Origin of the sequence: Bradyrhizobium sp. CIAT3101 (genome assembly GCF_029714945.1) — a bacterium.
Taxonomy (GTDB): domain Bacteria; phylum Pseudomonadota; class Alphaproteobacteria; order Rhizobiales; family Xanthobacteraceae; genus Bradyrhizobium.
Genome location: NZ_CP121634.1, coordinates 8,572,074 through 8,629,744, shown reverse-complemented (window position 1 = coordinate 8,629,744; position 57,671 = coordinate 8,572,074). Strand labels below are relative to the sequence as shown.

Annotated in this window: 32 protein-coding genes and 10 pseudogenes (1 of these 42 only partly in view); 26 read left to right on the top strand and 16 right to left on the bottom strand. The window is 58.0% G+C overall.

The genetic code is table 11. The features are described 5' to 3' along the window. A protein-coding gene (locus tag QA645_RS40105; RefSeq protein WP_283046496.1) for an amidohydrolase family protein crosses the window boundary here: on the top strand, positions 1-459 show its final stretch. The gene continues 798 nt to the left of window position 1, outside the view; only the last 459 of its 1,257 coding nucleotides appear in the window; its start codon lies off the left edge, out of view; its stop codon occupies positions 457-459. Between the two features lie 223 nt (positions 460-682). Here QA645_RS40105 and QA645_RS40100 read toward each other — a convergent pair whose 3' ends face one another. Further along, on the bottom strand, positions 683-1,279 hold the full coding sequence (locus tag QA645_RS40100) for an enoyl-CoA hydratase-related protein (protein ID WP_283046495.1): 597 nt from the start codon (positions 1,277-1,279) through the stop codon (positions 683-685). A gap of 738 nt (positions 1,280-2,017) precedes the next feature. Here QA645_RS40100 and QA645_RS40095 point away from each other — a divergent pair. Next, positions 2,018-3,343: an MFS transporter gene (locus QA645_RS40095; RefSeq protein WP_283046494.1), complete on the top strand. Its 1,326-nt coding sequence runs from the start codon at positions 2,018-2,020 to the stop codon at positions 3,341-3,343. Between the two features lie 198 nt (positions 3,344-3,541). Then, complete coding sequence (locus QA645_RS40090; RefSeq protein ID WP_283046493.1) at positions 3,542-6,178, top strand: CehA/McbA family metallohydrolase; 2,637 nt, start codon at positions 3,542-3,544, stop codon at positions 6,176-6,178. 157 nt (positions 6,179-6,335) lie between these two features. Here QA645_RS40090 and QA645_RS40085 read toward each other — a convergent pair whose 3' ends face one another. Further along, the gene (locus tag QA645_RS40085) at positions 6,336-7,673 is read right to left on the bottom strand and encodes a LacI family DNA-binding transcriptional regulator (RefSeq protein WP_283046492.1); all 1,338 of its coding nucleotides are present in this window, start codon (positions 7,671-7,673) and stop codon (positions 6,336-6,338) included. On the opposite strand from QA645_RS40085, the gene QA645_RS40080 reads away from it, so the two are divergent. The 4 genes from QA645_RS40080 (at position 7,672) to nodU (ending at position 13,152) form a co-directional block, all read left to right on the top strand. Continuing rightward, entirely contained in the window at positions 7,672-8,619 is a 948-nt protein-coding gene (locus QA645_RS40080) for a CoA transferase (RefSeq protein ID WP_283046491.1), read from the top strand. The two genes, QA645_RS40085 and QA645_RS40080, sit on opposite strands and share 2 nt — an antisense overlap. Before the next feature lie 13 nt (positions 8,620-8,632). Continuing rightward, on the top strand, positions 8,633-8,881 hold the full coding sequence (locus QA645_RS40075) for a hypothetical protein (RefSeq protein WP_283046490.1): 249 nt from the start codon (positions 8,633-8,635) through the stop codon (positions 8,879-8,881). Between the two features lie 333 nt (positions 8,882-9,214). Next, positions 9,215-10,177, top strand: a complete 963-nt coding sequence (locus QA645_RS40070; RefSeq protein ID WP_283046489.1) for a hypothetical protein — start codon at positions 9,215-9,217, stop codon at positions 10,175-10,177. 1,322 nt (positions 10,178-11,499) lie between these two features. Beyond that, the gene (gene nodU / locus QA645_RS40065; RefSeq protein WP_283046488.1) at positions 11,500-13,152 is read left to right on the top strand and encodes a nodulation protein NodU; all 1,653 of its coding nucleotides are present in this window, start codon (positions 11,500-11,502) and stop codon (positions 13,150-13,152) included. Positions 13,153-14,031: 879 nt separating this feature from the next. Here nodU and QA645_RS40060 read toward each other — a convergent pair. Further along, the gene (locus tag QA645_RS40060; RefSeq protein WP_283046487.1) at positions 14,032-14,247 is read right to left on the bottom strand and encodes a hypothetical protein; all 216 of its coding nucleotides are present in this window, start codon (positions 14,245-14,247) and stop codon (positions 14,032-14,034) included. 310 nt (positions 14,248-14,557) lie between these two features. Here QA645_RS40060 and ald point away from each other — a divergent pair, with 310 nt between their 5' ends. Continuing rightward, positions 14,558-15,670, top strand: a complete 1,113-nt coding sequence (gene ald, locus QA645_RS40055; protein ID WP_283046486.1) for an alanine dehydrogenase — start codon at positions 14,558-14,560, stop codon at positions 15,668-15,670. Positions 15,671-17,074: 1,404 nt separating this feature from the next. Continuing rightward, positions 17,075-17,452: a reverse transcriptase domain-containing protein gene (locus tag QA645_RS40050; protein WP_283046485.1), complete on the top strand. Its 378-nt coding sequence runs from the start codon at positions 17,075-17,077 to the stop codon at positions 17,450-17,452. An 845-nt stretch (positions 17,453-18,297) separates the two neighbouring features. Here the strand turns inward: QA645_RS40050 and QA645_RS40045 are convergent. Next, entirely contained in the window at positions 18,298-18,474 is a 177-nt protein-coding gene (locus QA645_RS40045; protein ID WP_283046484.1) for a hypothetical protein, read from the bottom strand. Positions 18,475-19,246: 772 nt separating this feature from the next. Here QA645_RS40045 and QA645_RS40040 point away from each other — a divergent pair. Next, on the top strand, positions 19,247-20,122 hold the full coding sequence (locus QA645_RS40040) for a TauD/TfdA family dioxygenase (RefSeq protein WP_283046483.1): 876 nt from the start codon (positions 19,247-19,249) through the stop codon (positions 20,120-20,122). A gap of 461 nt (positions 20,123-20,583) precedes the next feature. On the opposite strand, the pseudogene QA645_RS40035 reads toward QA645_RS40040, so the two are convergent. The 3 genes and pseudogenes from QA645_RS40035 to QA645_RS40025 form a co-directional block, all read right to left on the bottom strand. Beyond that, positions 20,584-20,839: pseudogene (locus tag QA645_RS40035) on the bottom strand (helix-turn-helix transcriptional regulator); the annotation flags it as partial. A gap of 615 nt (positions 20,840-21,454) precedes the next feature. Next, positions 21,455-21,736: a helix-turn-helix transcriptional regulator gene (locus QA645_RS40030; RefSeq protein ID WP_036012081.1), complete on the bottom strand. Its 282-nt coding sequence runs from the start codon at positions 21,734-21,736 to the stop codon at positions 21,455-21,457. Positions 21,737-23,660: 1,924 nt separating this feature from the next. After that, positions 23,661-24,029, bottom strand: a complete 369-nt coding sequence (locus QA645_RS40025; protein WP_283046482.1) for a hypothetical protein — start codon at positions 24,027-24,029, stop codon at positions 23,661-23,663. A gap of 309 nt (positions 24,030-24,338) precedes the next feature. Here QA645_RS40025 and QA645_RS40020 point away from each other — a divergent pair, with 309 nt between their 5' ends. The 3 genes from QA645_RS40020 to QA645_RS40010 all read left to right on the top strand — a co-directional run bounded on the left by QA645_RS40020 (position 24,339) and on the right by QA645_RS40010 (position 32,722). Further along, the gene (locus tag QA645_RS40020) at positions 24,339-24,485 is read left to right on the top strand and encodes a hypothetical protein (RefSeq protein WP_283046481.1); all 147 of its coding nucleotides are present in this window, start codon (positions 24,339-24,341) and stop codon (positions 24,483-24,485) included. 394 nt (positions 24,486-24,879) lie between these two features. Next, positions 24,880-31,290, top strand: a complete 6,411-nt coding sequence (locus tag QA645_RS40015; protein WP_283046480.1) for a non-ribosomal peptide synthetase — start codon at positions 24,880-24,882, stop codon at positions 31,288-31,290. 16 nt (positions 31,291-31,306) lie between these two features. Continuing rightward, the gene (locus QA645_RS40010; RefSeq protein ID WP_283046479.1) at positions 31,307-32,722 is read left to right on the top strand and encodes an MATE family efflux transporter; all 1,416 of its coding nucleotides are present in this window, start codon (positions 31,307-31,309) and stop codon (positions 32,720-32,722) included. 422 nt (positions 32,723-33,144) lie between these two features. On the opposite strand, the pseudogene QA645_RS40005 reads toward QA645_RS40010, so the two are convergent. The 3 genes and pseudogenes from QA645_RS40005 to QA645_RS39995 form a co-directional block, all read right to left on the bottom strand. After that, positions 33,145-34,372: pseudogene (locus QA645_RS40005) on the bottom strand (diaminopropionate ammonia-lyase). A 173-nt stretch (positions 34,373-34,545) separates the two neighbouring features. Then, on the bottom strand, positions 34,546-36,225 hold the full coding sequence (locus QA645_RS40000) for an MFS transporter (RefSeq protein ID WP_283046478.1): 1,680 nt from the start codon (positions 36,223-36,225) through the stop codon (positions 34,546-34,548). A gap of 804 nt (positions 36,226-37,029) precedes the next feature. Beyond that, positions 37,030-37,479, bottom strand: a pseudogene (locus QA645_RS39995) (Lrp/AsnC family transcriptional regulator). 374 nt (positions 37,480-37,853) lie between these two features. Between QA645_RS39995 and QA645_RS39990 the strand changes: the two are divergent. Together QA645_RS39990 and QA645_RS39985 are read left to right on the top strand one after the other, a co-directional pair. Continuing rightward, the gene (locus tag QA645_RS39990; RefSeq protein WP_283046477.1) at positions 37,854-38,099 is read left to right on the top strand and encodes a hypothetical protein; all 246 of its coding nucleotides are present in this window, start codon (positions 37,854-37,856) and stop codon (positions 38,097-38,099) included. A 366-nt stretch (positions 38,100-38,465) separates the two neighbouring features. Next, positions 38,466-38,939: a transposase gene (locus QA645_RS39985; protein ID WP_283046476.1), complete on the top strand. Its 474-nt coding sequence runs from the start codon at positions 38,466-38,468 to the stop codon at positions 38,937-38,939. On the opposite strand, the gene QA645_RS39980 is transcribed toward QA645_RS39985, so the two are convergent. Together QA645_RS39980 and QA645_RS39975 are read right to left on the bottom strand one after the other, a co-directional pair. Continuing rightward, entirely contained in the window at positions 38,928-39,131 is a 204-nt protein-coding gene (locus QA645_RS39980; RefSeq protein ID WP_283046475.1) for a hypothetical protein, read from the bottom strand. The two genes, QA645_RS39985 and QA645_RS39980, sit on opposite strands and share 12 nt — an antisense overlap. 223 nt (positions 39,132-39,354) lie before the next feature. Next, positions 39,355-39,482 (bottom strand): annotated as a pseudogene (locus tag QA645_RS39975) (IS630 family transposase); the annotation flags it as partial. A gap of 175 nt (positions 39,483-39,657) precedes the next feature. On the opposite strand from QA645_RS39975, the gene QA645_RS39970 reads away from it, so the two are divergent. The 6 genes from QA645_RS39970 (at position 39,658) to QA645_RS39945 (ending at position 49,349) form a co-directional block, all read left to right on the top strand. Then, a complete protein-coding gene (locus tag QA645_RS39970; RefSeq protein WP_283046474.1) occupies positions 39,658-40,464 on the top strand; it encodes an IclR family transcriptional regulator in 807 nt (268 codons plus the stop codon). A 395-nt stretch (positions 40,465-40,859) separates the two neighbouring features. Beyond that, positions 40,860-41,060 carry a hypothetical protein gene (locus QA645_RS39965; protein WP_283046473.1) on the top strand — a complete coding sequence of 67 codons (201 nt, stop codon included), beginning with the start codon at positions 40,860-40,862 and terminating at the stop codon, positions 41,058-41,060. A gap of 1,020 nt (positions 41,061-42,080) precedes the next feature. Continuing rightward, positions 42,081-43,703, top strand: a complete 1,623-nt coding sequence (locus tag QA645_RS39960; protein ID WP_283046472.1) for an amidohydrolase family protein — start codon at positions 42,081-42,083, stop codon at positions 43,701-43,703. Then, positions 43,700-44,677 carry a CobW family GTP-binding protein gene (locus QA645_RS39955; RefSeq protein ID WP_283046471.1) on the top strand — a complete coding sequence of 326 codons (978 nt, stop codon included), beginning with the start codon at positions 43,700-43,702 and terminating at the stop codon, positions 44,675-44,677. Before QA645_RS39960 ends, QA645_RS39955 begins: the two co-directional genes overlap by 4 nt. A 1,502-nt stretch (positions 44,678-46,179) precedes the next feature. Beyond that, positions 46,180-47,730: an aldehyde dehydrogenase family protein gene (locus QA645_RS39950; protein ID WP_283046470.1), complete on the top strand. Its 1,551-nt coding sequence runs from the start codon at positions 46,180-46,182 to the stop codon at positions 47,728-47,730. 407 nt (positions 47,731-48,137) lie between these two features. Then, positions 48,138-49,349, top strand: coding sequence for an FAD-binding oxidoreductase (locus QA645_RS39945; RefSeq protein ID WP_283046469.1), 1,212 nt, complete (start codon positions 48,138-48,140; stop codon positions 49,347-49,349). Between the two features lie 544 nt (positions 49,350-49,893). Here QA645_RS39945 and QA645_RS39940 read toward each other — a convergent pair. Then, positions 49,894-50,758 (bottom strand): annotated as a pseudogene (locus tag QA645_RS39940) (integrase core domain-containing protein); the annotation flags it as partial. A gap of 31 nt (positions 50,759-50,789) precedes the next feature. Continuing rightward, complete coding sequence (locus QA645_RS39935) at positions 50,790-51,323, bottom strand: transposase (RefSeq protein ID WP_283046468.1); 534 nt, start codon at positions 51,321-51,323, stop codon at positions 50,790-50,792. Positions 51,324-52,356: 1,033 nt separating this feature from the next. On the opposite strand from QA645_RS39935, the gene QA645_RS39930 reads away from it, so the two are divergent. From QA645_RS39930 to QA645_RS39925, 4 genes and pseudogenes are all read left to right on the top strand, one after another. After that, positions 52,357-53,745 carry an aminotransferase class V-fold PLP-dependent enzyme gene (locus tag QA645_RS39930; RefSeq protein ID WP_283046467.1) on the top strand — a complete coding sequence of 463 codons (1,389 nt, stop codon included), beginning with the start codon at positions 52,357-52,359 and terminating at the stop codon, positions 53,743-53,745. Between the two features lie 423 nt (positions 53,746-54,168). Beyond that, positions 54,169-54,216, top strand: a pseudogene (locus QA645_RS43435) (plasmid pRiA4b ORF-3 family protein); the annotation flags it as partial. A gap of 26 nt (positions 54,217-54,242) precedes the next feature. Then, positions 54,243-54,323, top strand: a pseudogene (locus tag QA645_RS43430) (hypothetical protein); the annotation flags it as partial. 6 nt (positions 54,324-54,329) lie between these two features. Continuing rightward, positions 54,330-54,554, top strand: a complete 225-nt coding sequence (locus QA645_RS39925; protein ID WP_283046466.1) for a hypothetical protein — start codon at positions 54,330-54,332, stop codon at positions 54,552-54,554. A gap of 252 nt (positions 54,555-54,806) precedes the next feature. Here QA645_RS39925 and QA645_RS39920 read toward each other — a convergent pair. Next, positions 54,807-55,830 (bottom strand): annotated as a pseudogene (locus QA645_RS39920) (IS3 family transposase); the annotation flags it as partial. A gap of 108 nt (positions 55,831-55,938) precedes the next feature. Next, a pseudogene (locus QA645_RS39915) lies at positions 55,939-56,543 on the bottom strand (transposase); the annotation flags it as partial. A gap of 59 nt (positions 56,544-56,602) precedes the next feature. Between QA645_RS39915 and QA645_RS39910 the strand changes: the two are divergent. Next, a pseudogene (locus QA645_RS39910) lies at positions 56,603-57,606 on the top strand (IS110 family transposase). Positions 57,607-57,671: the final 65 nt, after the last annotated feature.

Below are 57,671 nucleotides of genomic sequence, written 5' to 3'. Positions count from 1 at the left end.
GCAGGGCAGGCGGACCTGCCAGTTCAAACTCACCTTGGAACCGCGATCATTAGCGGCTCCCATCCGCTACGGATTAGCGGGTTGATTGAGCGTCATCCGCGGACCCGCTTTCTGCTGATGCATCTGGCGTATCCCTGGAGCCGGGACTTATTGGGAATGGCATTTGTGTACCGAAATGTCTGGTTAGATTTGTGTTGGTCGTTTCTGTTGAGCCCATCCCATTTCAAGCTCGCGCTGCACGAAGCTATAGAAGTCCTGCCGGATGAATCGCGAATGATGATCGGTGGAGATTGCCTGCATATTGAGGAGACTTTCGCAGCGATTCAAGGCGCGCGCGAACTCATTGGCGAGGTTCTGAGCGAGAAAATTGCGAGCGGCTACCTTCGATCTCGAGACGCCGAACGCTTGGCAATCGGAGTTCTTTCCAAGAACGCGAGAGAGTTCTTTAGAATGTCATGAAGCGAGCAAGGAGCGACACGTTTCGACGCTCACAATTTTTCGCTAATGAATTACCTACGATCAGCGCCCGGCACTCGGCCTGGAGCTGCTTATCAGAGCGTTCCCGGCGATGAAAGGTCTGGTCAGCCCGGCTCCGGGCCGCAGCGACTGGAACTATGTGTGCCCGCATGCCGAGGTGCGAGCTCCCCAATGATCTATTTGATCCCAAGTTGCACGCGGCATCTCACCACCAGCTGCGAGGTTTCGAGCGCTCGGGCCTGTGCCGGTCGCTTTCGACGACTTCAGCGACGAGGCCCGCCTGCATCACTTCCCTGGCTGAAATGGACTGGTCACTCAGGATCATCAGCATGGCGAGAGATTTGCCAGCCACGCGCGTCAGACGCTGCGTGGCGCCGTCGCCCGGCAATATTCCGATACTGATCTCTGGCTGTGCAAACGCCGCCCCTTCGCCTGCAACAACGATATCGGCGAGCAGGGCATTCGTGGCCGCCGCCGAAGCAATCCCCTCAACCGCTGCAATGAGAGGCTTGGGGACATTGCGATTGTCCCGCCAAGCAGAACGTCGCGCGGAATTGTCGATTGCCTCAAAACCCCCCTCTCGCATCTCCCCGATGTCGGCTCCGGCAGACAAGAACGCATCGCTCCCGCAAAGGACGACGCAGCGGACATCCTCATCGACTGCGGCATGGCGTAAGGCCGCGCCAAGCTCCGCGATCAGGTCCTTGCTCAACGCGTTTCGTTTCGACGCCCTGTTCAACGTCACAAGGAGCACATGGGGCGTGGCAGATGTCGAGAGGATGAGATCGGACTTGTCGGTCATCGGGCGTATCTCCTGAAGCAATGTTAGAAAACCAGTCACAAAACTGAAATCGATTTCGAGGAAGTTTTGGCTTTAAAGCCGCGATTTACGGATCTTCGTCCTGGCTGGGGCGGCTCGCTCAAACGCACTGTTGACTGCTCACGCTGACGAACAGCGACCCGACCCAGTTTTCCCCCGGCTTGACTCGACAAGCCGAAGAGTTTAGAAATCTGAAATCGATTTCAGAAATTGAAGTAAATAATGCAGTCTCGCACCGAAAACCCGAAAGCATGGTGCTGACCAGCGAGGCGGTGGCGGTTGAGGGGGCTTCGACGAAAAGACGGCGGTGTAAAGCCGCGCCAATCAACAAAAACATAAGCTTCTTCAAAAGCGGGCTTTGGCAATAGGAGGAAGGGTAGCCATGGGAATAATGGGGTGAGCACGACATTATATCCGCGGCCCGTTCGATGACGTCTGCTCTTGGGCGGCCCTTTCAAGTCGGAGGCGCCACTCGGCACGCGGTGGGTGACTAACGCCGTGCAGAAGGCGGTCGTGCGACCGCAGGATGCGCAATACCGTGGTGCGAGGCGAGCTCGTTGGTAGCATGTCGGGCAGCCCGTCGCGCCTATTCCACCGCTACGAGCAGGCGTGATCAGGGGCGCTGACATCTTAGACCTCAGCGCGTTGAATCGACGAGCGGCTGCTCGTTCTCGCTCGGCCGGCAACATCATTAGCACCATCAACAGAACCCGAAGGCACATGAACATTATTGCTCAACCCAGTGCGGTGCCCATTCAACTTGAAAATCAGGTTGCAAACAAACGCATGACGGCCGGTCTTGGAGGAGGCGTAGCCCTCGAGTGGTACGACTGGAATGTCTACGGCGTCATGGCGGCATTTCTCTCGCCGCACTTCTTCCCTTCCGATGATCCTACGACCTCGCTGCTTGCGGGACTGGCAGTATATGGGGCGGGCTTCTGCGCGCGGCCGCTTGGTGCCGCCTTGCTCGGTCCGATCGCAGATCGCATTAGCCACAAGCGAGTAATGATGATTTCGGTGACGGCGATGGCCGTTTGCTCCTTGCTGATTTCTGTGTTGCCGACTTACAGGGACATCGGCGTTACGGCGGCTGTGGCGCTGCTAATCATGCGACTAATTCAGGGGCTTGCCACCGGCGCCGAGGCAGGCGTCGCCAACGCTATCGCGATTGAACTGGCGCCAGCCGGAAAGGAGGGGCGCTTTCTCGGCCTAATCGGTGGCACATTCATCCAGTTAGGGAACCTTGGATCCAGCCTCGTCGCCTTCCTGGTGAGTGCTTCGGTCGCACCCGAAGCGATGCGCGAGTGGGCATGGCGCCTACCCTTTGCGGTCGGCGGCGTCTTGGGGCTGTTGATCATCTATCTGCGCACGACGGTCCCGGAAACCTTAATTCATCGCGCTATGCATCGACAAGATGAGTCTTCGCGCATTGAGGAAACCACGGGCGATGTGTGGAAGACGCTCTGGAGCGTGCGGCTTTCGCTGCTTGCTGTCATCCTGGTGATCGGGGCGGTGCAGATCGCCAACTATGCGTGGAACGCCGGTCTGCCCAACATGGCGAATACGGTGTTCAAAGAGAACAGCACTTCTGTGTACGGGATCATGACCCTGATGGTCTTGATCTGGATGCTAGCCGCCCCCCTGGTCGGCGCCTTCGCCGACAGAGTGCGTCCTTCGCGCGCGTTCACGCTGCTGCGGCTGCTGCTCATTCCGTGCTTTTTCCTGACGCTGCTCTATTCGGAGAAGGGCATCTTTACGTTCTTCCTCATCACTGTCTTCGGCGGCGCAATCGTGGGCTTTAACATGGCCCTCTATAACTTCATTGCCACCACCCTGATGCCACGTGCCGTGCGTACCACGGGAGTAGCGCTCGGTTACGCACTTGGTGTCTCCCTGTTTGGCGGGACCTCGCCGTATCTGATGGTGTGGTTGCAACGCGAGCAAATGGCCTGGATGTTTCCCGTCTACGGATCTTTGATCGCTCTCTTGAGCGTCGTGATCTACCACATCGCAAAAAGACGCGGCCGCCTCTACATCGGTGACTGATCGCCTTCTGCCTGTCGCTTCCGTGCCGCCCACCAGACGCAAGCCGTTGTTGCCGCAAAACATGTGGACCTTTCGAGTATCGATGCTGGGCAGGAACATGGGATCGGAGCGAGCGTCTTCCCGGGAGTAGAGCCAACTTAGCGATTACTCGTCGCGGGCAACGCCGCTTACCTATAACGCCCTTAACTGGCATCACAAATGAAAACGCCCTCATCGCCGCACTTCACGCCCGTCGACTTGAGGCGATACTTCAACGCGAGGCGCAGCAATCTCGATGAAGGGTTCGGCAACCGCCCAGGCGACACCGGCTGGATCGATTCGTTGCGGGGTCTGCAGACACATCGTGGCATGCCGTTTCTGTTCGGCGACGAAACCGGCCCGGATGTGCTGGCCTTGCGTCCAGGGGAGCCTCCGATCGTCATCGCACTGCAGCCCAGATTGGCCAGCTACGTGCTGTTTGTGCAAGTGGCCGCGGACCAGCCATCGGCGAGCCCCCAAGGGTTTGGGGAGATCGGCCCAGCTACGCTGCCTGTGGAAGGCAATTCTCTCGGCGATCGGGTGTCGACATACGCGCTCCGATATGCCGACAGCAGCGAGGTGGAGGTGCCGGTGCTGCGTCGGTTCGCAATCCAGCAGAACCACATATCCTGGAGCGCGAGTGCGTTCGCAGCGCTGCCATTACGAGCGCCGCTGGTGCACGCAAGCATCGACGAAGACTTCACGCTTGGCAGAGCGCCCGACACGAGCTTCTTCCAGGGCCAGGTCCGCACCCAATCGGGGCGCATGGACCGACAAGGCGAGAATTTGTGGCTTTATGCGCTCCCAAATCCGCATCCGGAGAAGGAGCTTGCGGCGGTAAGCCTACGCGCGCAGCAAGAGGTTTCGCTGATCTTTGCGGTGACGACGACAAGGCTCACCCAGCATCCGCTGCGCCTCCAGGGCCGTCGCAAATTGAAGATGCAGCTGCCGGCTGGGGTCCAGCTGAACAAGCTTGGCGAGCTCGACGTCGACGATCGGGGCGAGCAGATCGGTATGGACCTCGGCACGGTCGTCTCCGCCCGTGCAGTACTTCAGTACTCGAGAGCGGATTGGCTCGGTGCCAAACAGGATGTACAGCCCGTGCGCTCCGAGACCGAGGTCATCATTGAGTACTCTGCGCACCCGGACGCAATGCTCTACCTACGCTCCGACGATGGCCACTTGCACGTTTGCGACCTTCGATCGCTGGAAGCTGCCGGGAACGTGGGAAGCACCTCGCTTGAAGTGGTGCCCATTGAGCCGGCGACAAGGTCCGTGAAAATTCGCATTGTGGAGAAGGGCAGCGGCTCGCGTGTCGCCGCGCGCCTGCATATCCACGGTGCTCACGGGGAGTATCTTCCACCCAAAGGCCACCACCGCAAGGTCAACACCGGCAGATTCGAGGATTTCGCCGGCGAGTTTGCGAACGAGCTCAACCAGTACGCCTATGTGGATGGCAGCTGCGAGGCCGACCTCCCGATCGGGCCTGTGTTCGTGGAGATCAGCAGAGGCCTCGAGGTGCGTCCGCTACGCTGCAGCGCCGAAGTCACGCCGACCACGGAGAATCTCACCTTCGAGCTGGACAGAGTGCTGCGCTGGCGCGAACAGGGCTGGGTCAGCTCCGATACGCACGTCCATTTCCTGAGCCCGCAGACAGCCCTGTTGGAGGGTAAGGCCGAGGGCGTCAACGTCGTCAACTTGCTCGCGGCACAGTGGGGCGAGCTATTCACCAATGTCGGCGATTTCGACGGACGCACGACGTTCGGCGCAAAGGATTTTGGCGGGGACGGAGAATTCCTCGTTCGGGTCGGCACAGAGAACCGGATGCAAGTTTTGGGTCACATATCGCTGCTCGGCTATGAGGGCGACATCATCAATCCGCTGTCTTGCGGCGGACCGAACGAAGCTGCGATCGGCGACGTTCTGGAAGCGACCATGGCCGATTGGGCGGAGCGCTGCCGTCGTCAAGGGGGGCTGGTCGTGATGCCGCACGCGCCGAACCCGCAGGCGGAGCGGGCGGCCGACATTGTGCTCGGCCTCGTCGATGCCATCGAAATGATGTCGTTCAACCCGCGAACGGCGCAGATCAGCGCATTCGGTCTGGCCGACTGGTACCGCTATCTCAACATCGGTTACCATCTGCCACTGGTAGCTGGCTCCGACAAGATGGACGCGGCCGCGCTGCTCGGAGGCTCGCGTACCTATGTGCAGCTGGGCCAGCGCGACTTCACGTACCGCAACTGGATGGATGCTGTACGCAGCGGGGACACGTTCATCACTGTCGGGCCCCTGGTGGAGATGACGGTGGAAGGACGGCGGCCAGGGAGCACGATCTCGCTTCCCCATTCGGGCGGCACCGTCAGCATCGACTGGCGGATCGAATCGGTTAGCATCCCGCCAACACGGCTGGAGTTGATCCGCAATGGAGCTGTTGCCGATGAAGTTCGATGTGGCGAGCTGTCGTGCAACGGCCGGCTCTCGCTGCGCATCACCGAGTCCTGTTGGATCGCCGCCCGCGTTCGGGGCAGTGTTGCCGGACGCGAGGCCGACATCGCCGCCCACACCAGTGCAGTCTATGTCAACGTAGGCGAGAAACCCATCTTTGCCACTGCAGATGCAGTGTCGGTCCTTGCACAAATCGAGGGATCGATTGCCTATATGGATACGCTTGCTCCCAAATCCGACGCAGCGCGGCATTCGCGGCTGCGAGCTGCCCTGGAACTTGCACATCATCGCCTGCATCACAAGCTGCACGAACTCGGCGCTAGCCACCATCATGCGCCCGTTCACTCCGTCCACGTTGAACGCGAGCACTGAGAATAATCCCCGCCTGGCATCGGCTCTCGGGCTTCCTCGCTCAGCGACGGCGACTTATGTGGCTATCAATGATATGAGCGAGCCTTACGTTCCGACCGGTGCTCAAGACGAGGTGGAGTTCTTGTTATTCGATATCGATTTCATAGACTTCGATCGATCAATGATCCCGACTGCGTCTGCGACGGGCGGGGCGCTCGCCAGGCCGCGGCGGCGCGGTCGATGACCGCATGACCAGCCGATACGGCAACAAGACACTTCTGGGAACTGGGCTTCCGGCGATGGCATTGATCAGATAATCGGCGGCTCCTCGGCCGATTTCAGCTGCGGGAACACTGACAGTTGTGAGGGGCGGGTCCATCTGCGCCGCCAGCTCCACATCATCAAATCCTGTGATGGAAAGCGCGGTTGGTACCGCTTGCCCCATTTTGCGAGCCTCTGCCATTGCACCGATTGCGAGCGTGTCGGTGGTGCAGATCACAGCGGTCGTATCAGGGTGATCGGTGAGGAGTTGACGAAAGGCGCTGCGACCCTGGACAAGCGAATAATCCGCCTTGATGATCTGGGTCGGCTTAAGGGGGAGCCCTGCATCGGAAAGTGCCCGCTGAATTCCCTCGAGCCGGGCCCGCGATCGGTCGTTGGACGCGGCAACAACGTTGGCGATCGCGCCGAACCGAACGTGTCCAAGCCTTAACAGATACTCGGTCATCTCGCGCGTGGCGCTTTCGTTATCGATCCCGATCGCGGGGATGCCGCCGGCTGCCTTGGAAACATAGGTCGTGATGACGGGGACGCGGGCCTGTTCGATCAATGTCCTCAGTTCACGTCCATGGGAGCCACCGACCAGCACAATTCCATCGATGCCGCGCTCGAGCAGACTCTGCAGCTCCTGAAGTTCGCGGCGCTGGTCATATTGGGAATTCGCAATGAAGAGCGTATAGCCGCTTTCGCTCAGGCGGTTCTGTAGCGCCTCAACCCCTTCGGCAAAGATGCCGAGCGCCAGCGTCGGAACGATCACGCCAACGGTGCGCATCCGTCCCGACTTCAAGGCCCTGGCTGCGCTGTCTCGCGTGTAGGACAGGTCCGAGATGTGCCGCATCACCTTGTCTCGGAGCTCCGGCCGCACGATTTCGGGATGATTGAGGACGCGCGATACGGTGGCAGGGGATACATTTGCCTTTCGCGCGACATCTTCGATCTTCACGCGCGGTTGCTGGCGTCCTTTCGGCTCCATTGTTGGCTTTTTATCCATCGGGTCTGGGCAGTCAGTCAGAGGAAGTGTCCGATTGACCTTAAACCATTGGACAGGCGCCATTCTCAAGCTCCGTGTGCGCCCGAGCCGCCTTATCCTGTTCAAACGCTGACATTTTGCCAGGCGGGGAGTTTGCGCGGCCCATTTCTCTTGACTCCGCTGAGCGCCGAGCATACTCCTGAAATCGTTTTCAGTCATCCGCGCGTGAAATGGACCTGACTGAAGAAAAGCCGAAAGCAGGACCATGGTTGATCTCTTGAAGGGCGTTCGCGTTCTTAGCTTCAATCATTTCCTGATGGGCCCGGTGGCTGCGCAGTTTCTGGGCGATCTCGGTGCGGACGTCATTGCCGTCGAGCCGCCAGATGGCGCCTTTCAGAGGAAATGGGGTGGGGCCGACAAGTGGGTCGATGGGCAATCCATGCTGCTTCTTACGGGCAACCGCAACAAGCGTAGTCTCGCGCTTGATCTGAAGAAACCTGAAGCGATTGAGATCGCCAGGAAATTGATTGCGACCTCGGACGTCATGACGGAAAATTTCCGCCCCGGCGTGCTCGACAAGCTCGGGCTCGGTTACGAGGACGCGAAGAAGATCAATCCGCGACTTATCTACGCCGCGGCCTCCGGCTATGGTCCTGATGGTCCCTACGTCAATCGTCCCGGTCAGGATCTTTTGGTGCAGGCATTATCGGGGCTTGCCACAATTACTGGGAGCCGCGAGCAGGGTCCAAGGGCGGTCGGCGTTTCGGCAGTCGATCATCATGGTGCCGCGCTGTTTGCGGCCGGTATTCTGGCCGCCCTGGTGAGAAAAGCGCGAACGGGGCAGGGGTGTCGGGTTGACGTCAGCCTTTTGTCGGCCGCGCTCGACCTCCAAATGGAATCTTTTACCTGCGACCTCAATGGTGGGCGGCCTGGCGATGTCCGTCAGCCGGGCCCGATCTCCGGTTGGTACTATGGCGCGCCTTACGGGATCTACCCGACGCGCGACGGTCATATCGCAATCTCTCTTGGATCCCTCAGCGCATTGTCGGAAGTGCTCGATCTTCCTGCCGATCAGCGCATTCCAGACAAAGACGCTTACCGCCGGCACGACGAGGCTTCGGCTGCGATCGCAGCCAATGTCGCCCTGCGTAGGACTGCCGAATGCACCTGCTTGTTCCCAGGCGGGCGGAATTTGGCATGCCGTAGTCAATGATTATGCAGATGTCGTGAGCGATCCGCAGGTTTTGCATAACAAGAACTTCCGGGTCGTCAGCGGGGCGACGGGCACGTCGATCACGCTTGTCAGTCATCCCGTGCGCTATGATGGCAAGCTGCCGGAAGTCCGACTGCCGCCTCAGAAGCTTGGGGCGCAAACCGAGGAGATCCTCAAAGAGCTCGGCTATGACGATCGGCAATTGAAGGCGCTTTCTGAGACGGGAGCCGTTGGCGCCTTCAAGTCCGTTCAAGCCGCCTGATCATGTCAGCACACGCGCGTCGTGATGCCAGCGCAAGCGGTTTCGCACTCCGGCGTACAAACCAAGCTCCGAGCACGGACTTGGCTCGGACAACATCAAAGCTCGCCCGCGAGGTCGTACTGACCACCTGGGGCTATGCTCGGGGGGCGCGAAACGAGGCCATAATCCTTCGGCGGCTGCTCGCACTTATGAGGGACAACGGGATCCAAGGGGTAGTTTTACTCCTTGCGCGTCGAAGTTATCGCGGACCGAAATGAAATTGGTCGCACACTGAACGGGCTCACACCGACAGCGGCATCCCCGGATTGGACAAGCGGCAAAGGAGTATCGGCTATGAGCAAGTCGCGATGGGGGCAAGCGATCGACCAAATGCAGGCGCGAATCGATCAGACCCTTTCGGCTTTGAAAACCGAGTTTCCGCATTGGGCAGACAGCTCGACCGGCAAGTGGACGACCACCGCGGACGGCGATTGGACCGGTGGCGCATGGCCGGGGATGTTGTGGCTGCTCGCACGGCGATCTGGTCAGACTAAGTACCTCAATGCAGCTCGGTTGTGGAGCAGCCGGCTGAAGCCGCGGGCACATCTGCAAACCGCGTTCAAAGGGTTTGGGTTCTACTATGGGGCCGCGCTCGGCGATGTGCTGTGCAAAGACAAGGACGCAGCTCTCCTGGCGCTGGATGCCGCAACCTCACTCAAGAGGCAATTTGATTGCCGGCTCGGCCTCATTCCGCTGGGCGACGACGCCGAGGAATCAAAAGACGTCGGCAATTCATTTAGCAGCATCGATTCATTGCAGGCGGTGCCGCTTCTCTATTGGGCCGCGGCGAAGACAAGCGATTCCTCATACGCTGGTATAGCCGCCCGCCATACCACGCGCGTGCTCGACATCCATATGCGCCCCGATGGTTCCATCGTTCAGTCAAGTGAACTTAGTCTGGCGACCGGCAAGGTCGTCCGCCATTTCACGCATAAAGGGCTTAGCGACAGTAGCGTATGGGGCAGAGCGCAGGCGTCGGCTCTCGTATATACGGCGATCGCACTTGCGCATCATCCCCATGAGAAACGTTGGATCGATCGGTTGATTGCGGGAGCGGATACTGGTGGCTTGCGCATGTGCCAGCCAGCATGGTTGCATTCTGGGACTTCGATGATCCCGCCATCCCAAAGTCAGAGACGGACACCGCGGCGACCGCAATCGCGTGCTCTGCGCTGCTCAAGCTCGGGCAACTCGCGCCGACCCCGGCGCTGCGCACCAAGTATCGTGAGGCAGGGGAACATACAGCGAAGGCCCTGATCGAGAGCTACCTAACGCCCACAGGTCCAAGCGATATCCGCCCGCCGGGGATGCTGGTCGGCGCCTGTTTCAACAAGCGTCGCGATGCACGTAGCCAGGATTCAGCAACCAAAGCGGAGACAATCTTTGGATCATACTATCTGTTCGAGGCATTGAACATTCTTGATGGGCTCGTCGAGGCCGAGAAGATCTGATCTCTCTCTACTCAATCGTGGCGGTTCTCCTGATGCCGGACAAGAAAGGCCCAATATCTATACAGCCCTCTCCGTCGCGCCGACATACTTTACAGACTCCGGCGATCTCGACCTCCAGCGGCGGGGGACTGGTCGACCAGGAAGGCGGCGGCACTGCATTCTGGCGGACTGTTCCGAACAGTTTCTATTGTCCGACGACGAACGCGAACGCCGGTGGATCTCTGCCTTCCCAATGTCGCCGGCCACGTTCCCATCATGAAAAAGGTAGCCATTTCTAGACGGAATAGCGCTGGCGGCCCATCGTGCGGCCGAACCTGGCGCTAGCCTTATCATGCTGATGCGGCCCTAGCACGGTTCTGGTCTAAAGGCCGACGAACCGGGCATGCCCGAGCGTTTCAGTCGTGTCGCGAACACGGACCCACCCGATGTCTAACGGGTACGATGCCGGCAGCGCTGTATTGATCCTTGTGTGTTTCCTTCCGACTGCCTTTAGACCCATCACTTCATGATCTCGGCCTGAACGGGAAGGCGATTCGTGCGGTTTTGCAGTCGGCGAAATCGGCGTAGTTCATGCAATTAAATCGTTCTGCGCCTCTCAAAGGAATCCCTCATGGCCAAAATGACCAAAGACCAGCTCTACCGCAGAATACGTCTCCGATTTTTCGAGCCGATCGCCAGGATCTGATGTTGTTGCTCGAGCGAACAGTTCGCGGCCCACCTCTCAAAATCGAAAGTGCTTTCGTCACCTCCGGGCCAATCCGTGGAAACGCGTGGCTCTGCATCGCTTCGTGCGATGCCAGGATCTCCGGCTGCAATGGTTCGCGCGACGTCCGACAATAGGTCATTCTGAATGCGCAGGGCGCAGGTCCGGGCAGTTTTCCGAAACTCGCAAATTGACGCCGCTGGTCGGCGGCAAGCGTCGGTCCGAAACCGAACACGCTCGGGGTCACGAACCCGACAAGCTGCTTCCACCCCTGACTTTGGCAAGAAAATTTCAAGCAATTCCTCTGGTTGGCAATTGGCCCAGATCATGCACGCTGACCGAATGGGAAGTCCCTCTGAGTGAGACAAGTGACACTTGCGGCGGCTTCAATTGATTGAATTGCCGACACTAGGCTCGGAGGCTGGATGCGCATCTGCGGTATCAAACTGACCCACGACGGAGCAGTCGCTCTTATAGAAGATGGACGACTTGTCTTTTGTGTCGAGCAAGAGAAGCGGGCCAATAATTCGAGATATCAAAAAATTGACAATCTCGATGCAGTCGTTGTCGCCTTGGCGGAACACGGTCTGGATGCGCGGGACGTTGATCGGTTCGTCATCGACGGGTGGTGGGGCGAGGTTGAGTCGCAGTTCCAAGTTCTCAGTGGGGCTGCACCGATCACCCTAAAAGGGGCCCCGTATGTTGAGGGCCATCCTGAAGGCCTCCTCACGGCGCGAGACGGCTTTGGGCTGATGCTCAACGACACGGACTTCCGTTATAGTAGCTATCCGCATGTTACAGGTCATCTGGCTGCCGCATACTGTACTAGCCCTTTCGCCAAGGCGGGAGAACCGGCGTTCTGCCTGGTGTGGGACGGTGCCTCATTTCCACGTCTCTACTATGTGGAACGTCGCGCAGCGAGGTTCCTCGAATGCCTCTTCCCGATGATCGGGCATGCTTATGCTGCCGCTGGCTATCACTTCGGACCCTATAAGCAGGCGAACCGAATCAACTGGGACCTCGGTGTTGCCGGCAAGTTGATGGCCTACATCGCGCTCGGGTCAATTGATGAAAACATCATCAAGGTGTTCCAGGAGCTCTACCAGGAGCGCTCCGCCACTTTCATGGAGCCTGTCGGTCGTTGCAGCGAGGACGCCGCACTTGAGCCTGTCCATGAGTTCTTCGATGCCGGCGTGCTCCGGTTGAAGACCAAAGCCCCCGAAGATGTGCTTGCATCCTTTCATTGTTTCCAAGAGCGTCAGCTCGTGAGCAGCATCGCGAGTGCTTTACAGAGGCATTCGCATTTGCCGGTGCGCAATTTGTGTATCACCGGTGGCTGCGGTCTCAACATCAAATGGAATAGTGCGCTACGTGCTGCCGGCCTGTTCGATGATGTCTGGGTGCCCCCTTTTCCGAATGACAGTGGCTCGGCAATAGGTGCCGCCTGCTCCGCATTGGCGGCGGACGAAGGCTTTGTACCGTTGGAATGGTCCGTCTATAGTGGTCCAGCTGTGCAACCAGGCGACGTGCCGCCCGGATGGGGGGCCTCGCCATGTAGCATGCGTGAACTCGCGACCATTCTCGCCAGCAATAAGCCCGTGATTTTTCTTGCCGGCCGCGCGGAGCTCGGACCTCGGGCGCTAGGTAGCAGAAGCATTCTTGCAGCCGCGACATCGGCGCGAATGAAGGACCATCTCAACGACATCAAACTTCGCGAGCACTTCCGGCCTGTGGCGCCGATATGCCTGGAGGATCGTGCGCCGGATATTTTCAGTCCTGGAACGCCAGATCCTTACATGCTCTTCGACCACCAGACCCGGGCAGAATGGCGGGACAAGATCCCCGCTGTTGTACATCTGGACGGATCTGCGCGACTGCAAACCATTTGCAGGGGCTCTCAGCACAAAGTCGCCGAGCTTCTCGTCGAATACGAAAGCCTGACGGGTATTCCGCTGCTTTGCAACACGAGTGCCAATCACAATGGACGCGGGTTCTTCCCGAATGTGGCAGCCGCCTGCCACTGGGACCGCGTTGAGCAGGTGTGGTGCGACGGCACGCTGTGGACGAAAACGCCGTAGGTATGGGATCGGCGGCCAACGCCTCTTTCTTGCTAGTGGGGGAAGGGTAACAGCGAGCGCCCAGTGTCAGGATGACGCTTTGAACATCTGCACTGTGCCGGCTATCATCATGAGCTCGGGGCGCTGTTCATATGTGATCACACTGTCCAAGGATTTGAGGAAAATGTCGCGCTTAGGGGCGCCGTGGTAGATGTTTGGTCAGCGCGGAGTGTTGGCCGACAATACTCTTCTCAAAAGATCGATAGGGCGGGTGCGCTGCGCAAGCGTCTTGAACAGAAAGAAGATTGTTCGGAGTTTCGCGAATTGCTGACCTACAACTCGAATGCATCGCAACGCTACGACACGCGGACGGGATCGCTCGATAAGAATACAAGTTACGGAAGGCCGGAATGAGACCCTGCTACTGCGCCATTCGGCAGCAGTAGTGATCGATGTCTCAGCTTTGCCGCTTCTCATACCACGATGCTCCAGACCGATTGTGGCGATGCCGACAGCCCGACCGTGCCCGCTAGCGATCAATGGAGTGTATTCCTCAAGATCTGTCGGTGTGATCCCCGGTCGAACAGCTGAAAGGTTGGTGCGAGGTTTGCTGAAAAAGCGCGCAACCATGGTTTCACGATCTGCGTGCTACATCGAGATATGGGTGCTAGACCAAAGAGACAAGCTCGTCGGGTATCGCCGCATTTCTATCTCAGCCCTCATCGTGCGATCGCTCTTGAGAGATCGATTTTGCGCAGAAGGCGAGACCGGATGGAAATCCGCGACGAAATCCCAAATTTGGCTGCTTCTTCGATAATGCGCGTTCTGACGCCGGCTGATGTCCCGGTTCGCCCCCCTCGGAACGGCGTAGGCTGGTGGATCGCCCGACGTGCCGCCGGATCAACGGATTCGCACCCGCGCTGCAAATAAAAGCCGGTCCACGAGGATGGATATGTCCAGACAGGTTGCGGGCAGCGCCGCTGTGCGGCGACTTTCAAGATATCCGAAGCAAGAGAATTTCAGCGCAGCGGTGACATCGGCAATGCTCTGCTGAGCTGCATCTCGGGGTGTGCATTCGGTCAATCGCTGAGCAAATTTTTGATAAACCCGATCCATCGTTGATGACCCGCGGGCCTCCCTCGTAGGGGCTACTCGCATTATCGGATCGAACATCGCTGCGACTGGGCCAAAACAACGAAGAAGTCGATCGAGTCCGGCGAAGATCGATTTGATGGCTAGCGTCGGGGCCACCGCCTTTGTCGCAGTCAACCTATGATCGTCGTGAACTCGGCGATGTGCGGCCGCTTGTTGGAATCCTGCAATCGGGCGCTGAAGATCGCTGGATTACTGCGCTGTTTGGCTTTTCACGTTGCAGGTCTGTACGGCCCTTCCGATTACAAAGAGCGTGTTACCCAAGGAGATCGCAATGAGGGTCGGTGTTCCCAAGGAAATCAAGACGCACGAATACCGCGTGGGCCTGACGCCTGGGGCCGTCCGCGAATACGTTGCGGCCGGCCACAGTGTGTTGGTCGAGACCAACGCCGGTGCAGGCATTGGCGCGACAGATGATAATTATCGCAAAGCTGGCGCGACAATTGCTGCATCCGCTCGCGAGGTGTTTGCATCCGGTGAAATGATTGTCAAGGTCAAGGAGCCACAGCCCTCCGAATGGACACAGCTGAGAGAAAACCAGATCCTATTCACTTATCTGCATCTGGCTCCGGATCCGGAGCAGGCTAAGGGGCTCATCAAGTCTGGTTGTACTGCAATTGCCTATGAAACCGTGACTGACGCGCGCGGGGGCCTGCCGCTGCTAGCACCGATGAGCGAAGTCGCAGGCAGGCTTGCAATCGAGGCGGCCGGCGCGGCTCTGAAGCGATATACAGGCGGACGCGGACTGTTGATCGGCGGCGTCCCTGGTGTTCAACCTGCCCGTATTGTGGTGATCGGAGGTGGCGTTGTCGGTGTGCATGCGGCACGCATGGCGGTAGGGCTCGGGGCCGAGGTCACGATCATTGATCGCTCGATACCCCGGCTCCGTGAGCTGGACGAATTGTTTGAAGGGCGCGTTCGTACCAGGTTCTCCACCATCGACAGCGTCGAAGAGGAGGTGTTTGCGGCAGATGTCGTCATTGGCGCGGTGCTTGTGCCCGGTGCGAGCGCGCCGAAGCTGGTCAGCCGCAAAATGTTGAGCTCGATGCGCAAGGGCTCAGTGATCGTCGACGTCGCCATTGATCAAGGTGGCTGCTTTGAAACTTCGCATCCGACGACGCACGCTGATCCAACTTACGAGGTCGACGGTGTCATCCATTACTGTGTGGCCAACATGCCGGGAGCTGTCCCGCTGACTTCAAGCCATGCGCTCAATAACGCAACGCTGCCCTTCGGCTTGGCTCTGGCCAACAAGGGGTTTGCGGCGGTGTTTGAAAATCCGCATCTGCGCGCAGGTCTCAATGTCTATCAGGGCCGGCTCACCTATAAGGCTGTGGCCGAGAGTCTCGGTCTTCCATTCTCACCAATCGAACAGGCCGCGGCCTGATCCCAGAGGTCCTCCAGGGGACGTTTCCTCCCTGACTTGAAGGGCCACTCCTCGGAGTGGCCCTTTTTCTTGGGTGCGCCAGGCATGGCGCGGAGCGCCGTGAGCGCGGCAAAGGTCAGCGAAGCGCAAGGGCGTCATCGCGAGGTGGGGTCTGAAGGAAGCGTGGAGCAAACCTACGGCCCAATCTACAAAAGCCGGATAACGCGGCCTACCCAGCCGGACGAGAGAGCCAATGATCGCAAAGTCCACAGTCATCGAGCGTTGGGGTGGTGGCGTGCAGGGAAAGCGGTCGAACTTACCTCGGGAGATCTCCAGCGTGTCCGCGCGACCGGACTGAGCGGGCCGCAAGGTTTGTAATCGCGACGGAGAAGTCAGCGGACGACATCCCGACGATGAACAGGTCGGCCAAAGATGGGGAAAGGCCGAGTCCGCACGATGGGGACGAAGGCGCTACTTATTCGCCCATCGCACCAAGGTGTTTGCTGGCGGCGCAATACGGAAGATTCATGCGTGACTCCAGGAGACCTGCCTGCGCCCTGGTTCTATTTAAATCAGGTAAGCGCCCCTAAAAGCGAAAGCGAAATGGGGAGCGACGCACCCCTAGGAGTTGGAGAACGTAACAGTACCTGAAACGCTAGACGAACAACTCGCGTGACCCGCGACGGCGGATCGAGAGTGGCCCGGGGAAGGACGTTCGTGAATGGATCGAGCTTTGAGCGATCGAGGTAGATGAGAAAGGAGCGGGAAGATGGAAAGTTCCTTTAGTGAAAAGCCCGAACGTCACGCTTCCGAGGAGACTATCCGATCATTTAGCGTTCGAAGGTCAGAAGCAGAAGGTCTACTCTCGGGTGGACAAGGTAACCTTGTCTCACTGATCCCTTCTCTCCGGACCTTGCGACACCATTCATGAAAGCGGAATGCGGGAAAACTGCACGTTCCGTTTGAGTGGCGGACGGAGGCGAGCCCTTCAATGGGCGGCTCCCCGTCCTCGGAGTGTCGGGTCGGAGGAAACCGGCCACATGAAGACGCGGTCGGCGGTAGTTGAATTGTCTTGGGCGACATGGGCTCCATTCAACGGGAGTCACGGCCTTCTACACAGTGAGAAGACCAGCCGACCATGGAAACGAAACTTGAACAAAAAACAGTGAAAGCTCGACGCGAACCAAAACTCCGTTTCAAGTCGCTGGCACATCACATCTCGCGCGGCCGGGTATGAAGGAGTCTCTCACCGATCCAGAAGTCGTCGGCCGCAGGGGTGGTTGGTCAGACGGTGGAGGCGGAAGAAGAGCTTCGATAGATAGATGGGCCGATGCTCCAGTCCATTCACCGCAAGAATATAGAGCGCCGAATATCCGGCGGGTCTATGTCCCCAAGCCCGGCAAAACGGTAAAGCGGCCACTTGACGTGCCAACTGTCGCCGACCGGGCGCTCAAGCGCAGCACGGCCGAAGTATTGTCTGCGATTTATGAGCGGGACTCTCTGCCCTGCTCATTCGGCGGCCGGCCAAAGCTCAGCGCACATCATGCCTTGACGACCCTCAATGCGGCCATCGCCGTCGGCAAGATGGGTTGGATGCTGGAGGCGGATCCGAAGAACTTCATCGGGAGTCTCAATCATGATTGGGGTCTCCGATTTGCTGCGCATCGCGTCGGTGATCCACGCCTGATCAGTTTGATCCGGCGCTGGCTGAAGGCGGATGTCTTGGAAGATGGAAAGGTCCATCCGAACGAGGAAGGAACACCGCAAGGCGGATCGCTCAGCGTACTTTTGAGCAATCTTTAATTGCATTATGTGCTCGACCTCTAGTTCGAACGCGTGGTGAAGAGCCGGTCGCGGGGCGACGCCCGGCTGGTGCGCTATATCGAGATGACTTTGTGATTTGCTTCCAATATCGAGCGGACGCCATCCGTATTCAGGACGCCTTACGCCTTCGGTTGGGAAAGTTCGGCCTCACTCTTGAGCCGACCAAGACCAAATTGGTTGAGTTTGGTCGGTTCGCGCAGCGACACGCAGGCAAACGTGGCAGAAAAGGCCCGGAGACCATCTATTTCCTGGGTCTGGCGCTGTATTGCACGCGGAAACCAGTAGGGTAACTTCAAGGTTGGGATGCGCACGGAGAAATCTCGCTTGCGGCGCAGCCTTTTGTTACTGCAGGAGCTTATGCGGCAAATACGACATCACACGATCAGTGACCAGGTCGGCGAAACAACGCCTTCCTGCGCGGCCACTATGCCGATTTGTCGCCGGGAATCTTCGGTGTCTCGTGAAGGTGTACCGCGCCGTGGAGCGTTAGTTGCATCGGACGTTGCGCAGCCGCAGCTGGCGGACGAGCGCTCAACTGGAGCATATTCAATCAGATCACGAATGGACGCCGTTACTGAAACCAAAGCTGCGCCTACCATATAGGGAGTTGCAGGCTCTTGCAGTGCTGTGAATCAACTGTCGAAGAGCGTAGTGCGGCAAATCCGCACGCTACGTGCTGTTGGAGATGGAGGCGGGCAACTGCCTCCGGCGACCTGATGGGATGGGAACGGGGTGATGGCCAAAAGGCCCCGGCTACCGCGTCCGTCCTCGGCTCTACCGTTGCGACAGCCAGACCTATAAGGAAATGGATCCCGGCTTATACTCTAGAGCGGCGTGGCATGCAGTGTCGTGCGCTCATGGCGAGGCAAAAATGGCCAGCCGGAATTTGCCGCTTGCAGTTTGAAAGCGCGTAGACGCATGACTGTCTCGTCGTCGCTCTGTTTCTGTTGTGTGTGCTCAACTGCCACGAAGCCAAACAGCATGCAGTCCATAAGGAGCATTTACGTCTCCAGGCAGACTAAACGCAGGTCATCACCGCAACAGCCTAAATTGGTGCCGAGTGCAAGGTTTTGAAAATTGAGGGATTAAGTCCGTTGTTTAAGCGGCCTCATAAGTTGCATCCTCCTCGTTTTGCGCTTCCTCCGCTAGTCCAAAGGCAATAGCGGTCAAGTGATCAGCTGATGAACATGTCGCGAATTGAACAACTCCAAATCGCAAAAAGATGATCGGCAACCCGTTGAAGTAGTCGAGCGATTTTGATACACCTAAAGGTAGATTGCGCTCTCGAGGTGGTGGGTCATATCCGCTTGGCGAGCGCATGCCGCGAAACAGTTCCAATCTTCTTCTGCGCATGAGGTCGTGCGGGCTGAATGAGGACGACGCAGTCGTTGTTCGAGGATTTTCCAAGCATCAGTTCTGAGACGAGGTGAACCTTACGCGAGCTCGAAAAGAAAGCTGATTTCGTTTCATGGACTGGACATGGATTGCGTCTATGATCTGCACTGTTTGATCAGGCTGCAAATCGATGTGGTGTCCTCATGTGCGAGTGTTCTTTGAGAAGCGCGAGCTGTGTCGACACGCAGAGGGAGTTAGATTCTAAAGTAATGGTGGTGTGTATCAGAAATCGGACGCTTGATTGAACAGTAAGTAGTGAGCAAATCGGGCCATTCGGATGCGTATCATCAAGATTGTCTTTGCCGGTATGTCGCCAGGCACGACGCTCCACGGAGCGTGTTTAGACATCCAGAGAGAGGCACCGTCATGACTAGAACTATGGCTTTTGATAACATCAATCTGCAAGCAAACATCGTCAAACACGCGGGCCGGCTTGGTGCCGAAATCAAGAACATCACGCTGTCGGACGATTTGCCTGACGATGTTATCGCAGCGTTCCGTCAGCTGGTGCTAGAGCATAAGGTCATTTTCTTCCGTGATCAGGGACATCTCGACGATGCCCAACAACAGTGTTTCGTGCTTCGGCTCGGCTCGATGACACCGAATTTGAAAATGGCGGACACAATGGGCGGTTTGGCGATCCGGCACGAGGTGCCTGATCGTGCCTGGAGTCATCTAAATCAGGTGAACGATGAGCGCGTCCGCACAGCCATCTCTGTGCTGCGGCTCGCAGGGGTCCCGCCTTTTGGCGGCGACATTGCTTGGTCAAGTGGGGCAGCCGCTTACCTTGATCTTCCCGATCCCCTGCGGATGCTCGCAGATAATCTTTGGGCTGTGAGCTTCGGCGTATCTGATCTCACTGCGACAGAGAGGACCATCGAACTCAACAAGGGGCCTTGGAGCGGCGTATCCACCGGAACGATATACGAAACGGCACATCCGATTGTGCGTATTCATCCCGAGACCGGCGATCGTATGCTCTCGCTCGGTCGTTCCGTAAAGAACTTCATCGGCCTGCAGCGCTATCCCAGCCAAAGACTGTTTGAACGGCTGCAATCCTATCTCATCGCGCCCCGGAATACCCTGTGCTGGAACTGCAAATCAGGCGATGTCGTAATCTGGGACAATCGCGCGACTGAACCGTACCCCGTTAGCAAATCCAGCAGTCCCGACTGGATGATGGACCAGTTTGCGATTGGCGCCCGGGTACCTCATGTGAAAAGGTCGAAATCAAGGGCGGCAAAGGCTGCCTGACATTGTCCATATCTGCCGGATCACGTCAGACGCCTGGAGAGCAGGGTCAAGTTGCGGTTCTGCAATTGTCGCGGAGCCGCCCGTCTTATGCGCGAGGACCGGCCAATGGGCGCAGCTGCCACCTGCTAGTCTTCCGAGCGGAAGTCTGTCAGTTGGGCCTCACCCGAACCCTAGCCGACAAACCGGCCAAAGCTCTAAACGGACTCCTCGAGAACTACGGTTTCAAGCGACCGTCGGTAGGATCACGCGAGCGGCGCAAGTTTTCATTTTCAAGATGCTCGGCCTTATAATTCCGAGGGAGCGCTAAGCGAAATCCTGCTGGGAGTGTATCGGGTGGAGCGGGAGATCGGAAGCGTCGGCTGTCGATCGATGAAGCACGTGGGCCGCTCCGGCTCGATTCCGCCCATTAGCCGAAAAACGGCTCGCTCAATAATAACGTCTTGTCTCGGCCAAAGCCGTACCGGCTTGCGCCCTCTGGACATCGGCTTGCGAGGCATTGCACCTTTAGCCGGCTGTGTGAATAATTCGGACAAGTGAATACCCAAAGTCGCGGCGATGCGTTCCAATAGATCAATAGTCTGGTTCTCTCTCTTCTGCTCAATGCGCCCCATATATGAGCGGTCAATCCCAGCATCATAGGGCCACTTGGTCTCGCGGAATGCCGCGCTCTACGCGGATCCGGCGCACGTTCCAGGCCACAAGCGCACGAGCGGTCATGCGCAGAGGCAGCCATTACGGTGATTATGAAACCACTGTTTATAGCCAGACTATTACAATAGACACGTACCCAGCGATGGCTGTCCTCCCCAATTGCTTCGAGGAATCAGGCAATGGTGATGTGCTGACGCCGGTAGCGCGTGCCGTCTTGTCGTTGACCATCGCAAGCGATTTTGGCGGGGCGATAGCTTGCGACTAACAGCAGATAAGGAGTGCGATCGGGCCGGCGACCAGGAACCACCATGCCCTCCGCGAGGAACGGCAAGGACAACCTAGTTGCGGGTTGCATGTGCAATCGCCTCCAGTATGGACTGCGATGAAAAGGAGAAAGCGCAGCATGGAGCCAACAGGCCAATGTGAGCCGATATGCGATTGCCGTCTTGGCGCGAAAGGAGATTGGCGTGCGACCATCGGGTAGGTGCCAAAGGACCAAGAATTAGTTATCGTTGCTCTGATTTCGGTAGATTTTTCAGCTGGGTACGTCCATCACAACATTCGATGTCCATGGCCGGATCGCTGCGTATCCGCGTCGGCCACGCATAAAATCCTCGTGCGAGCGCGATGCCTGCGCGGAGAGCACACGACATCAGTGTCTCAGCTGCTGTTTGCCAGGGGCTAAGTCCTTTTGCCGCGTGCGGGCTTCGGCTTGCGGCCTTTAGGTAAGGTTGCGGGTGGCGGGGCACCCTTGGATGGCCGAACAAACAGTTCGGAGACAGCTACGCCAAGCGTCTCGGCAAGGCGATCAAGAAGATCGACCGTCGGGTTCGCTTGTTGGCGCTCAAGTCCGCTCATGTAGGAGCGGTCAACTCCCGCATCGTAAGCCAATTGCTCCTGCGGAATACCGCGCTGGACGCGGATCCGGCGCACATTATAAGCCACAAGCGCACGAGCTCTCATGCGCGATAGCAGCCATTTCGACGGTCATCAAACCACTGTCTATAACCTACTTAAAAAATCACCGGATTGGAAGGTATGCGAGCCACCGTATCGCCTTTCCCGGACGCTACGGAAGCGGCCCGCACATGCGGCGGTATGTCGACCATCTTTCAATTCGCGGCGGCGTCGGTTTTCTGGGGCTGGCCGAAGCCCACCCGAACTGCTGCCTCAGCAGCGCTTCGATTCCGCTGCCCAATTCGCACGAACGGCATCGAGGCGAGCAAAAATCTAACTAAGCGAGGCGATGCTCCTCCATTCGTCGAAATGGAGCTGCAACTCCGATGAAATGAGCCGGCGCTAACTATCGCGATCGCAGCGACAGCCGTTCAGCCATCTTTATAGTGGTCTGTCGCTTCGCTGCATGAAAAAGGCTTCCACGCTGCCGCAGGAATGTCGTCGGTGCAAACCGGAAGGCAAGGAAGCGATCGCTTGAAAGACCACACGCGCCGCAAAATGTTACGTTGCCAATCTACCCCGGACAATCGGGTTCGGGTGTCCGTGCCTGAAAAAGCATGACAGTGCGGCTACCAGGAGACGTTTCTCCGACACCGGGAGCAGCGCGGGCGCGACTCGGCGCCAGTCGGTTTGGCACTGGATCGGCGCTGTCCCTGCCGCGCCCGAGCTGCAGATTGAGGTTAGCAGAAACGTGACTCGGCGCTGTCCCATTCTGGTAGTGGCGCTGTCCCTACCACGCCTCGCTAACCCTACCGGCTCTGTACTCACGCTAGCTTTCCAAAAGCTGACGAAACCTGCGCGGTAGTTCGCAAACGAACAGCAGCTGTTGTGGCCGATTGCAGACTATGCTTATTGACGGTCGCGCTGACCACCCCATCAGCGCCCGCAGCAAAAAATGAAACCGATCTACTAATATTTTCTCCGCGGTATAGGCGAGGCAAGTGCAGACTTCAACGAACCGATCATCGCGACTAGAAAAGGGGTCTCAGAGCATGCGTGTGCGCACAGCATGACAATGCATTGGTAGTCTGTTCAGTTGAACGGGCGTCGTCAGAGAGCGGGTGGTGCGCGCCAAATTCGTATCCGCTTGGTCTCAATATTCGTGAAGGCCGCATCAGGCTGCGCAACGTGCTGTCGACCGTAGCCGGATCAGTGTTGTGGGCGGGTAGCCTTACCGTATACCCTGGCTATATCGTGTGTCCGATCAGTTAGGTGGTCGGCCGGCGAGTTGTTCAAATGAGTTGACCGCATCCCCACAGCGGCAGGAAGTCGCGGTGGATCACTGCCTCCAAATAAGGGCCCGTCGCAGGGGGCGGGTTCATCAGGCGCGAATCAAGCTCAGGATCAACGGCCATCGATGAGTTGAGGCGATTGTACATGGCGCCTAGCTCGTGCCGCCAGAGCCTGCGCCGTTTCCCGAGGTGTAGCCGACGCTATCGCTTCTATGCGCCGTCATCGGGGCTGCGAACTAACGCGCCGTCGCATAAGAGCGCTGTCAATTGTCGCTACTAGATCTGGGTGTTGGGGGAAGCAGTACTTGCATCGTAAGGTTACGGACAGGTCGAATGCACATATGGGTGTTCCCATAAAGCTTCGAGAGGCGCATGGCTTGGCAAACATGAATCTCAGGTCCGAATCCGTAGCAGGCGCATGCGCGCGACGGCCGACCGTCACCGACCAAGAACTCACGAAATTTAGAGCACTGGTCCGGAGACGTTCAGGTTCCCAGATGAGACGTGTCATGAAGCCAATAGCGCGGGTCGCAGCATTAAAGCGCGCTCGGGCACTCTCCGATTTCGACCGGTGCTGCGCAATCTGGTGGCTCTATCGCCTCCATTTCGGCATCGACCGCGACGTGATATTGGCCCTTGCCGCGGTCACGATCGCCTAGGAAAGATCCCGCTGCGGCATTGAGGCGTCGCGACATCGGTCACCTTTCATGCGAGCGCTGGCACTGCCGCACAAGACTGCCAAGGTTGTGCGTTGGCTGGCGGACAGAAAATCTCGGCCTAGCGCCAAAGCCGAACGAGTTGCTCGCCTTTTGCAGCATCAGCAGACTGAGGTTTTTGCTGTGGATGACGCTGCTCATGCGGTCCAGCATCGTTGAATTGACAGGCCCGAATAGCTGAGCGGAGAGCGCCAAAATCGGATCGCTTGATTTGTAAAGTTTTCGGGGAGAAGGACGGACGCTCTCATTCCACCAGATGATATCAATCGAAAAGGAATAAGCCGCGCCCAAGACCGCAGAGGTCCGTGTGATGTGGTCGAGTAGATCATCAAGCAAGTCTGGCGAGCGCATTGGAGGGATTAATCCTCCCGCAGAGGTCCCGGGTAGGCTGCGTCTCTGCCGATCGGAGTTTCGGTGAGCCATTCGTCCGTGCAGACGCCAAGACGTTCAACCTTGCGCCGCCTAGGAAATATGCCCTCGGCGCCTATTTACAACGGTTTTTGCTCACCTCCGGGGCTACGCGATGACGCGAGGTCTCAGTTTCCACCTCGCGTTATCCTTAGTCATGAATAAATCTCCGTTAAATAACGGCCAAATAAGCTCAGCTGCTCGGATGTGGGTGGCGAGGTGATCGGGCGCTTTGTCTGAAGATGCCGGCACTTGGCCGACCTCAAGGCGCTGTTGGAACTGCTGCTGCAAGCTTCAATAACTCGCAGGAATGTTGAGCGCCGCCGCGTCCCTGATGCGACGATCACGGGCTTGAACAACATTGGTCTGGCGGTGGTTACGGTAAGAAGCCTTCCGTAAAAGCTGTATCGCCGGGGTGGCCAGCACGCTCTCGATGGGTATGATGCCGGCTCAAGTCTCGGGAAATCGGACAATTACGATAATCACGAGCCATGACCAGCCTGTAGGCGCGTTGATTGCGGGTGCCATGCAGACGATGCTGGGTCCGCTACCAGAGCAAGTAGGTGCCAAAGTGGACGCGCCGTCCTAGCGTCCTCCTGTTCCTCTGCCGATCACCGAGCCAGAAGCGAATACCGAGAAGCTTATACGGACAAAACCTTACGACGTGCGGAATCAGGGTGGCTGCGCATGCACACCTTGATGACGAGCTCCGGCGCTCCGATTTTGGCACCGGAGAAGGCGACGAATGGCGGGGCGCGTGACTACGCAAAATCGATCAACCAAGAAGCAGTCCATGGAACATCAACCGGTTGACGCGATCACGGCGATCAATCGGTTTGCCGGTTCGGATCCGGACAGAGTTGCGCTGAGCCACGGCGCAGACGAACTCACATATGAGGCGCTACGATCAAGATCGGATGCCCTTGCAAAGACCTTACGAGAGCAGGGGGCTCGCGGCGCGGTTGTCGGCTATTGGGGGGGACGGGACCTCGACTGGGCGACGGCGGTCATTGCAATTTTGAAGGCTGGATCAACGTACCTACCGCTCGATCCATCGTTGCCGGCTTCCCGTACATCATTCATGATCGAGCAGAGCCGCTGCGCTTTGTTGATAGGCCGAGACCGTCCGGGTTCCCTCAGCCTGTTCCAGGAGAGCAGCAAAGCAGCTCCTCGCTTCGTAGCTATAGAGGCGGCGCTAGGTCGGGTGCAGACCTCGTCTCTTATGCCATCGCCGAACGTGGATGGACTTGCCTATATTCTATTTACGTCTGGTTCGACGGGCCAGCCTAAAGGCGCAATGATCGAGCGCGCCGGCCTAAACAATCATTTGGCGGCAAAGATCGATGCTCTAAGTCTCACTCGGTCGGATTGCGTCGCGCAAACGGCATCGCATTGCTTTGACATCTCGCTTTGGCAACTTCTTTCTGGTCTCTGCATCGGAGCCGCTACATCGATCATCGATGATGCGACACTGAGATCGCCGTCATCGCTGCTTCAAGCACTTCAACGATGCCGCGCTACGGTCGTCCAATTCGTTCCGTCGATGCTGGCAGTGTTTGTTGAATATCTGCAATCGCTTACCGCGGCAGAGCGAGCCATCGACGGCTTGCGGATTATTTCTACGGTCGGCGAACCTTTAACGCCCGGATTGGCGCGCGCTTGGCTTGCCTTGTATCCCCGCGTTTCCATTCTCAATCATTACGGGCCGACTGAGTGCGCCGACGGCGTGACGCATCATGTGGTTTCCGTGCCGCCTGCGCTGGCTGAGACTTATGTGCCGATCGGCAGACCAATTCAAAACGTTGAGGTTTATGTCGCGGACGGAACACGGCTGTGCAATGTAGGAGAAGTGGGCGAAATCTGTGTCAGCGGTGTTGGTGTTGCTGCTGGCTACGTCAATGACCAAGTCCGCACCAAGGATGCGTTTGGACCAAATCCGTTCTCAAACGACTTGTCCTTCCTGCGCCTATATCGGACAGGTGATCTTGGGCGCCTCCGTTCCGACGGCCTTTTGGAATGTCTCGGTCGACGGGATCGTCAGGTCAAAATTCGCGGGCACAGAATCGAGCTTGGAGAAATCGAAGCTCGTTTGGCCGCTCATCCCTTGGTGCATGGTGCCGTCGCAGTCGCCTCTTCTTGCGCAGGAGTAAAGCTTACGGCGCGAGATATAGCTGGGGCGGAGGCGCAAGCCGAATCGCGGCGGCTGGTTGCGTATGTGACGGCTCCAGCGGAAGTAGCGGAAAGCGACCTTCATAAGTTTCTTGCCGAGGCACTCCCCAGCTACATGCTTCCGGAAAGAATCATCCACGTCAGCGGTATTCCACTGACCAGGAACGGAAAGGTCGACCTTTCAGCATTGCCTGACCCAGGGTGTGTTAGACCGATATTGTCAACGCCCTTCGAGGACCCGCAATCAGATCTCGAAGTCCGGCTAAGTAAAATCTGGTCGGGCATTTTGCGTATCGAGAACATAGGTGTGAATGACCAATTCATAAGCCTCGGCGGAGACTCGCTCCGCGCGATGCTCATATTGGGACAGTTGCAGACTTTGCTCGGAGTGAGAGCGGATTTCGGACTGGTCCTGAATGGGACGATTCGATCGCTTGCCGCTTCGATCGAGGCTCGCGCTGAGCCCAATCCACGCGCAGCCTTGACATACCGAAAGCTGGACCGATCACCTCTGACCCGACTCCAGGAGCACCTTTGGTTTTTGGCGCAGCTCGATCCATCTGCCCGGAACTACATCATTCAAGGCGGGCTACGGATTAAGGGCAGCATCGATTTAGCTCGGTTCAATCGGGCATGGACCGAGGTCCTTCTTTCCCACCAGGCGCTCTCGGCGCGCTTCATCGACGAAGACGGTCCGGTTCAATGTTTTGATGCCCCGCCATGCACCAATCTTGATTTGATCGATGCATCTCATCTCACCTCCTCCGAAGCTGAGGAGTTCATCGCACAATGTCGGCGAACGGAGCTGAAAGACAATTTCGATCTCGCACACGGCCGTTTGTTTCGCGCGCGCATGGTCCGGTTTGGTCCTGACAATCATCTCATATTGATCACCGCTCACGAAATCATCCTCGATGCCTGGTCGATTTCTGTTCTGCTCAGAGATCTTCAGCAGAAATATTCCGACGCCGCCGCGTCTTTGCCAGAGAACCGTGCGTCACTCTCGGGCTATGCCGCGTGGGAACAACAACACATTTATCCAGAGGCGCTGGAGAGCCAGCGTCACTATTGGCGTCGTCAGATCGGTAATGATCCGCCGATGCATTCGCTTGGAAGGGCGCGCCCCCAAACAGTTTCATTCCGCGGCGCCTCGCATCCGGTGCTGCTTGGCAGCGATCTCTCCAGTCGGGTAAGAGAATTCGCGCGCCAAAATAGCTGCACCACGTCGACAACACTACTGGCGTGCTTCCAGCTGTTGCTACGAATGTACAGCGGTCAGGACGATATTGTCGTCGGGATGCCACACGCTGTACGGGATCAACCCGGCAGCGCCGACATCATCGGCTTTTTCCTGAATATGCTGCCGATCCGTGCCGCGATCGATGCCAGTCAATCTTTTGCTGCTCATGCCAGACGCATCCAGGGCCTGGTCAGCGATGCCATCGCAAATGCGGCCTATCCATTCGGATGGATGGTCAGGGATACAAGGGTGTGTCGCGAACCGGGTCGATCACCGGTCTTCCAGGTCATGTTCAACATGTACTCCGAAGCCGCCGAACCAGTTGGTCGGGACGAGTTGGCTCTGACATTCCGCGAATATGACACCGGCTATGTCAAATTCGATTTAACACTGTACGCACAAGATCACGGCGATGAAATTGCGCTCCAGCTAGCGTATGCGGAAGACATCATCTCGAGTGATCTGGCTGTCCGCATGGCCAACAATCTGCGGTGTCTGATTGCCGCCTGCGTTGACAACGCGCTTGCGCCCATTGAGGAACTGAACAGCCTTAGCGCCTCAGACCTCACTATCCTGGATTCGCTGGATGGGTCGATCCGGCGATATGAATCCGAATGTCCGCTTGCCGAAGCCTTCGAGCAGATCAGCGTCTCTAACCACGGCAAAGTGGCATATTTTGGCGAGTTCGGGGAGGTCACCTTTGACCAGCTGCGTGCGCGCGTAAGAGCTATCCGCTCGTTGCTGCGGGAGATGAAGGTGGGGGCCAGCGATCTGGTCGCCGTGCTCGCTGACCGGTCGCCGGACGTTGCCGCTGTCATGCTCGCGGCGCGAGGCTTGGATGCTGTTGTTGTGCCGATAGCGCCGGATTATCCGCGTGATCGGATCCAACATATCCTCCGAGATAGTCAGGCAAAGCTCTTGGTTCACGCGAATATCACGGAGCCTGGCTTTGAGATACCTTCGATTTCTCTGTTGGCCTTAGAAACGTGCAAGGTGTCGAGGGATGATTTCGCGCCCAGCGACACACCGTCAGATCAGCGAATTGCGATCCTCATATACACGTCCTCCTCCACAGGTCGGGCGAAGGGGGTCCTCATACCGGAATCGGCCATTCTCAACCGGCTGAACTGGATGTGGCGGTGCTTTCCCTTCGATGGCACCGACGTCATGGTTGTCCAGAAGTCCGCCTGTCTTGTTGCGTCCGCTTGGGAGTATTTTGGTGGGCTTCTGAGAAGTGTGCCCACGCTGATCCTCACCCAAGAACAGGTGCTAGATCCGGATCTGTTGTTGTGCAGTTTGGCAAAACATCGCGTGACACGCTTTTTTGCCTCTCCGCCACTTCTTTCAGGTCTCGTCGGGTCCCAGGAACGGCAACGACAAAGGACCGCCCTGAGACTGGTCACAAGCAGTGCCGAACCAATGCCTTCCTCGCTGCCCGCTCGCTGGCGTGAGGCGTTTCCGGGCGTGCCGTTGTGGAACTTCTATGGTGCGACGGAATGTGCGTCCAATGCCGCCGTGCACGAGACATCGGAGGCGGATGACAGCACGGCGTTTGTCCCAGTGGGACGGCCAATCGACAACGTCAAACTCTACGTGCTCGATTCGCGGTTGAAGAGAGTGCCTCTCGGAGCCCCTGGCGAACTGTGCATCGCAGGCCGCTGTCTGAGCGCTGGGTACTGGCAGGATCAAGATCGGACTGACCGCTGTTTCGTGCCCAATCCGTATGATGGCGGACAATACAACGTGCTTTATCGAAGTGGGGACATCGCACGCATCTCAACCAGTGGCCTTCTTGAGATTTGCGGTCGATCGGACAACCAGGTCAAGGTGAGGGGCTTCCGCATCGAGCCGGAGGAGGTCGAGGTTGCCCTTGAGTCTCATCCGGCAATCGCAAAGGCGGCGGTCTTCGCAGAGGGCATCGATGACGATCGCCGCTTGACGGCGAGCGTGGTGGCCGCTCGCAAGAATCTCAGCCTTGGAGAGATTCTGGCCCATCTGCGCAACAGGTTGCCATCTCCCATGATTCCTGCAGCTTTCAGGTTGGTTGACAGTGTTCCCCTGACGGCGAGCGGAAAGATAGACCGTACTTGCCTATCCTCCGTTCCGTACCGCGAGATAGAACCCAGTCCATCTGCTGAGCCTCGCACCAGGAACGAGCGAGTTCTTGCTCGAATCTGGGAGGATCTTTTAGGCGCGAAGGAGGTGGGAATTGACAGCAGTTTCTTTGATATCGGCGGCGATTCTCTTCTGAGCGTGCGTTGCGTCACGCTGGCGTGCAAAGCCGGGCTGAATCTCACCGTCAACCAACTTTATCGAACGCCGACCATCAGGGAGTTGGCGGTCGGGGAAGCGGAGGCGGCACCCCACAACGTCACTTCAGCGGACAGCTCGCTGCGTGTGCTCCCCATCATATCGTCTTGGAATTCTCTTCTCGGTTTTGACGAGCACTTTAACATCGGCGATCTGTTCTTCTTGCGCGGTGGCATCCTGAACATCAAGATCCTCAACCGCGCTCTTGCCCAAGTCATCGAGAAACACGAAGGTCTCAGGCTACGAGTTGGCCGAACCAAAGATGGGCTCCGGCTGGGGATTGGACCTTGTCCGACTGAGCGCATCGTGGACGAGGTCGATCTTGTCGGGATGTCCGGCCCGGACCAGCAAAGGACAATCGAGATCGGCTCGGCAAAACGTCAACACATGTTCCGGTTTGACGGTCGCACGCCTCTTGTTCACGTCGCGGCCTTCCGCACTTCCGAAAGCGGTGATTACTATCTGCTGGTGCTGATCCATCATTTCGTAGCGGATGGGATGGGCTATCGGCTGTTCCTGGAAGCATTAGAGGACGCATACAACGCTCTTGCTGCAGGCCATGATGGGAACGGCCCTGAGGCCGTACAAGGGCTCTCTTCCTGGTTGAAGCGCCTCGAGGATTACGCGGACAGCGAAGCACCAAACGAACTCAAGTACTGGGAGGATATTGACTACGATCAATTCAATCTGAGTGTAGGCGACGCGTCCTCACGCGACACGAGTGTTGCCGAAGCAAGCCCGAGAGAGCTTCACGATTCAAGTCTCGGCGATCGTCGGGAGGATGCGAACGGACGTTCGCGGGTAGATCGAGCCAAGTACCATCTTGAGATCGACGGGGAAGCGACGGCGGGTCTGCTCGGTATTGGAGCCAGATCAGCGCATTGCCAGGACTTTGATGTGTTTCTTGCTGCCCTGTCCGGTGCGTGTGGAGCCCTGTTCGGCAACTATTCGCTCTGGATTGATAGCCTGACCTCGACACGAGGTCGGCTGTTTGACGATTTCGATCCATCTCAGATCATTGGTCTTATCAGCGAGCTCGTTCCGCTTCCATTGAAGGTCACCGGAAGAGAGTCGCGTTCCGACCGCGCTCGCCTAATATACCGGCAGCGCCATGCGCTGCCGCGTGGGGGAATAGGCTTTCGGGCCCTGAAATTCCTAAATCGAGATCCAGCCTTGCGGTGTCGGCTCGATCGCCTGCCACTTCCCAGAATTGGGGTGAATTATCGCGCCGGTTTGCAGCGCCATTTCCCACGCCGTTTTCTAGACACAGACCCGTGCCCGCTTGGGATCGGCGAACACATGCATCAAGCAGCGGCGATCCACCTTTTCTGGTTCGAGGTCGGATATCAATCGGGTCGTCTACAGATCGACACCACGTATGATCCGAGCATGGTCGATTATGAGGCGACCCGCCATCTTTGCACGGTCTTGCAACAGGAGCTGATGCAGACGATCAATGAATTAGTAGAGCTGAAGACGGCGTGAATCATGGATAAGCGGAATGCGGAGCTTGTCGTTAAAAGTAATCGCGATGAGATGCCGAAGAAAATCCGGCATCGATCTATCGGATCAGAATCTCCCAAGCCTTCTCCTGCGGCTCGCCATTCCATCTGTTGTCGGCTTGTCGATCAACGCACTACAGCAGCTCCTTAACGCGATCTTTGTTGGCTCACTCGGCGCGAAGGCGATTGCAGCTGTCAGCATGACGATGCCGCTCATTGTCGTGCTCGCGGCCGTGGGAGAGGGAATCGGTGTAGGTACTGCCTCCTTCATATCTCGTCTTCTTGGTGCTGGTAATGAGTTAGAGGCAAGCCAAGGTGCTAGTACGGCGATCGCGCTCGCTGCTCCCATCGGGGTGATTATGACCATCGCCCTGCTGGTAACCTTGCGAGACATCTTCGTCGTGCTTGGGGCAAGTCCAGCCATCCTGCCCATCGCGCTCGACTACGCCACGATCCTCTTGCCGGGGGCGACTTTGATGCTCCTAAACATCGTCAGCGGCTTCATCGCAAGAGCTGAAGGCAACACACGATTCAGTATGTGGACGATGCTGACCGCTTTCATATTGAACGCCTTGCTTGATCCTATTTTCATTTTCTTGCTAGGCTTGGGTGTGCGAGGCGCAGCCCTAGCGACGCTGATATCACAGATCGCCGCCATAAGCCTCTACATCGCCTATTTTGCCAAGCGGCTCGGCTCTGTGCTCGTCAGCATATCTCAGGTCTCGTTACGAGTAGATCGCATCAGGCAGCTCGCGCTCATTGGGGCGCCGGCGACGACAACAAGTATCTTAGCCGCTCTTGCCGGTATGTTCTTGTACGGAGCTGCTGCGCGGTTCGGTGACGATTTCATCGCGGCGGTGGGAATTGCTATAAGAATCTTGACAATCGGCGCGCTGCCTATCACCGGATTCTGTATCGGCTCTCAAGCTGTCCTGGGGTTCGGTTGGGGAGCGCGCGACTTTGCTCGTGTAGTGAAGGTTGCGAAGTTTATGATGTCTATCACCGTTGTGCTTTCCGTTGCGTATTCCGCAGCGGTTATCGTTTTTGCCCGGCCGTTGGTCAGGTTGTTCAGCGATAGCGATGATGTCACAGAGATTGCCGCCTTGAGCTGCATCGTCTTTCACCTGTTTTTTTGGCTTTACGGAATTCAGAGTTTTGTGACGACAATGCTTCAGTCGCAGGGGAAAGCGCGCCTTAGCGCGCTGGTCTCTTTCGCCAGGCAAGGGTATCTCTTTATACCGGCGGTGCTTTTATTTCCTCTCGTATCAGGCTTCAGTGGGGTTTTGGCCAGCCAAGCCATCGCTGAACTGGGCGCTGGAATGATCGCGCTGTTCGTCGTCTTGCGCCAGTTCGCTGAGCTCAGGCGAGGTGGACCGGCACATTCGGCTAGAAATCGAGAGGGCTCCTTGACTTGACTAGGCATGATCCGGACTGTTGATGCGTTCCTCGCGGGCAGTCAGCGGTAATCCGTTCCGAGATGGTTGCCAAAGTCGTTGCCCACGTAGGCGGCCACGAGGTTGGCTAGTTCCGCGGGATGATTAAGCATAGAGCTCACGTCGAATGCGCCGGATCGTCGAAACATTGTTCAATATAGGGGCAACTTGGGGTAAGCGCCTATCACTGTCCAGGCACGGCCTCGCCTACCTACACAATCACCAAGAGGCATATGATGGTCCGAGGACCACGTCCCTCTTGCGGGAATGAATGCGCTGCATCGTGGTCGGCTAGGGTAGTCTCTCCTGGCCGACATCTTCGGCTGCAGGCTGTCATTCGAGACGAAAGAGCAGGCCGCCTTTGTCGCGCGAAACCGGTCCGCGTCTGAAGGCGACCCGGAGGTTCACGAGCCCGACGTCTTCTCGTCCCAAGTTGGTGCAATATTTCTCGCAGTCACTTGCGCCGGCGTTGCACCGACGAGTTCTTCATAGAGACGAGGATCAGTCGCACCCTCGGTGTTGATCAGGAAGACCCGGGCACTCTGTCCCAGTCCGGTCATGGACCGCGATGTCTGGTTGGAGGCAACTTTCAGCAGCCCTGCCAGACCTGCGCCGCCACTTTCCCCAGCAACTACAGCAGGATCGCCATCCACAGGGTTTGCCAGAAGCTTCATGACGCTGATGGCGTCCTCGTCGTCGACCGCCATGAAGGCATCGGCAGCGCGCGAAAGGATGCGCCATGCGACGAGGGACGGATCGTAGCATTCAAGCATCGCCATTACTGTTGGCGCCCCATGCTCGACCTTGACGGGATGGCCAGCTCGAGCGCTTTCAAACAGGCACGCCGCGCTCGAAGGCTCGACAACGGTGAAGAATGGTCTCTTGTCACCAGTCAGAACCCAGAAATGCCCTGCAATTGCAGCGGCGACCCCGCCCACGCCGGCTTGAACGAACACGTGGGTCGGAGGCTCGGATAACTGACGCAGCGCTTCGCTCACGAGAGCGGTGTATCCCTGCATCACTATGCCCGGGATACGCTCGTAGCTCGGCCAGTACGTGTCAGATACTGTGATCCACCCCTTATCTGCGCCAACTCGGGACGCTTCGGCGACGGAGTCATCATAGTTGCCACTGACGCGGATCGTCCGCGCGCCAAAACGTGCGATAGCCGCGATCCGCTCGTCGCTGACGCCCGAGTGAACAAATATGACGCACTTCGCGCCAACCAGCTGGGCACCATACGCGACTGATCTGCCGTGATTGCCATCGGTGGCGCACGATACCGTCATCCCTCGCGCTACGGGCTTCACTTCGGGCAACTGGAGCTCGGACGCGTCAAGGACTCGGCCGAGCCTCCGACCTGCTTCCTCCAGCACGAGGCGGATCACGGCATAGGCACCACCCAAACCTTTGAAGCTACCAAGTCCGAGCCGATGGCCTTCGTCCTTCAGGTGGATCGAGGCAACGCCGATCTGACGAGCAAGGCCCGTCAGCGAGACGAGCGGCGTTGCCTTGTAATCGGCTCGATGCGCAAGGAAGCGCTCTACTCCGCGCTCCTTCGACACTGAGCATCTTGGCATCCGGAGCTTGCAGTGGCGCGCAGTAATCGGTGTGCCGGTTGAGAAGCAACATGGTTCGACTCTCTTGCGTCTCTGCTGATGCTTTATCAGAAACCTCATTTACGACAATAACATCCATGCATTCTGCGGCCACTTATGCAAGAGTGGATCGCTCCGGTTTCTGCTGTCGGAGAGCCTGCGCGATGCTCCATCCGCGACATCAAGTCGGGCTATTCCCGACAGTCACTACGTTCGATTCCGGTTATAGTCACCGAGCAAGGCCTCGTTGGCGGTATGGTCGGGTACATCGTCCTTCCACCGAACGGAGCCAAACGGACGCTCTAGCATGCGCCGGATACGCACGGGCTCTGGACCCGCGTGAAAGGACGCAGCTTGACGATCTAGCGCGCGTTCTGAATGCGTCGAGCGATTGCGTTGACGCAGATAATCAAGCCACGTGGGGCAATGGTAGCGTTCTGTCCACAGTTCAGGATCAGCGATATCGCGAGCAATCGACCAGCCATACGCACCATTCCGCTTTCGGAACAGCTGCACATCTTGCATGACGTTATGAAAGGCCCGCGCATTCTCTTGTGCCACGCGGTATTCGATTTCGATCACGACCGGTCCACTGCGATGGGTTAGCGCTAGCCGAACCTCAGGATGCGCGAGCGCTTCAGCATCCTCGCTTCGCGGGTTTATGCGAGGCATACGGAGCCAAAGCCCCAAAAGTGGAGAAATTAACATCAGCACTGCTGATATCAAAAGCGCCGTGTCGACGCCTGCAGCATCGGTCAAATGACCCCAGCCCCAGCTACCGACAGCAATGCCTCCTGAGCTCGCGGCTTGGTAGGCTGCGAGCGAGCGTCCTGCGACCCAGCGCGGGGCCGACAGCTGCACGCCAATGTTGAAGAGAGCCCAGGAGATCATCCATACAGCCCCGGCAAGGACAAGGGCGGCCGATGTTAGAACCAGCTCGTGGCTCAACGCCACTGCCAGAAGCGCCCCACTCATTGACAGTGCGCAGGCGCGGATTGCTGCTTCACCGCTCAGGCGCTTTCGCACTTCGGGTACATATAGCGCTCCAATTACCGCGCCAAGTCCGAACGCGCTCAGAGCTATCCCATAGATCCGAGCACCGCCTCCAAGGAGATCACGGGCGACCAGCGGCATTAGCGCGATGATGGCGCCTCCGATCACGCCGGTGATCATGGAACGAATCAGCACGATTTTGATCGGGGGCGAGTTAGCGATGTAGCGGAGCCCCGAAACGATGGCGCGGTTTAGTTTTTCGGGCGGAAGATATGAAGGTTCGGAAATACGCTTCCACAAGAAGAGCGCAACAAGCAGTGGCAGATATAGCAATGCATTTAGGGCAAACGAAGCGACTGCGCCGGCTGCCGCAACCACCATCCCGCCGATCGCCGGTCCCACGCTGCGCGCGATGTTGTAGCTGATACTGTTCAGCGCGACCGCAGCTGGAAGTGCTTCCGCCGGCACTTGTTCACTAACTGAGGATTGCCAGGCAGGATCCATCAGAGCCACGCCAGTGCCGATTACAAAGCACAGGATCAGCAACGAGTCTGGCGTGACCATCCCTTGCCAGGTAAGGGCTGTAAGTGCGGCGGCACCAGCTAGCGACATGCTGAGCGCGACAAGCATCACGATCCGCCGGTCATACATATCCGCAATTGCGCCTGCGGGCATCGAAATCAGCATAACTGGTAACAAAAACGCTGTCTGCACAAGCGCAACTTTGTCGGCCGACGTTGTCATCTGAGTCATTGCCCACGCTGCGCCGACGCTCCGGATTAGGGCGCCCAGGTTCGTCAGGAGACTCGCAAGCCAGATATGCCGAAAGGTGAGGTGGCGGAAGGGCGCTGTGATACCTTCAGTGCTAAGTGTTCGAGGCTTAAGAGGAGTCATCTAGCTTGCTGCCTTACCCCGGATGGTTCGACGAATGAGGATGAAGAGGGGCTGGTGGCAAACGCGAGGTCCGGCGTCATTCGCCTTGCGCTGTTTAGATGTAAGAGAACCCCAAAATGGTCAGCTTCACGCCAAGGGTTCCGCTTCGTACGATCCCGATCCTGACGAGGAAACCTTGCTCTCGCCCTGCAAGGGCGCGCTTTCTCGAAACGCCTCATTCCGTAGTCACTCCCTGCGAGATGCCGCCGGCAAGGGCCAGATGCCACTCAACTGAGCCAGAGGCCTTAATCCTTCGGCGCCTTGTATTGATTTAAAAACTTGATCTCCTCGTGACAGGCGCCGCAGAGCGAGCCGCGGCGCCTCGGCGCGCAACTGAAACGCAGCCGATCTTCTTAGATCTGCCCAAAAGTCAGCGGCGATGTGAACGCAAATAGGCGAGGCCATACTCAGAAGCGGTCTGAATATTTAATTCCGCGTAGCCGCTTAGAGCACAAAAGCGAAGGAAACTTGCAGCGTTTTACTCGCACTGCGCGACGAAAAAGGGCGCTAGCGAGGCGCTGGCCAGGCCGACATCTCCGGTTGGTGAGCGTTTGAAAGTCCATCGACCGAGTCAGCCAGCTCGCTCGCGCCACAAAGCGCCACGATGAGCGGTGGGTGTTGGTAGCCTGGAGGTGACGCCACTCAGTCGAAAGTTGCGCGCGCCAATGCGCGAAGACCGCGCTCGTTTCTAACGGGTACCGTGACACCCTTGCCCGGCTTGGTGATTGAGAGGTAGGTGGGGTCTGGTTGGTGAGGCGCTCAATCTCAGGGAGCCTCAATTGGAATAGCAAATCCGGCTTTTACCCGGTCCATGACTACCATGGTCTTAAAACCCTCGATATCGGGGTTCTCATGGAAGAATCGCCGCGTGAACTGCTCATAGTCGTCCATCGAGCGTGCCTTATCTATAGGACAAAGTCCTTTGACGTAAAACCCGTTGACAACTTCAACGGATTATTTGATCGCCTCCTGAATCTGTCGATTATGTCCGAGCGCTAGCGCTCCAATGTCACCAGCAAAAGCATCTGAATAGGCCGTCCGACCGCCTTTTGCCGAAACGATCGAAACGTCGGCCTCGATAACCAAGCAGAGCCTCTTTTGGCCTGTGTTGCACGCGGTAGCAAAAGCCCGGCCAGTTCGCCGATCGTCTCGGATGTGAGACGGTTATTCTTTTGCATGATCTCAGGATGTGGCGTCGATTCGGTCGCACCTCAAGAACAGGCAAGAACTGCAATAGATTACTTCTTTTCGAAGAGAAACATCTCGGACCAGGAACGGATCGCGTGCTCCGTAAGCGCTTAGCGGGAACCTTTGCTTCGGGATATGGATAACTATGCGAAGAAGCCTCCGGCTTGGACGGAGGTTTTGATGGGATTGGACAGCCAAAGGGACGTCCATTCAGACAGCCCATCGGCGGGTCGGTGAGCTGGCAGGAAGTTCTTGAAGGGCCGTTGGGACGCCGCATTCGTTCGGCAGCTGAGAGAGCTACGGATCGTCGCCGAGAGTCTGTTGCCCGATGACCAGCGCGCAAGCACGCAGCGACGCGCTGGCGGATCTACGATTGGCGACGGCGGTTTCGACTGCGAGGCATGTTGCCGCCGTGCGAAGCGTCCACGCCGACATTCGCACCGCTCGTCGTGGAACATGAGTTGGAGGAGGGGCAGATTCCGGCGATCAAGCTTGAGATCGCGATGCGTGATGTCGTGCTGCGGACGGATACGGCCATTGATGGTGAGCAGCTGTCCCGGTGGATCCGTGCGGTGCGCGCCACGATGATCGCGGCCGGTGCTGATCTCAAGATTTACGTTGCAATGCGGCCGATTGACTTGCGCTGATGGGCTTCCGGCGAAGGTGCAGGAGATGCTTCGTCTCGACCCAAATCAAGATTTGGTGTGGGACCGAACGGGCACGGTAATGGTTCACAAGCGCCTCGAGGTTGCAAGTTTGTTTGGGCAACGATCGCGGACGGCGGGCGCGGCCAAACGAAGAAGGGCTACTTCTGGGCGATCGCCTCAGAGACCGCGGCCACAACGGCCCAAGCCCGCCGATCGTGCTGTTCCGATATGCCCCGGTCGCAGCGGGGTCTTTTGCGGAGCAGTTCCTGCATGGCTTTGGCGGGAGCTTCCTGTAATGCGATGCCTATGACAGTTATGACCGACTGACCGAGGTCGTTCGACCGCAGGGCCGTGGACGCTCGTGCATTGCTGGAGCCATTTGCGCCGGCGCTTCGTCAAATTGGAGCGCAACAGCAAGTCTCCGATCGCCGACGCCGCTGTCGACAAATCGCGCAGCTTTCCGCCATCAAAGCCATGGTGCGCGGCTCGTGGCCGGACGTCCGGTTGGCCACGCGCAAGGAGCACTCGTCGCCCCTCATCGCGGCTTTAAAACCGTGCTTTGAGAAGCAGCTTTCTATGATCTCCAGCGGCTCAACGCTCGCCGAGGACATCTGCTATGCGCTCAATCACTGGCAGGGGGCTGACCCGCTTCCAAGACGGGCGTCCGAACTGGACACCAACCCGGTCGAGAACGCCATCCGGCCGGTCTGCCTAACCAGAAAAAATGCGCTCTTCGCGGGCCATGAAATCGGGGCAGAAAACTGGGCCATGCTGGCGTCGATAGTCGCTACCTGCAAGCTCAACAACACTCGAGGCGATCATCGACGGCTATCCCCATAATAGGGTCATGGATAAGCGCTTACGTTGTGTCTCTCGATGAACGAAGTGATCTTCGCCCTGAGGGCGGCGACAACCCTCGACATTGCGACCGGACAGGTCATCGGCAAGTGCTAAGAACGCCACCTCGCCGCCGAGTTTCGCAAGTTCCTCGACGAGATCAAGGCCGCCGCGCCGCGCGAGCTCCACGTCCATCTCATGTGGCTGCTAACAGCGATGTGTGCCGCCTCTTGTAGTCATGGGCGCTTCGGGCCGGCTGGCCCCATAGACCAGAAGGCGCTCGAGACCACCGTGAGCGCATCCTGTAATTTGAAAGCCACGCCGGCGGCAGTCGGCATCTTCCAGTGACCCGAGTCACAAGTTCGCCAGGCCGCATATGTTCATGTTGTGGATGAGTAGAACCGCCGAGGCGACCGCGATAGACGCCGCGCCTGCCGCTCTTATCGACAAGAAGGGCAAAGAAGCGCTCGACCTGATTGAGCCATGACGAACTAGTCGGGGCAGGTGCACATGCCAACGTGGCCTTGTGGCTAGCCATTTCCTTATTAGTGGGGGTCGTTCTTGCAGAGATGCCAGAAGACAATGGCATCTTTTCAAGCGCCATCAACTCCTGGACCTGTAGTTCTTCTCACCGTTACGTCTGCCGGCCGGCAGGTCTCGCTTTTCGGAACCTTGGTGGGTATATTCGCAATTCCGAAAATGCCATTACATGTAGGCCGCCATGAAGACCAAGAAGATTTCCAGGCATCAATCAGGACCGTTGGAGCGTTATACACAGGTTTTGGAAGTGATCGCCGGGTCGGTCAATGGGCTTACCGGCCGTGAGATTGAGGCTGTGTTGGACCTCCCAAAGACGACCGTCAATCGGCTTGTAAACGCTCTGGAAAGCAGTGATTTGGTCGCTAGCAGCGGGCGAGGGGGCGAGTTCAAGCTTGGCGGGAGACTCCGTCGGATTTTGGAATCCGATACGTTTTGGATTGTTGGCGCAAGCAAGCGCCGGCTTAAGGTATTGGCTGAACAAACAGGTGAAACCTGTTTCGTCGCTCGTTTGTCGGGCTCCTCCGTCCACTCCGTGATGATGGAGTCGCCGGACGCAAGTGTCGGGGTTTACGTCACGCCGGGGCATGTGCTGCCTCCCCATGCGACCGCTTCGGGGAAGGTTCTGACCGCCATGCAGCTCCCTCGCGTGCGCCAAGCCATTCTGAATACCGAACTCCACAAGTTGACCGATAGCACGATCAGCGATCCCAAGGGTCTTGAGCGTGAATTTGCGAAAATCCGGAAGCAGGGCTACGCGATCGAGAACGGGGAACACATTCAAGGTCTTTACACGCTTGCCTGTCCGGTGCGTTCCTTATCTGAATCCCCGCCGATCTACGCCTTGGGGCTTACAGGCCCGGCTGAGCGGGTACGTTCGCGCGCGATCCCGGAGCTTCTTGAGCTCCTTAAGTCCACCGCCGCCGAACTTGCAAATGCTTTCATGCCGGGTCCCCACATCAGTTCTTACCGCACAGGCGCTCGGACCTGAGCCAATAGCGCAAGCGGCTCGCGACCAGCTGCAGCGGTTGTTCGCCAAGAGCCTTCTAGGGCGCGCGAGCGACCACATTGCGCCGCCAAGACCTCAAGCATGGACGGTCCGCATGACCGCAGCCGATGGCTATCAGCTTTTCCCGACTGATGCCAAACTGCTGCATGCCGCGATTCGCGGTTAAGCGGCTCGCCGAGCAAGCACGGGCAGGCTGCGGCAACCCTATGCTTGAGTGCTTTAAAAGCGGCACGATGAGTGTCGGCCGTTACATTCATTGCGCTTCCGGGGATAAGGACCCGCGGTTCTAGGCGATTAACGATCACTTTCGCAGCCAAACACGACCGGCCCGTTGATGGGGCTGGAATAGTCCTCCTGATCACGAAGGGCGGGAGGATTTGAAGATCGCCCAGCGGTCCATGGAGGGCCCCGTGCGCAGCGCGCTGGGCAAATCGAACGATGGCCTCGCGGCAGTCATCGTCATCGAGCTCCGGCAACGGCCGGTTCAGCCCGACCAGCGCGTTGAACTGGGGTACTTGTTGACCGTTCCCTGGGCCGCGCCGTGGGCAATCGTGCGTTGCGAGATGCTGAAGCTGTGATGCAGGCGCAAATCGGGACAGTCTCTCTATAGGACCTCAATCCTCTGCTGCTGGGCGAAAGAGCAAGCTGTACGGGTTGCAGACTGTCGTGCGCCTCGCTGTCCGGATCATGATTCACTGCAAAGGACTGCACGGTCGCCCAATCGGGGTCGGCGATGCGGCGGTGACCTGACGGTTGCCATTGCCGTCTTGGCGAACAGGCGAAGTTCCAGAGCCGTGTCAGTGACGCCGTCTGGCAACGGCCAACTCAAGCCCGCGGCCTCGAACCGCCGGAGCGCCAGCCGCACCGCCGAGGGCGCCGCTTCCGGCGAGCAATCTCGCGGCTCGGGCAGCGCAGCCGCTTTCTTCCTGATCACATCGCGCACAAGGCGCATCGCAAGCCTCTCCGTCGGCATCCAGCGTCCCCTTCGCTAAGCCGAAAGGGGAACCCTACGGGAGCCAGAAGAGGCCTCGTCACCCGGGCGACATCATCCCGGAAGGGTGGGCGACATCGAGGAATCCGCACGCACTGGATGAGGCATTTCTTCAGCCGCTTGGCCGCCTGCGCAGATGCAATCGCAGTAGCTGCGCCAGGGCGGGCTAAAGCTCTTTTCCCCCCGCGTCCAGGAGTACATCCGCAAGCGTAAACGGCCATACCCCTATCGTGACCAACAATCGCCGCGGGACTGGTCGTCTGTTTGTGTTGCAAGTCGCTGCCCGAAAGCCGGCACGACGGTCACACCTTGCGAGATGTACTTGAATGCCCCGAGAAGTAGACGATCAAGCGGCGCTTAGTTCGGAGAGCGGGCCGTGGTCACGAGGCGCAAAATCCTGCCACGTCTTCATCTTCGGCCAGAACAGCGGCGTATTCTGCGTCTGCCGGTGCCGGCAAGCGGCTCGCCAATGCGATGCCATTCCAAATCAGCGAAGGGTCGGCACGCGCGACCCGATACCCGTCAGGTCCCTCTTGACTCCCGCGCCGACCCTATCATAAACCCACAAAATGGATACAATACCCGAAAAGCGGGAGCAGCTTTCACGATGTCCAATGCGATCCTCCCCCCCCCCGGAACGCTGGCCGGCGACGAAGATCTTTTAGTCGCAGCGGCTCGCGGAATGCCCTCGCTCGCGCCGGCCCGCGGCCGCGACCGCGGCGTGGGGCCATTTCGCAGAATGGTTCTTCGCGGGGCGACGGTCATCAATGGTACCGGAGCGCCTCCAATGGGGCCGATCGACATCGTAATTGAGAACGGCCGCATAACCCAGGTGGTGTCCGTGGGCTTCCCCAAGATGCCAATCAATCCTGAGCGCCGCCCACCTCGGGGAGACTTTGAGATCGACTGCCACGGGAAATGGGTAACGCCGGGATTCGTCGATTCTCACGTGCATACCGGTATCTCATCTCACGCCGCGAACGGCGAGCAGCCGCCGGTCGAATACGTTTACAAGCTCTGGTTGGCGCACGGCATCACGACCGTCCGTGATATGTGGTCGGCAAACGGGCTGGGCTGGACACTCCAACAGAAAGCGGCGTCCGAAGCCAACGAGATCGCCGCGCCGCGTATTATGGCGTATGCTGGGTTTCCGGCGCACGAAGGGCTCAACATCATTCACACGCCTGCGGAAGGGCGCGCTTGGCTGCGGGCCGTCGCCAAAAGAGGCGCAGACGGTATCAAATTCTACGGCGCCTCGCCTGCAATCTTTAAAGCCGCCCTTGAAGAATCGAAGGCACTTGGCCTCCGCAGCGGCTGCCATCACCCACAGATGGCGCTTTCTCGATTAAATGCACTGACGACGGCCAGCTGGGGACTCACAAGCACAGAACATTTTTACGGTGTCCCCGAAGCTATGTTTGAGCGCACCAGGTTGCAGCCGTACCCGGCCAACTATGATTATATGGACGAATACCTGCGGTATAATAGCAGCAGCCAGAACTTTGTTCACGCGGCTGAGCCTGGCAGTGCGAAATGGAACGAAACGCTCGACCGCTTCCTCGAACTTGACCATACGTTCGTTCCCACGCTTGCCATCCTAGAGGCTAACCGGGACCTGATGCGGGCGAGGCGCGCTGACTGGCACGACAAATATACGCACAAGACCCTGTGGGACTTTTTTGAGCCGCAGCGCGCCAACCATGGGTCGTACTGGTTTGCATGGTCGACGCGAAACGAGGTCGAGTGGAAGGAGCATTTCCGTCGATGGTCTGCTTTTGTATACGACTATATGAAGAGAGGCGGCCGCGTTTGTCCGGCGAGTGATGCAGGGTTCCTATATCAGATCTACGGATTCTGCTTCATTCGCGACCTCGAATGGTTCCAAGAAGCCGGTTTCCACGCTCTGGAAATTATTCGCGCTGCAACGATGTTAGCTGCAGAATTAATGGGACTGGCCGACGAGATTGGCACGGTCGAGGTAGGGAAGTGCGCTGACCTGTTGGTCCACCAAGAAAACCCGCTCGAGGATCTGAAATTTCTTTACGGAACGGGCGCGCTCCGCCTAAATGACGCGACAGGTAGCTCTGAATGGCGGCGCGGCCTCCAATACACAATCCGCAACGGAGTGGTCTATGATACGGGCGAGCTGCTAGCGGATGTACGAGAAATCGTGGCGCGCAGCTGGGCGGGCGCGAATATCGACACGTTGCTCGGTCAAGACAACGTATGAGCGTCAATGACCAGAAAGTTTACCCGCAGGTCTTTCTACTAACGGGCTTTCTCGGAAGTGGAAAAACTTCGCTCATTCTTGACTATCTTCAAGACCGCAAGGCCGCCAACACCGGCGTTATTGTCAACGAAGTCGGTCAGATTGACGTGGACGGCGCTCTCATCACCACCGGGCGCAACGGGCTTCCCCTCGCGACACTACATAACGGTTGCATATGCTGTTCGCTGAATAGCGATCTGCCTAACGCCATATTCGCTCTGCTCGCGGAAAAGGAAGCTGTTGGAGCCCACCCATTGGAGCGCATCATTGTTGAAACGAGTGGCCTGTCGAAGCCTTCCCCCATCCTAAGATCGCTGCTCGATATCGGCATGCCCCTGCGAACGACTGTGTTGTCGACCTATGATGGTGAGCACGGGCCAGACACGACAGCTCGCTTCGAGGAGGCGGTCGCCCAGCTCGCCGCCGCTCAGAAGATCGTGGTTACCAAGGTTGATCGCGTCGATGAGCTAAGTTCGAGACGCGCAGGCCAGGCCGCCGCGTATCTAAATCCGCTCGCGGCGATCGTGAATGAGCGAGACCGTACGAAACGTGCGCGGCTTGCCTTTGCGAGCATTCAAAAGCCACTTCGATCGAGTTTTCCGATTGTAGCACGTCAGGAGCCGCAGAGCTTCCAACACACTAGGATGAAAGTCTTTTTGATCAAATTTGAAGCTCCCCAATGGGAGCAACTCGTTGAGTGGATCGAGAATCTGGTGGGATACTGTGGTGATCGCTTACTGCGGGCGAAAGGGTACGTTAGCGTCGGAGGACGTCGAATCTTTATTCAGGGGGTTGGCGGGACATTTGACCGACCGCGCGAGATCGCTGACGACTTGCAGAGGGACGACGGACTAATCGTCATCGCGCGGGACCTAGCGCGAGAAGATTTTTCCACGATAGAGCCGCCCCTCAAACTGCAAGTGCAGGCGTTGTAAGATGGCGTGAGAACATGAAGACGCTTCTAAAGCCGACTGCCAGGCGAATTTTCTTTGGCAATGTGACACTCTTCGTTATGTCTCTCCTCCCATCATCGGTGTCGAGTTGCTGCCGGGCGATGCTGCCCAATCCATACTCGGCGGGAATGCCACTCCTGAAAATATAGGCGTCTTGAGAGAGGAGCTGGCCTCAACGTCCCGCGCATCGAATGCTATCTCCCTTGGCGTGGCGGGGTTCTGACGGGCGAGCTTTGATAGATCACACCGCATCGAGAGATTTCCAGCCTCATCGATACTCGCTTGGAGTCACCCTCTGCCTGGGAAGATTCGCGCCCGTCATCGCAGTGCGGGCTGCACTTGGCCTTTGCAACCTCGTCTGCGACCTACAGACATCCAATGTTGGATCGAGCTACAATGTCACAGCATTGATTTCGATGTCGCCTACTGAATTTTCCCTTTGCTACTTGATCATCCTTCTTCTCGGCGTAAAATCGGACCCTTCCCAGGCATCTCGAACATCAGCCCCGATCTTGATTTGGGAGAACGTCTCTATCGGACGGCGCTACCAGCGTTTGCCTTCGCACTGAGGTGTTCGCCTCCTTATGCGCATGACGTGTGCGGCGAGTGTCAATCTTTGGCGCAGCGATGCATCCAAATGGCGCGCCTCAAGGGTGCGGGTCCGCTAGAGTGTGGTTCGTGAGAACGCTGCGCTCATCGTCTGGGCGAGATCGAATCGGTATTGCCCGACGCGACCATTGCGGTTGTTCGCGATTGCGATCATCTTTACTGTTGACTGGCTTTGCTATCGAGCGGGCGGGCTAAAGGCATGAGCGGCATAATATCTACCGGCCTGTTACTCCAGATAATCGGCCTAACGGTCCAACCGAGAGTGGATCATGCCTGACACGCCTTTTGACACATGTCCGGCGGTCCCACCCAGAGCTGCTGGCGTTCGTGCCACGCTCCTGAAGCAGGCCGGCCATGGGAGCCTCGATGTTGAGCTTTCGACTCCAAAGCTGTGTTCAATGGTACAGTGAATGCTGCCCTGCTGTTCAAGGAGCAGGCTGCATTCGCCGGCGTTTCCCCAGCTTGGTCGACGTGGTCACGGATCAGCTGCAGCATGGGGGGGCTCGCTCGTAACTGGTCACTCGACGAAAACGTGCATCGATCGCTGGTGGTCTGAGAGTTCTAACACCGCCAGGAAAAGAGTTGGCCTGGCGATCTCCGATGTCCCCCTTTCATTCAAAAGTTATCGGGTGAATCATGATGGCCTCAAAGGAGCCTACTTGACGAACCGGCTTGCCCAACTGCGAAGGTGAGCCGCCGGAGCTGTCCAGCGTCCTGCTTTGCAAATCGCTTCTCATTCCGAGTACTCAGCAGAAATGGCGCACATCTCGAGGTCCGAAAATCGAGCTAAGATCCCAATTTACGGCCGTTGCTAGTTGACTTTGCGATAGGAAGTACCGATTATCAATACGTTGCCTCGTTTTTCGGAGCTGACGATGGTTCTTGACCTTCCGCGTGTGACCTACTCCAACGTCGGAGCCGATTTTTCCAAGGTGCATGCGTATCTGGACAAACTCATTCCCAGTTTCGAGAAAGAGTTTCTTGGTCGGGAGTGGTCGACGACCTTTTCAACAGGGCCGCTGAAGAAAATCGCAAGTCCGATCAGTCCTGAGCTTTCTCTGGGGCGATTTCCAATCTCCACCGATGCTGACGTGGCGCGTGCAATCGCATCGGCGCGTATGGGCGCTAACCTTTGGGCGCGTACGTCTCTCGAAGAGCGGCTTGCCTTCGCCCAGCGATGGCGGGCCGCCCTCGCGGCGCAAAAGTATGAGCTCGGCCTTGCAGGACTCTACGAAATCGGAAAATCCCGCGTTGAGGCTATCGGCGAGGCCGAAGAATCCCTCGACATGGTGGAGTACTACTCGTCGGAGTTGAAGACGAACAATGGCTATACGCGCCGTATGAACGAATTGGTGTCGAATGAGGCCGTCAGAAGCATAATGAAACCCTACGGGGTCTTTGCGGTCATAGCCCCCTTCAATTTCCCGCTCGCACTATCGATAGGCATGCTGTCAGGCGCTCTGCTGACTGGTAATTCGGTCGTTTTCAAGCCTTCCCCAGGGTGCTCTTTGACCGGCTTGTTGATAGCGGAGACGCTGCGCAAGGCCGGCTTGCCGGACCGAGTGTTCAATATTGTCCTTGGGGATGGGAAGGTCGGGAGACTGCTCGCCACGAGCGACGGCATCGACGGCGTTGCGTTCACCGGCTCGCACAGGACGGGGATGAGTATCTTCCGCCATGTCGCGATGCTGCCGCACACGAAGCCGGTGATCGCCGAGATGGGCGGCAAGAACCCCGCCTATGTCACGCAAACCGCCAATCTGGAGCAGGCCGCGCAAGGAGTGGCAAGATCCGCTTTCGGATTGCAGGGGCAAAAATGCTCCGCTTGCTCGGTCGTTTACGTCGACAACGTGGTGAAGCAGCCGTTCATCAGTAAGCTCGTGGACTTTTCCTCCAAGCTAATCGTGGGCGACCCCAGAAGGGCAGAGAGCTTCATGGGACCCGTCTATGGCGACGCTGCGGTCGAACGTTTTAGAAGCGCGCTTTGCGAGGTGAATCGCAGCGGTAAAGTCCATTTTGGTGGCGAGATGCTCGGCCAGGGCTTTGCCGACAACTATGTCCTGCCGACAGCGGTCGAGCTCGACGGGCCGAGTAAACTTACTCGAGAAGAGTTGTTCATTCCATTCGTTGTTGTTCGCGGCGTGGAAGATCTTGAAGCCGCGATCGCCGAAGGCAACGACGTCGCTTATGGGTTGTCAGCTGGAATATTTACCCGCGACCAGAATGAGTTGCAGTACTTCCTCACGACGGCAGAAGCAGGCGTTCTCTATGCCAACCGCGCTAGTGGCGCCACGACCGGCGCGTGGCCCGGCGCACAACCTTTCTGCGGCTGGAAAGGTACGGGGGTCAGCGGTAAGGGTGGCCTCGGCGCATGGTACCTCCCGCAGTACATGCGCGAGCAAAGCCACACGATCATGATCACCTGACTATTGAAGGCGCGTGCCCCGCTTCGCGGCCATCAGTCATACCCCTTACTTGGTTTCCAAGTCATGCCGCACCATCCCGGCGCCACAGTCACATCCCCCCTTCCATTCCAGAGGCCCGGAAAGTTCATGCCCGGCGGCGACACCGCGATCAGGTGTCATCGATCATTTCCCCATCTACATTGCACGCAGTGACGTGCTGAGGGTCTGAACGCAGCCCGTAACGCTACTAGACATCAAATAACTTCACCCCACGATCCACGGCTACAGCCACCCGGATGGAGGGCAGACGTGAGCAATCAGATTCAGCTGCGCGCCATCGCAAAGACATTTGATGAGATCGGAGGGCCGGCTACAGCCCGCTCGATTAGAACGTAACCGCCGAGAGCCAAAAGCGAAATGGATGATAAATGACCGCTTCTCCTCATGCCGTCGTGATTGGGGCGGGTACGCTCGGAATGTGCTCGGCATTCAGCCTGGCCGAGCATGGAGTGCGTGTTACCGTTCTTGACGCTCGATCCATAGCTTCGGGTTCAAGTGGCCGCTCGGTAGGGGTGGTGGGAACGCAGCTTACCAATCCTTTCGATATTCTACTGCGTATTCATTCGGTGCGACAGTTGCGTGATTGGGAAAGTCTCGGACTTGGCTTCAACCATATAGGCTACCTACGCCTCGCCCGCACCGCCAAACAGATGGAGCTGTTCGCACAATCCGTAAAGATACAGGAGGACGCCGGCTTCAGGTCTCGCCTCTATCAAGCGCGCGAGCTGCAACAGCTCATTCCTCATATCAACCCTGATGGCCTCCAAGGAGGATTGTTCGGACCCGACGATGGATTTCTCGACCCCCATGAAATGTGTACCTTCTTGGCCGAGAAGGTGCGAGCGCTCGGCGGCAACATTTTTCAGTTCTGTGAACTTGTCGATGTAAAGCGACGGTACGGCGGTTACAAACTGGATACCAGCAAGGGCAGGATCGATTGCGACTTTGTCGTCAACGCGGCTGGCGCTTGGGCCCCTGCCGTTGCCGAGACTTTCGGACAGACGCTACACATCTGTCCACAGCGGCACGAGGCAGTGACAATCCACCTCGATGAGTCACTCGATTATACGATGCCGATGGTGATGGATCTCGTGAACGGGGAGGGCACTGGCCTCAACTTCCGTCATGAGAAGCGGAACGAACTGATTGCCGAAATTCACAAGGTCGGCTCGCCGCTTCCGGAGGACCCCGACAACTACAACGACCAATGCGAGGAGAATTCCAAAGTCAAGTTAGCGGAACTGCTTCTTGACCGTGTTCCGGAACTGCCTGGCGCGCGCCTCGGTCGAGGTTGGGCAGGACTTTATCCAGTCACCGCGGACCATCGACCCTTCGTCGGCGCCATCAAACCGTCCGAACCGACTCTGATCACCGCCGCCGGTGCCGGAGGCTATGGCATTCAGCTTGCGCCCGTCATAGGGACGATAGTTACCGACTGGGTACTCCACGGCGCTCCAGTATCGGTACCCGGCACCGAAATGCTGTCGCCTACTGCGGCAAGGAATGTTCCGGTGAATGCTCACGCATGTCTCCAAAGTGTCGCGGCTACGGAAGACTATTTGGGCTCGCCGAACCTCTAAGACGCATTAGTCCTACTGTGTCATAATTGGACCGGAGGCAACCGCAAGAAGGAAATCCAGTTCACTGACCTCGGGAAACGCCTCATCGTATCCCTCCAGCGGCGACCGCCTTATCAAGGTCAGGCGTCTTTCAACGGAGGCGACGTTAAGTCTTACCTTAAGGTCATGCCGCGATCCAGGTGAAGGTATTGCGCCCCGGAAGTGATCTTGCCGCTAGGCTTTATCCAGGTTGAAGGGTGCTTTGGCCTCATGAATGTCTCAATCAAGACACGGGATTTCTGGAAACAGCGTGCCGGCGGCGTATGCCTGTTCGTCGGTGCTCGCGGAAGCGTTCTTCGAGCTTGTGCTCGCAAGAATGCAAGAATGCAAGAATGTTCGCAAGCCGCGTGCTCCTTGCTCGATTGATGCGGCCTGTCATTCTCCTTCCTCTGGGGGCGTGTCACCGGTGACCTGCCGCTGAATTTCATCGAGCGGCAGTTAGAGTCTCGGGGTTTTGTACGCCAATTTGGTGCGGGTGGAGCAACGGACGATTGGCGGGATCGTCCGTTGCAGTGAGGTGGGCAGCGTAGGTCGCGCGAGTCAGGTATTTGAACAACGAGTGTGGGCGTTTGGAGATTGTAGTCGGCGACCCAATTGGCGATCTTGGCGCGAGCGGCGTCATCGAGATCGAAGAATAGGGTCTCGTTGAGCAACTCATAGCGCATCGACGAAGCCATTCTGCATGGGCTTTCCCGGTGCGATGAAGTGCCAATCGATGTCTGCGTCCTTGCACCAAGCCAGCATGGCGTTGCGGGTGAAACTCGGTGACATGGGCGGACATGATCATTCCTGGCTTTCGGCGTCGCTCGACGATTGCCGCGAGTTCTCGGGCCACGCGCCGCCTCGAGATCGACGTGTCCGGAATGGCCCCTAGGCATTTGGCCTTCGCTTCGACCAAGATGGAGCCCGTGGCCTCCACGGTCTTGCGGCAAGCACGCCGCTTGCGGCCGGTGGGCTCTTCCTCGCGATAAAGCCGGTAGATCCGGTTCATTTCCGACGGCTCGCCCTCCCGCCGCAGCAGGACGAACAGGCGGCGATAGCCCGCCGCTCGTTGGCGAGATTGCGCAATCGGCCACGCAGAACTGCGTCCGGCGGTCGGCTGCAGCCATAGCGGATCATCTTCCGATCCGCCCCACAATCGAGCAGGCCCGCCGTTCCAACAGGCTCATGACAGCCTGCAGATGCGCGACCGCGGCGCGCATGGTGGCGGAATTTTAAGGAGCTCGGAAGTGCGGCCGCATCGAGCATCTGCTCGGCCAGAAGCTTCTTCAGCTTCCCGTTCTCCTGCTCCAGGGCCTCATCCGCTTCGCCTTCAAAACGTCCATGCCGCCGAATTTGGCCTTCCAATTGTAGATCGTCGCCTCGCAGATCTCTTGCTTGCAAGCCAGAGGCCACGATAGATCATACGAACTCAACGATACGCCCCGCGACGGGCTCTCTTGGGACGGCGATGGCGTCCTTATGCCACCGGCGGCCATCGGAATTGGGCTCCAAAACATTTGGTGAAGGATGACAGCCATCTTTCTGGCAGCGCGACCGCCGCACGCTTGCTTCCTTGCCGGTCGCAACACGCACTGCCCAGGCCTTCATCGGAGACCATCGGCTTGATGGCCTGAGAACGACGTTGGCAGCTTCGAACAAGGCTGTGCGCGTCTCTTCATCTCCGACTTTTGTGATCCGTCCCACCCGATCAACCTCGCCAGATTGGTATCGCCGGGGCGTTACCCCGAGATAGGCGCCGACCGATTGGGAATGCAGGAATCGTTTGGGATCGTCCACAGTGGAGCGGAAGGTCAACGCAGAGACCGGGCCGATCCCCGGCATCCTCATCAAAAGCCGACAAGCCGGGTCACTGCGCACAGCCTTCAGAACGAGGCTGTGCAGTCGGGCGTACTCCCGCATCAGCGCTTCGCGTCCGGCAAGGAGCGGATTCATGATCGCCTCCAGTAAGGCGTCATCGCTGACCAATTCACGAACTCGCGTCGCGAACAGAGTCCACGAGAAGATTCCGACTTTGAGACCGAGCGGACGCAGAGTCCGCGGATGACTTGCTTTGCGGCAGCGATGGAGCGGATGATAGGCTTGCGAGCTGCGGCCAGCGTCCGCGCCCTTTGGCTGCCGATGCTCTTGATGTGAACAAGGCTTGAACCATCCCGTTCTCACCACCTGCGCGATCCCAGGAGCGTCATTCCGAACGGTCTTCACTGGCATTGCCGAAAGTGCCGCCTTAACTGGCGGGCTTCCAACCTGACGGCCGGCAGCCCCAGTTCGATTAGATTTGCGGTCAGCCATTCTGACATCGATCCTGCCTCAAGGCCTACCCCTCAACTTGACCAGCCCATGGTTCGAGACTACTGCACATCGATGGCGCGTCCGCCAACGTGTTTCCCTCCCGGATGAGCTTTCCGGTCTCGTCCACCGCGCATACCGCAACGGAATTCAGCGAAACATCGAGGCCACGTAGATCATGGCTCCTGCTTTCCGGGTGGAGTTGGTGCATGATCGTCAGCCACGGTCAGGCGATCGGGAAGGAATACCCCATCTCTTCCGTCAACCGTGCTCGCTTCATCTGCCCGTCGTTCTTCGGGCGGGACTCTAACTCCTTCTCGAGGAAATACTCCGTGGCAGGTCAATCACGGTGCCGACCCTAATTCGGGCTTTGCAGTCCAAATGTGGAAGTCCTCGCCGTGCCTGTGAGCACGACAAATATGGCCGGGTAGAAATGGCCCGCACCTGCCAATACTGGCAGTTTTCTTTAGGGGCCGTCTTTCGTATTTGATGCCCGGAAAGACGAAGCCATCTCCGGCAGCGTGTTCGACCAAGTGGTTATGATGGATAATACAATGAATCTTTTCGCGCGGGAAACGGCGTTCTGTGGAGAATCGCTGTCCGCCGGAGATGTTCAATCATTCAGCTCCTGGGAGGGACGATTTATCCTCGGTTCCTGAAACGCGAAGGGGCACAGGTAATGCCAAACATGCTTGAGCAACCACCTTCCGAAGAACTAACAAGGCAATATGATGCCTCTGGTTGGTACACGGCCGACGAACTCCGAGAATTGCTGTCGAGCTTGGCCGATCGATTGGTTGACACCATGTCGCCCCGCCAGCCGTTACCCGCCGCTGTTCCGACGCCTGCAAGTGTTCCGGAAGTGGGCCTCGGTATCACGGCACTGAACGATTTATGGTCCGAGATCGTGTCTGGGAGTGCCATGTTTGGTTGCCCCGGAATGATCGGGCACATGAACACCGCCCCAGATCCGATAGCATCTTTGACCGATGCGCTGGTTTCGCAGCTGAATAACAATCTCATCTTCCAAGAGCTGTCACCCGCGGCAAGTCAAATCGAAGAACTTCTTATAAGGGAGTTTGCGGCACGTCTCAATCTACCCGCAGAGACGACAGGTACGTTCTGCTCGGGCGGCTCTCTGGCCAATCTTACAGCTCTCTTCGCAGCTGTCGGAGGGTTCTCCGATGTATCCGGCCGCGAGAGCACGGCATTGGTGCTGAGCGAATCTGCACACTCGTCTATTCCGAAAGCTGCATCGGTTCTCGGAATCCCGCGTTCCAACGTTGTGCATCTGCCGACTGACGACGGTGGGCACATAAACCCAGATACTTTGGCCAACTTATTAAGACGATTGCCACCCCACAGTCGAAAAATTGTAGTGGCAACCTTGGGAACTACGCTGCAAGGCGCCGTTGATGACGTCTCAGCTATTTCAAAGGTCAGCAAATCTTACGATGCTTGGCTCCATGTCGATGCGGTGTATGGTGGCAATCTGGCGTTCAGCCTACGCCATCGGCACCTTCTCTACGGCCTAAACGAAGCGGACTCCATTGCCGTTGCACCTCAAAAATGGCTCTATGTACCGCGGCTGTGCGCTCTTGTCCTATTTCTCAAGAAAGAGACATTTAATCGCAATCTTGAGTGGCCGCTTCCGTATTCTCTGTCCGAAGGTCATCATCGCGGTCAATGGAGCATTCAGGCATCCCGACGCGCAGATGCGGTAACCCTTTGGGTTTTGCTGCAAATTGTGGGTGCAAAAGGTGTTGGCGATCGAGTTGATCGCAGCATCGATCTCGCGCAGTACTTGTTCCAGTTGCTCAACGGCCACCCGCGCTTCAAGCCACAGCACTCACCAAATCTAGCGTTGCAGCTCTTTCAGATCGATCCGCCAAACAAGTCGGGCGACCGCTTGACCCGCGTGCATCGCGAACTGACACAAAAGAGAACCTACTGGCTCAGCTTGGCGGAATGGCGCGGGCAAACCTATTTGCGCGCAGCGCTGCTCAATCCCGCGACCTGCGCTAGTCATCTGATTGAGCTTCTCGAAGAGTTGTGCGGTTGCAGTTGAACGAACGGTGTTAAGGAGAGCGCTGATTTTCCCCCAATAAAGTGAGCAGGGTTCGAGCCGATTTAGCTCCATCTCGACCGGGCTCATATAGCCGATGGCCGAATGTCTGCGATGGTGATTGTAGAAGCCTTCGAAGTAGCTGAAGATGTCGCGCTCTGGGCTTCATTGGGGCATATTGACGGTGATCGATAAGCTCGGCGGCGCGGCAAGGTTTTCGCCCGCGCTCCAGGAGGACCTCGTCGTCCTCACCGGTCGCCTTTTCGAGTTCTTCGCGGGTGAGATCCGTTGGGGGATTTCTAAACCCCACAACGATTAGTGCCACCAGCCAATGGATGCCAGCAAAACGCGGCTTTGCGATGTCGTCCGCGAGACCGGCGCCAAGACGATCCATTGTCTCTATGACTTCGGAACAGCTGGGACCATGTGATCAAGCTCGAAAAATGGTTCGACAACACCACGACAGAGGGCCTGCCCCTCCTGCTCGAGGCCGCCGGTCGTTGCCCTCCGGAAGACGTCGGCGGTGCGCCAGTTATGCCGAACACCTCGAAGCCAGCGGCGACCCCACCCATCCAGAGCACGAACAAATGCGCCTCTGGGGTGTGGAGCGGTTCGATCCCAACGCCGTCGACCGGAAGGCGCTCGAAGCCGCCGTCAACGCGTTGTCCGACACATGGAAGCTGCGGCGACGCGCCACGCAAGCAAAATATGCGTCAAGCGCCATTCAAAAGGGCCGCAGCGCTACGCTTACCATCGAGCTCGAGGCCGACTTAGATCATGGCTCCTCCTTTCCGGGTGGAGTTGGTCCATGATCGTCAGCCAAAACGTGCCGCGCGGCAAATCGGTCAGGCGATTGGGACCGAATACTCCACTCTTCCGTAAAGCGGTTGCGCTTCATGCTCCTGGTCCTCATATAGGCCAGAGCAAATGACCTGAGCCCCAACTTCATCCGCTGAAGAGTTCCGGTGACATTTGAGCCCAACGGGCTCGGTGGAGCAACGGGGCGCGGAGCCCTCGGCATAGAGCAGCGCGCTGCCCCGTTGCGGTCGGGGAGCATTACGATCGGCGAACTCGCTCGGGGTGAGGTGGCCGAGCGAGCTGTGCGGGCGAACGTTGTTGTAGTCGTCTTTCCATGTGCTCAGTGCGGCACGTGCCTGAGCCAGCGAAGTGAAGAGCGTCTCATTGAGGAGTTCGTCGCGCAGGCGGCCGTTGAAGCTCTCGATGAAGGCGTTCTGGGTGGGCTTGCCGGGGGCGATATAGTGCCGCTCGATCCGCATCTCATGGCACCAGCGCAGGATCGCCATGCCGGTCAGCTCGGTGCCGTTGTCGGAGACGCACATGACCGGACGATCACGCCAGGCGATGATGACCTCGAGTTCAGGCCACCCGCAGACCCGGCAGCGAGGTGTCGGCGACCAGCGCCAGGCATTCGCGGGCGAAGTCGTCGACGACCGCGAGGATGCGGAAGCGCCGGCCGTCGACAAAGGCATCCGACAGGAAGTCGAGGCTCCAGCGCTGGTTCGATCCCTGAGGGATCGCCATTGGCGCCCTCGTGCCGGCGCCCGTTTGCGCCCGCTGCGGCGGCGCACCTGCCGCAGTTCCTCGCGGTATAGACGGCGGAACTTCTTGTGGTTCATGGTGAGGCCCTCGCGGCGGAGTAGACGGCGGTAGCCGAACCGGCGGCGGACGCCGGCCAGTTCGCGCAGGCGGGTACGCACGGCGGCATCGTCCGGCCGGCAACTCCGATAGCGGTGGGACGTGCGATCTACGCCAAGTGCTGCACACGCCCGCCGCTCGCTCACCTCAAACGTAATTTGCAGGTGAGCAACGGCCTCTCGCATCGCGGCGGGCGTCACCATTTTTTTTGAGGCCACGTCCTTGAGCATGGCGTTGTCCAGCATCGCCTCGGCCAAAAGCTTCTTCAGCCTGGCGTTCTCGTCCTCCAGGCCGCCGTACTTACCTTTCCCACTTGTAGAACGTCGCGCTGCTGATCCCGTGCTTGCGACAGACGTCGGCGGTCGATGCCCCAGCTTCCTGCTCGCGCAGGATCCCAATGATCTGCTCTTCCGTGAACCGGCTCGTTTTCATCGTCCATCCCCCTAACCGGGTTATGGACTCTACCCATTTTTGGAGGAAATGCCGGGGCTCAGGTCACAAACTTCAATCTGAATTAAGTATAGGGGGTAAGCGATGTTCTCAGGCCACGGGCGAGCGTTCTTGGGTAGTGAGATAGGCCCAGGGTCGCAGTTCGTCGATCTGCCTGTTCGGGTGGTCGTTGATGATGCGGGTGATGACGTCGGCGAGATAGGCGTGGGGTTCGACGCCGATGAGCTTGCAGGTTTCGATCAGTGAGGCGATGATGGCCCAGTGTTCGCCGCCGCCGCCCGAGCCAGCGAACAGAGCGTTCTTGCGGTTGAGCCCGATTGGGCGGATAGCGCGCTCGACGACGTTGGAATCGATCCTCGATGCGGCCGTCGGCAATGAAGCGCGTCAGCCCGTCCCAACGCGACAGTGCATCGAATGGCCTCCGCGAGTTTGGTATTCCGAGCGCCTCGCTGGCGATCGGCGCGGGACCGGCCGCGGCGAGTTCGTAGAAGCGCCGGCGCACATGGGACCAGCAGAACGCCAGTTCAACGTCACCGCGCTCGGCCAGGACCCGATAGCCAGCATAACCGTCGACCTGGAGGATGCCGGCAAAACCCGCGAGGTCAGATCGACCGTTCGGCCTTGCGATCGGGAGCGTAGACATAGGCGACGGCGGGCGGGTCCGTGACGCCCCAGGGCCGGTCGTCGCGGGCATAATGAGATGGACGGTCCCCGCCCTGATAAGCTGCAGAGGGCACCCCAAGGAGGACAAGCTATGGCTATGATGACAATCGGGCTTGATATCTCGAAGAGCTGGTTTCAAATTCACTGTATTACGGCGGATGGAGAAATTATCCGCAAGAAGCTCGCCCGCGGGAAGGTCCTGGAGTTCTTTTCACGGCTTCCAAGTTGTCTCGTCGGTCTTGAGGCCTGCGGCAGCGCTCATCATTGGGCTCGCGAACTTATAAACCTCGGGCACAAAGCACGTCTCATGCCGGCTCGCTACGTTCGAGCCTACGTCAAGACGAACAAACATGACGCTGCTGATGCGGAGGCGTGCTGGGAAGCCGTCCAACGGCCTGGCATGCGCTTTGTGCCCGTAAAAAGCACCGAACAGCAGGGACTTTTAATGCTGCATCGGACGCGAGACTTGCTTGTTCGCCAGCGCACCGGCGCGATAAACGCCCTGCGTGGTCATTTAGGCGAGTTGGGGATCGTGACCGGGAAGGGTAAAGCAAACGCCAGAGAGCTTATGGGAATCGTGAATGTTGACGAGCGCACCCCACAGAGCGCGCGCAGCGCCCTTTCAATCCTCGTAGATCAGATCGAAGATCTTGAGCTGCACATTGAAAGCCAGGAGAAGATGATCCTTGCAACTGCCAAAGACAATGAAGTTTGTCGGCGTCTCATGAAGGTGGCGGGCATCGGCCCATTTGCCGCTACCGCGCTGGCTGCGTCTGTCGATCACCCACAACAGTTCGCTTCCGCAAGGCATTTCGCTGCCTGGCTTGGATTAGTACCGAAGCAGCATTCGACTGGGGGGAAGGAACGTTTAGGCGGCATCAGCAAACGTGGCGACGGCTACATTCGCAAATTGTTGATACATGGCGCCCGAGCAGCTGTTCATCGCGTCCGTATCCATCAGGTAGCCAATACCTGGATAACAGCGATGCTCGGCGACGTCCCTTCAACGTCGTGACGGTTGCGCTCGCTCACAAAACTGCACGGATCGCTTGGGCGATCATGGTCAATGGTGAAGAGTACCGCGCGCAAGTATAAAACGAGCGTGGTTCCCGTTTGCGAGGGCAAATAGCAGAGTGATGGCAACCGGTCGGACCGGGGTC

Bases quoted from the DNA above. Each gene is read 5' to 3' on its own strand.
- QA645_RS40100 (WP_283046495.1), bottom strand. From the start codon at position 1,279: ATGACCGACAAGTCCGATCTCATCCTCTCGACATCTGCCACGCCCCAT.
- QA645_RS40095 (WP_283046494.1), top strand. From the start codon at position 2,018: ATGAACATTATTGCTCAACCCAGTGCGGTGCCCATTCAACTTGAAAAT.
- QA645_RS40090 (WP_283046493.1), top strand. From the start codon at position 3,542: ATGAAAACGCCCTCATCGCCGCACTTCACGCCCGTCGACTTGAGGCGA.
- QA645_RS40080 (WP_283046491.1), top strand. From the start codon at position 7,672: ATGGTTGATCTCTTGAAGGGCGTTCGCGTTCTTAGCTTCAATCATTTC.
- QA645_RS40085 (WP_283046492.1), bottom strand. From the start codon at position 7,673: ATGGTCCTGCTTTCGGCTTTTCTTCAGTCAGGTCCATTTCACGCGCGG.
- QA645_RS40070 (WP_283046489.1), top strand. From the start codon at position 9,215: ATGAGCAAGTCGCGATGGGGGCAAGCGATCGACCAAATGCAGGCGCGA.
- nodU (WP_283046488.1), top strand. From the start codon at position 11,500: ATGCGCATCTGCGGTATCAAACTGACCCACGACGGAGCAGTCGCTCTT.
- QA645_RS40060 (WP_283046487.1), bottom strand. From the start codon at position 14,247: ATGGATCGGGTTTATCAAAAATTTGCTCAGCGATTGACCGAATGCACA.
- ald (WP_283046486.1), top strand. From the start codon at position 14,558: ATGAGGGTCGGTGTTCCCAAGGAAATCAAGACGCACGAATACCGCGTG.
- QA645_RS40045 (WP_283046484.1), bottom strand. From the start codon at position 18,474: ATGCTCCTTATGGACTGCATGCTGTTTGGCTTCGTGGCAGTTGAGCAC.
- QA645_RS40040 (WP_283046483.1), top strand. From the start codon at position 19,247: ATGGCTTTTGATAACATCAATCTGCAAGCAAACATCGTCAAACACGCG.
- QA645_RS40030 (WP_036012081.1), bottom strand. From the start codon at position 21,736: ATGAGAGCTCGTGCGCTTGTGGCTTATAATGTGCGCCGGATCCGCGTC.
- QA645_RS40025 (WP_283046482.1), bottom strand. From the start codon at position 24,029: ATGCGCTCGCCAGACTTGCTTGATGATCTACTCGACCACATCACACGG.
- QA645_RS40015 (WP_283046480.1), top strand. From the start codon at position 24,880: ATGGAACATCAACCGGTTGACGCGATCACGGCGATCAATCGGTTTGCC.
- QA645_RS40010 (WP_283046479.1), top strand. From the start codon at position 31,307: ATGCGGAGCTTGTCGTTAAAAGTAATCGCGATGAGATGCCGAAGAAAA.
- QA645_RS40000 (WP_283046478.1), bottom strand. From the start codon at position 36,225: ATGACTCCTCTTAAGCCTCGAACACTTAGCACTGAAGGTATCACAGCG.
- QA645_RS39990 (WP_283046477.1), top strand. From the start codon at position 37,854: ATGTTGCCGCCGTGCGAAGCGTCCACGCCGACATTCGCACCGCTCGTC.
- QA645_RS39980 (WP_283046475.1), bottom strand. From the start codon at position 39,131: ATGGACGTGGAGCTCGCGCGGCGCGGCGGCCTTGATCTCGTCGAGGAA.
- QA645_RS39970 (WP_283046474.1), top strand. From the start codon at position 39,658: ATGAAGACCAAGAAGATTTCCAGGCATCAATCAGGACCGTTGGAGCGT.
- QA645_RS39960 (WP_283046472.1), top strand. From the start codon at position 42,081: ATGTCCAATGCGATCCTCCCCCCCCCCGGAACGCTGGCCGGCGACGAA.
- QA645_RS39955 (WP_283046471.1), top strand. From the start codon at position 43,700: ATGAGCGTCAATGACCAGAAAGTTTACCCGCAGGTCTTTCTACTAACG.
- QA645_RS39950 (WP_283046470.1), top strand. From the start codon at position 46,180: ATGGTTCTTGACCTTCCGCGTGTGACCTACTCCAACGTCGGAGCCGAT.
- QA645_RS39945 (WP_283046469.1), top strand. From the start codon at position 48,138: ATGACCGCTTCTCCTCATGCCGTCGTGATTGGGGCGGGTACGCTCGGA.
- QA645_RS39935 (WP_283046468.1), bottom strand. From the start codon at position 51,323: ATGAATCCGCTCCTTGCCGGACGCGAAGCGCTGATGCGGGAGTACGCC.
- QA645_RS39930 (WP_283046467.1), top strand. From the start codon at position 52,357: ATGCCAAACATGCTTGAGCAACCACCTTCCGAAGAACTAACAAGGCAA.
- QA645_RS39925 (WP_283046466.1), top strand. From the start codon at position 54,330: ATGCGCCTCTGGGGTGTGGAGCGGTTCGATCCCAACGCCGTCGACCGG.